Origin of the sequence: Pseudomonas sp. NPDC089401 (genome assembly GCF_044749485.1) — a bacterium.
Lineage (GTDB): Bacteria > Pseudomonadota > Gammaproteobacteria > Pseudomonadales > Pseudomonadaceae > Aquipseudomonas.
Genome location: NZ_JBIVIA010000008.1, coordinates 115344 through 170575, shown reverse-complemented (window position 1 = coordinate 170575; position 55232 = coordinate 115344). Strand labels below are relative to the sequence as shown.

54 protein-coding genes and 1 pseudogene (2 of these 55 cut by a window edge) are annotated in these 55232 nt (G+C 66.0%); 32 read left to right on the top strand and 23 right to left on the bottom strand.

Features of this window, described 5'->3' with window-relative positions; all coding sequences use genetic code 11:
* The 13 genes from ACIP21_RS18945 to ACIP21_RS18885 all read left to right on the top strand — a co-directional run.
* Window positions 1-406, top strand: the final stretch of a protein-coding gene (locus ACIP21_RS18945) for a glutamate-5-semialdehyde dehydrogenase (protein ID WP_400690585.1). The gene continues 866 nt to the left of window position 1, outside the view; 406 of the gene's 1272 nt are visible here — the last part of the coding sequence; its start codon lies beyond the left edge, outside the window; it ends in the stop codon at window positions 404-406.
* 1 nt (window position 407) lies between these two features.
* Window positions 408-1067 (top strand): nicotinate-nucleotide adenylyltransferase, encoded by a 660-nt coding sequence (gene nadD / locus ACIP21_RS18940; protein WP_400690582.1) that lies wholly within the window; start codon window positions 408-410, stop codon window positions 1065-1067.
* 44 nt (window positions 1068-1111) lie between these two features.
* A complete protein-coding gene (rsfS, locus tag ACIP21_RS18935) occupies window positions 1112-1534 on the top strand; it encodes a ribosome silencing factor (protein ID WP_085677132.1) in 423 nt (140 codons plus the stop codon).
* 9 nt (window positions 1535-1543) lie between these two features.
* Window positions 1544-2011, top strand: coding sequence for a 23S rRNA (pseudouridine(1915)-N(3))-methyltransferase RlmH (gene rlmH / locus ACIP21_RS18930; RefSeq protein WP_008090421.1), 468 nt, complete (start codon window positions 1544-1546; stop codon window positions 2009-2011).
* A gap of 16 nt (window positions 2012-2027) precedes the next feature.
* Window positions 2028-3917 carry a penicillin-binding protein 2 gene (gene mrdA / locus ACIP21_RS18925; protein ID WP_400690578.1) on the top strand — a complete coding sequence of 630 codons (1890 nt, stop codon included), beginning with the start codon at window positions 2028-2030 and terminating at the stop codon, window positions 3915-3917.
* Between the two features lie 38 nt (window positions 3918-3955).
* Window positions 3956-5059: a rod shape-determining protein RodA gene (rodA, locus tag ACIP21_RS18920; RefSeq protein WP_400690918.1), complete on the top strand. Its 1104-nt coding sequence runs from the start codon at window positions 3956-3958 to the stop codon at window positions 5057-5059.
* A gap of 17 nt (window positions 5060-5076) precedes the next feature.
* Entirely contained in the window at window positions 5077-6087 is a 1011-nt protein-coding gene (gene mltB, locus ACIP21_RS18915; RefSeq protein ID WP_400690575.1) for a lytic murein transglycosylase B, read from the top strand.
* Window positions 6087-7094, top strand: a complete 1008-nt coding sequence (locus ACIP21_RS18910; protein ID WP_400690572.1) for a septal ring lytic transglycosylase RlpA family protein — start codon at window positions 6087-6089, stop codon at window positions 7092-7094. The genes mltB and ACIP21_RS18910 overlap by 1 nt, the downstream gene beginning before the upstream one ends.
* Window positions 7095-7321: 227 nt before the next feature.
* Window positions 7322-8482: a D-alanyl-D-alanine carboxypeptidase family protein gene (locus tag ACIP21_RS18905; RefSeq protein ID WP_400690569.1), complete on the top strand. Its 1161-nt coding sequence runs from the start codon at window positions 7322-7324 to the stop codon at window positions 8480-8482.
* Window positions 8483-8557: 75 nt separating this feature from the next.
* Window positions 8558-8833, top strand: a complete 276-nt coding sequence (locus ACIP21_RS18900) for a DUF493 domain-containing protein (protein WP_028632752.1) — start codon at window positions 8558-8560, stop codon at window positions 8831-8833.
* Window positions 8833-9480 (top strand): lipoyl(octanoyl) transferase LipB, encoded by a 648-nt coding sequence (gene lipB / locus ACIP21_RS18895; protein ID WP_400690566.1) that lies wholly within the window; start codon window positions 8833-8835, stop codon window positions 9478-9480. The genes ACIP21_RS18900 and lipB overlap by 1 nt, the downstream gene beginning before the upstream one ends.
* A gap of 2 nt (window positions 9481-9482) precedes the next feature.
* Window positions 9483-10499, top strand: a complete 1017-nt coding sequence (gene lipA, locus ACIP21_RS18890; protein WP_400690563.1) for a lipoyl synthase — start codon at window positions 9483-9485, stop codon at window positions 10497-10499.
* An 84-nt stretch (window positions 10500-10583) separates the two neighbouring features.
* Window positions 10584-11522: an LD-carboxypeptidase gene (locus tag ACIP21_RS18885; RefSeq protein WP_400690560.1), complete on the top strand. Its 939-nt coding sequence runs from the start codon at window positions 10584-10586 to the stop codon at window positions 11520-11522.
* A gap of 114 nt (window positions 11523-11636) precedes the next feature.
* On the opposite strand, the gene ACIP21_RS18880 is transcribed toward ACIP21_RS18885, so the two are convergent.
* From ACIP21_RS18880 to leuS, 5 genes are all read right to left on the bottom strand, one after another.
* Window positions 11637-12953, bottom strand: coding sequence for a lytic murein transglycosylase (locus tag ACIP21_RS18880; RefSeq protein WP_400690557.1), 1317 nt, complete (start codon window positions 12951-12953; stop codon window positions 11637-11639).
* Window positions 12954-13013: 60 nt separating this feature from the next.
* A complete protein-coding gene (gene arfA, locus ACIP21_RS18875) occupies window positions 13014-13178 on the bottom strand; it encodes an alternative ribosome rescue factor ArfA (protein ID WP_400690554.1) in 165 nt (54 codons plus the stop codon).
* Window positions 13179-13382: 204 nt separating this feature from the next.
* Window positions 13383-14420, bottom strand: a complete 1038-nt coding sequence (gene holA / locus ACIP21_RS18870; protein ID WP_400690551.1) for a DNA polymerase III subunit delta — start codon at window positions 14418-14420, stop codon at window positions 13383-13385.
* Window positions 14421-14457: 37 nt separating this feature from the next.
* Window positions 14458-15063, bottom strand: coding sequence for an LPS assembly lipoprotein LptE (lptE, locus tag ACIP21_RS18865; RefSeq protein WP_400690548.1), 606 nt, complete (start codon window positions 15061-15063; stop codon window positions 14458-14460).
* A gap of 61 nt (window positions 15064-15124) precedes the next feature.
* Complete coding sequence (gene leuS / locus ACIP21_RS18860) at window positions 15125-17731, bottom strand: leucine--tRNA ligase (RefSeq protein ID WP_400690545.1); 2607 nt, start codon at window positions 17729-17731, stop codon at window positions 15125-15127.
* 229 nt (window positions 17732-17960) lie between these two features.
* Here leuS and ACIP21_RS18855 point away from each other — a divergent pair, with 229 nt between their 5' ends.
* Both ACIP21_RS18855 and ACIP21_RS18850 read left to right on the top strand, forming a co-directional pair.
* A complete protein-coding gene (locus tag ACIP21_RS18855) occupies window positions 17961-18275 on the top strand; it encodes a hypothetical protein (RefSeq protein WP_400690542.1) in 315 nt (104 codons plus the stop codon).
* Between the two features lie 131 nt (window positions 18276-18406).
* Window positions 18407-19168: a YdcF family protein gene (locus ACIP21_RS18850; RefSeq protein WP_400690539.1), complete on the top strand. Its 762-nt coding sequence runs from the start codon at window positions 18407-18409 to the stop codon at window positions 19166-19168.
* Between the two features lie 126 nt (window positions 19169-19294).
* On the opposite strand, the gene lnt is transcribed toward ACIP21_RS18850, so the two are convergent.
* From lnt to ACIP21_RS18830, 4 genes are read right to left on the bottom strand one after another with little or no spacing between them, the layout of a single operon-like run.
* Window positions 19295-20812: an apolipoprotein N-acyltransferase gene (gene lnt / locus ACIP21_RS18845; RefSeq protein WP_400690536.1), complete on the bottom strand. Its 1518-nt coding sequence runs from the start codon at window positions 20810-20812 to the stop codon at window positions 19295-19297.
* Between the two features lie 8 nt (window positions 20813-20820).
* Window positions 20821-21660: an HlyC/CorC family transporter gene (locus ACIP21_RS18840; RefSeq protein ID WP_400690533.1), complete on the bottom strand. Its 840-nt coding sequence runs from the start codon at window positions 21658-21660 to the stop codon at window positions 20821-20823.
* Window positions 21661-21685: 25 nt separating this feature from the next.
* A complete protein-coding gene (ybeY, locus tag ACIP21_RS18835; protein WP_400690530.1) occupies window positions 21686-22159 on the bottom strand; it encodes an rRNA maturation RNase YbeY in 474 nt (157 codons plus the stop codon).
* The gene (locus tag ACIP21_RS18830) at window positions 22152-23150 is read right to left on the bottom strand and encodes a PhoH family protein (protein WP_400690527.1); all 999 of its coding nucleotides are present in this window, start codon (window positions 23148-23150) and stop codon (window positions 22152-22154) included. Before ACIP21_RS18830 ends, ybeY begins: the two co-directional genes overlap by 8 nt.
* 247 nt (window positions 23151-23397) lie before the next feature.
* Between ACIP21_RS18830 and ACIP21_RS18825 the strand changes: the two genes are divergently transcribed.
* Window positions 23398-23724 (top strand): DUF1820 family protein, encoded by a 327-nt coding sequence (locus ACIP21_RS18825; protein ID WP_016393488.1) that lies wholly within the window; start codon window positions 23398-23400, stop codon window positions 23722-23724.
* A gap of 6 nt (window positions 23725-23730) precedes the next feature.
* Here the strand turns inward: ACIP21_RS18825 and ACIP21_RS18820 are convergent, their stop codons facing one another.
* The 4 genes from ACIP21_RS18820 to ACIP21_RS18805 all read right to left on the bottom strand — a co-directional run bounded on the left by ACIP21_RS18820 (window position 23731) and on the right by ACIP21_RS18805 (window position 27246).
* Window positions 23731-24276 carry a tetratricopeptide repeat protein gene (locus ACIP21_RS18820; protein WP_400690525.1) on the bottom strand — a complete coding sequence of 182 codons (546 nt, stop codon included), beginning with the start codon at window positions 24274-24276 and terminating at the stop codon, window positions 23731-23733.
* 234 nt (window positions 24277-24510) lie between these two features.
* The gene (hemL, locus tag ACIP21_RS18815) at window positions 24511-25794 is read right to left on the bottom strand and encodes a glutamate-1-semialdehyde 2,1-aminomutase (RefSeq protein ID WP_400690523.1); all 1284 of its coding nucleotides are present in this window, start codon (window positions 25792-25794) and stop codon (window positions 24511-24513) included.
* A gap of 17 nt (window positions 25795-25811) precedes the next feature.
* The gene (thiE, locus tag ACIP21_RS18810) at window positions 25812-26435 is read right to left on the bottom strand and encodes a thiamine phosphate synthase (RefSeq protein WP_400690520.1); all 624 of its coding nucleotides are present in this window, start codon (window positions 26433-26435) and stop codon (window positions 25812-25814) included.
* A gap of 13 nt (window positions 26436-26448) precedes the next feature.
* Window positions 26449-27246, bottom strand: a complete 798-nt coding sequence (locus ACIP21_RS18805; protein WP_400690517.1) for a hydroxymethylpyrimidine/phosphomethylpyrimidine kinase — start codon at window positions 27244-27246, stop codon at window positions 26449-26451.
* A 265-nt stretch (window positions 27247-27511) separates the two neighbouring features.
* On the opposite strand from ACIP21_RS18805, the gene ACIP21_RS18800 reads away from it, so the two are divergent.
* The 4 genes from ACIP21_RS18800 (at window position 27512) to ACIP21_RS18785 (ending at window position 33516) form a co-directional block, all read left to right on the top strand.
* Complete coding sequence (locus ACIP21_RS18800) at window positions 27512-29503, top strand: 7TM diverse intracellular signaling domain-containing protein (protein ID WP_400690514.1); 1992 nt, start codon at window positions 27512-27514, stop codon at window positions 29501-29503.
* A 146-nt stretch (window positions 29504-29649) separates the two neighbouring features.
* Window positions 29650-31293: an acyl-CoA dehydrogenase family protein gene (locus ACIP21_RS18795; protein WP_400690511.1), complete on the top strand. Its 1644-nt coding sequence runs from the start codon at window positions 29650-29652 to the stop codon at window positions 31291-31293.
* A gap of 123 nt (window positions 31294-31416) precedes the next feature.
* A complete protein-coding gene (amn, locus tag ACIP21_RS18790; RefSeq protein ID WP_400690508.1) occupies window positions 31417-32880 on the top strand; it encodes an AMP nucleosidase in 1464 nt (487 codons plus the stop codon).
* A gap of 6 nt (window positions 32881-32886) precedes the next feature.
* On the top strand, window positions 32887-33516 hold the full coding sequence (locus tag ACIP21_RS18785) for a pseudouridine synthase (RefSeq protein WP_400690505.1): 630 nt from the start codon (window positions 32887-32889) through the stop codon (window positions 33514-33516).
* A gap of 102 nt (window positions 33517-33618) precedes the next feature.
* Here ACIP21_RS18785 and ACIP21_RS18780 read toward each other — a convergent pair whose 3' ends face one another.
* Both ACIP21_RS18780 and ACIP21_RS18775 read right to left on the bottom strand, forming a co-directional pair.
* Window positions 33619-33822 carry a DUF2788 domain-containing protein gene (locus ACIP21_RS18780; protein ID WP_027592638.1) on the bottom strand — a complete coding sequence of 68 codons (204 nt, stop codon included), beginning with the start codon at window positions 33820-33822 and terminating at the stop codon, window positions 33619-33621.
* Window positions 33823-33874: 52 nt separating this feature from the next.
* On the bottom strand, window positions 33875-34351 hold the full coding sequence (locus ACIP21_RS18775) for an Lrp/AsnC family transcriptional regulator (RefSeq protein ID WP_003249795.1): 477 nt from the start codon (window positions 34349-34351) through the stop codon (window positions 33875-33877).
* Window positions 34352-34759: 408 nt separating this feature from the next.
* Between ACIP21_RS18775 and ACIP21_RS18770 the strand changes: the two genes are divergently transcribed.
* Window positions 34760-35575, top strand: coding sequence for a DUF6515 family protein (locus ACIP21_RS18770; protein ID WP_400690502.1), 816 nt, complete (start codon window positions 34760-34762; stop codon window positions 35573-35575).
* A 3-nt stretch (window positions 35576-35578) separates the two neighbouring features.
* On the opposite strand, the gene ACIP21_RS18765 is transcribed toward ACIP21_RS18770, so the two are convergent.
* Window positions 35579-36448, bottom strand: a complete 870-nt coding sequence (locus ACIP21_RS18765) for a cation diffusion facilitator family transporter (RefSeq protein ID WP_400690499.1) — start codon at window positions 36446-36448, stop codon at window positions 35579-35581.
* Window positions 36449-36463: 15 nt separating this feature from the next.
* Window positions 36464-36883: a polyribonucleotide nucleotidyltransferase gene (locus tag ACIP21_RS18760; protein ID WP_400690496.1), complete on the bottom strand. Its 420-nt coding sequence runs from the start codon at window positions 36881-36883 to the stop codon at window positions 36464-36466.
* Window positions 36884-37000: 117 nt separating this feature from the next.
* On the opposite strand from ACIP21_RS18760, the gene hrpB reads away from it, so the two are divergent.
* A complete protein-coding gene (hrpB, locus tag ACIP21_RS18755) occupies window positions 37001-39529 on the top strand; it encodes an ATP-dependent helicase HrpB (RefSeq protein ID WP_400690493.1) in 2529 nt (842 codons plus the stop codon).
* Between the two features lie 15 nt (window positions 39530-39544).
* On the opposite strand, the gene ACIP21_RS18750 is transcribed toward hrpB, so the two are convergent.
* Complete coding sequence (locus ACIP21_RS18750; RefSeq protein WP_400690490.1) at window positions 39545-40213, bottom strand: YciC family protein; 669 nt, start codon at window positions 40211-40213, stop codon at window positions 39545-39547.
* A gap of 158 nt (window positions 40214-40371) precedes the next feature.
* On the opposite strand from ACIP21_RS18750, the gene ACIP21_RS18745 reads away from it, so the two are divergent.
* From ACIP21_RS18745 to ACIP21_RS18725, 5 genes and pseudogenes are all read left to right on the top strand, one after another.
* Entirely contained in the window at window positions 40372-41121 is a 750-nt protein-coding gene (locus tag ACIP21_RS18745; protein ID WP_400690489.1) for a DUF2076 domain-containing protein, read from the top strand.
* Between the two features lie 163 nt (window positions 41122-41284).
* Window positions 41285-41764, top strand: coding sequence for an NYN domain-containing protein (locus ACIP21_RS18740; RefSeq protein ID WP_400690487.1), 480 nt, complete (start codon window positions 41285-41287; stop codon window positions 41762-41764).
* 9 nt (window positions 41765-41773) lie between these two features.
* Window positions 41774-42386: pseudogene (locus ACIP21_RS18735) on the top strand (PolC-type DNA polymerase III).
* 109 nt (window positions 42387-42495) lie between these two features.
* Window positions 42496-43410, top strand: a complete 915-nt coding sequence (gene yedA, locus ACIP21_RS18730; protein WP_400690484.1) for a drug/metabolite exporter YedA — start codon at window positions 42496-42498, stop codon at window positions 43408-43410.
* A gap of 65 nt (window positions 43411-43475) precedes the next feature.
* Complete coding sequence (locus ACIP21_RS18725; RefSeq protein WP_400690481.1) at window positions 43476-44807, top strand: DEAD/DEAH box helicase; 1332 nt, start codon at window positions 43476-43478, stop codon at window positions 44805-44807.
* Between the two features lie 155 nt (window positions 44808-44962).
* Here the strand turns inward: ACIP21_RS18725 and ACIP21_RS18720 are convergent, their stop codons facing one another.
* The 3 genes from ACIP21_RS18720 to ACIP21_RS18710 form a co-directional block, all read right to left on the bottom strand.
* Complete coding sequence (locus tag ACIP21_RS18720) at window positions 44963-46204, bottom strand: TIGR03862 family flavoprotein (RefSeq protein ID WP_400690478.1); 1242 nt, start codon at window positions 46202-46204, stop codon at window positions 44963-44965.
* A gap of 149 nt (window positions 46205-46353) precedes the next feature.
* Window positions 46354-47268: a histone deacetylase gene (locus ACIP21_RS18715; protein WP_400690476.1), complete on the bottom strand. Its 915-nt coding sequence runs from the start codon at window positions 47266-47268 to the stop codon at window positions 46354-46356.
* Window positions 47269-47306: 38 nt separating this feature from the next.
* Window positions 47307-47993 carry a histidine phosphatase family protein gene (locus ACIP21_RS18710; RefSeq protein ID WP_400690473.1) on the bottom strand — a complete coding sequence of 229 codons (687 nt, stop codon included), beginning with the start codon at window positions 47991-47993 and terminating at the stop codon, window positions 47307-47309.
* 165 nt (window positions 47994-48158) lie between these two features.
* Between ACIP21_RS18710 and ACIP21_RS18705 the strand changes: the two genes are divergently transcribed.
* The 4 genes from ACIP21_RS18705 to ACIP21_RS18690 all read left to right on the top strand — a co-directional run bounded on the left by ACIP21_RS18705 (window position 48159) and on the right by ACIP21_RS18690 (window position 51505).
* Complete coding sequence (locus tag ACIP21_RS18705) at window positions 48159-48731, top strand: GNAT family N-acetyltransferase (RefSeq protein WP_400690472.1); 573 nt, start codon at window positions 48159-48161, stop codon at window positions 48729-48731.
* A gap of 143 nt (window positions 48732-48874) precedes the next feature.
* Window positions 48875-49744 carry an acyl-CoA thioesterase II gene (gene tesB, locus ACIP21_RS18700; protein ID WP_400690469.1) on the top strand — a complete coding sequence of 290 codons (870 nt, stop codon included), beginning with the start codon at window positions 48875-48877 and terminating at the stop codon, window positions 49742-49744.
* Complete coding sequence (locus tag ACIP21_RS18695; protein ID WP_400690466.1) at window positions 49741-50331, top strand: HAD family hydrolase; 591 nt, start codon at window positions 49741-49743, stop codon at window positions 50329-50331. Before tesB ends, ACIP21_RS18695 begins: the two co-directional genes overlap by 4 nt.
* Before the next feature lie 163 nt (window positions 50332-50494).
* Window positions 50495-51505, top strand: coding sequence for an NAD(P)-dependent alcohol dehydrogenase (locus ACIP21_RS18690; protein ID WP_400690463.1), 1011 nt, complete (start codon window positions 50495-50497; stop codon window positions 51503-51505).
* A 138-nt stretch (window positions 51506-51643) separates the two neighbouring features.
* On the opposite strand, the gene ACIP21_RS18685 is transcribed toward ACIP21_RS18690, so the two are convergent.
* Window positions 51644-53020: an ATP-binding protein gene (locus tag ACIP21_RS18685; RefSeq protein ID WP_400690460.1), complete on the bottom strand. Its 1377-nt coding sequence runs from the start codon at window positions 53018-53020 to the stop codon at window positions 51644-51646.
* Entirely contained in the window at window positions 53017-53739 is a 723-nt protein-coding gene (locus ACIP21_RS18680) for a response regulator (RefSeq protein WP_400690457.1), read from the bottom strand. The genes ACIP21_RS18685 and ACIP21_RS18680 overlap by 4 nt, the downstream gene beginning before the upstream one ends.
* Before the next feature lie 180 nt (window positions 53740-53919).
* Here ACIP21_RS18680 and ACIP21_RS18675 point away from each other — a divergent pair, with 180 nt between their 5' ends.
* Window positions 53920-55232, top strand: the 5' portion of a protein-coding gene (locus tag ACIP21_RS18675; protein ID WP_400690454.1) for a TonB-dependent receptor. 1021 nt of this gene lie beyond the right edge of the window; only the first 1313 of its 2334 coding nucleotides appear in the window; the start codon lies at window positions 53920-53922; its stop codon lies beyond the right edge, outside the window.

Sequence of the window (55232 nt, the reverse complement as noted above, 5' to 3'; positions counted from 1 at the left end):
CGAGCTGCGCGGCTGCGAGCGCACCCGTGCGCTGATCGACGCCAAGCCGGCCAGCGAGGACGACTGGCACACCGAATACCTCGACGCGATCCTGTCGATCCGCGTCGTCGACGGCCTGGATCAGGCCATCGAGCACATCAACCACTACGGCTCGCACCATACCGATTCGATCATCACCGAACACCAGGGCCAGGCCCGCCAGTTCATGGCCGAGGTCGATTCGGCGTCGGTGATGCTCAACACCCCGACCTGCTTCGCCGATGGTTTCGAGTACGGCCTGGGCGCGGAAATCGGCATCTCCACCGACAAGCTGCACGCCCGCGGCCCGGTCGGCCTGGAAGGGCTGACCTGCGAGAAGTACGTGGTGATCGGCGACGGCCAGCTGCGCGGCCAGGAGTCCTGCTGAGTTGAGCAAGGCCCAGGCAGTCCGGCGTATCGGCATTCTTGGCGGCACTTTCGATCCCGTGCACATCGGCCACCTGCGCAGTGCGCTGGAAGTGGCCGAGTTCATGGCGCTCGACGAGCTGCGCCTGCTGCCCAACGCCCGCCCGCCGCATCGCGACACCCCGCAGGTGGCGGCGCAGGATCGCCTGGCCATGGTCCGCGAAGCGGTGCAGGGTGTCGCTTGCCTGAGCGTCGATGCCCGCGAGCTGGAACGTGACAAGCCGTCGTACACCCTCGACACGCTGGAATCGATCCGTGCCGAACTGGGCACCGACGACCAGCTGTTCCTGGTGCTGGGCTGGGATGCCTTCTGTGGCTTGCCCACCTGGCATCGTTGGGAAGAACTGCTGCAACACTGTCACATCCTGGTGCTGCAACGCCCGGATGCCGACGTCGAACCACCCGACGAGCTGCGCAACCTGCTGGCGGCGCGCTCGCAGAGCGATCCCACCGCCATGTCCGGCCCGGCGGGGAATATTTCGTTCGTCTGGCAGACACCGCTCGCGGTGTCGGCTACACAGATCCGACAGCTGCTGGCCAGCGGCAGATCGGTGAGGTTCCTGGTGCCGGACGCCGTACTGGCCTATATCGAGGCGCACGAACTGTATCGTGCCCCTAACTGACGGTGCCCCAGGGCGCCTCATCCAAACGAGTTGAAGAGTTTTATATGAGCAAGCAGAAAATCAATGGCGAAGCACTGGTCAAGTTGACCATCAGCGCCCTGGAAGACGTCAAGGCCCAGGACATCCAGGTCATCGACGTGCGTGAAAAGCACAGCCTGACCGACTACATGATCATCGCCACCGGTACCTCCAACCGCCAGATCAACGCGATGCTGGAAAAGGTCCGTGAAGCGGTCAAGAAAGAAGGCGCGCAGCCACTGGGCGAAGAAGGCAAGGGCGACAGCGACTGGGTACTGCTGGACCTGAACGACGTCATCGTCCACATGATGACCGCCGCTGCCCGCCAGTTCTACGACCTCGAGCGTCTGTGGCTGGGGGCCGAGCAGAGCCGGGCCGCCGATGCCAAGCACCACAGCCCGGAGAACGCCAGCGACTACTTCACCGACAAGCTCAAAGACCGGGAATAAGGAAGCGTCGTGCGTCTGCGCCTGATCGCGGTCGGCTCGCGCATGCCCAAGTGGGTCGAGGAAGGCTGGCATGAATATGCCAAGCGCCTGCCCCAGGAGCTGTCGCTCGAGCTGGTGGAAATCCCGCTGAACACCCGTGGCAAGAATGCCGACGTCGCCCGCCTGATCCGTCAGGAGGGCGAAGCCATGCTGAGCAAGGTGCAGCCCGGGGAACGGATCGTCACCCTCGAGGTCCATGGCAAGCCCTGGAGCACCGAGCAGCTGGCCACCGAACTGGACCGCTGGCGCCTGGACTCGCGCACGGTGAACTTGATGGTGGGCGGCCCGGAAGGGCTGGCGCCGGAGGTCTGCGCGCGCGCCGAGCAACGCTGGTCGCTGTCGCCGCTGACCTTGCCGCACCCGTTGGTAAGGATACTCATCGGCGAGCAGATCTACCGCGCCTGGACCGTGTTGTCCGGGCATCCTTACCACAAATGAACCTGTAAGCCGTCCGATGTCGCAGCCGATCCGTCTCAAGGACCACGAGAAAGACGCCCGCCTGGTGCGTAACCGCGTCGTGGTCGGCGCGGTGGCGATCATGCTGCTCATCAGCGTGCTGATCGCGCGGCTGTACTACCTGCAGATCATCCAGTACGACTATCACTCCACACTGTCGGAAAACAACCGGGTGCACGTGCAGCCGATTCCGCCGACACGCGGCCTGATCTTCGACCGCAATGGGGTGATAATCGCCGACAACCGGCCCAGCTTCAGCCTGTCGATGACTCGCGAACGTGCGGGCAACTGGCAGGAAGTGCTGGATACCATCGTCGAAGTGCTGGAATTGACGCCAGACGACCGGGCGCTTTTCGAAAAGCGCATGAGGCAGGGCCGCCGGCCATTCGAGCCGGTGCCGATCCTGTTCGAACTGAACGAAGACCAGATTGCCCGCGTGGCGGTCAACCAGTTCCGCCTGCCCGGCGTGGAGGTGGTCGCCCAGCTGGTGCGGCATTATCCCCAGGGCGCGCATTTCGCCCACTCGGTCGGCTATGTCGGGCGCATCAACGAAAAAGAGCTGAAGAGCCTCGATTCGGTCAACTACAGCGGCACCCACCACATCGGCAAGACCGGCATCGAGCGCTTCTACGAGCCCGAGCTGCACGGCCAGGTGGGTTACGAGGAAGTCGAGACCAACGCCCGTGGCCGCGTGCTGCGGGTGCTCAAGCGCACGGATCCGCAGCCTGGCAAGGACATCATCCTGAGCCTCGACATCAAGCTGCAGGAGGCCGCCGAGGCCGCCCTGGGCGGGCGTCGTGGCGCGGTGGTGGCGCTCGACCCACGCACCGGCGAGGTGCTGGCGATGGTCAGCCAGCCGAGTTTCGACCCCAACCTGTTCGTCACCGGCATCAGCTTCAAGGCCTACGCCGAGCTGCGTGATTCGATCGACCGGCCGCTGTTCAACCGCGTGCTGCGTGGCCTGTACCCGCCGGGCTCGACCATCAAGCCGGCGGTGGCCATCGCCGGCCTCGACAGCGGCGTGGTGAATGCCAGCAGCCGGGTGTTCGACCCGGGCTACTACCAGTTGCCCAACTACGACCACAAGTACCGTAACTGGAACCGCAGCGGTGACGGCTGGGTCGACCTGGACACCGCGATCATGCGTTCCAACGACACCTACTTCTATGACCTTGCCCACAAGATGGGCATCGATCGCCTTTCGGGCTACATGAACAAGTTCGGTATCGGCCAGAAGGTCGCCCTCGACATGTTCGAGGAGTCGCCGGGGTTGATGCCGTCTCGTGAATGGAAGCGTGCCACCCGGCGCCAGGCCTGGTTCCCCGGTGAAACACTGATCCTCGGCATCGGCCAGGGCTACATGCAGGCCACGCCGCTGCAACTGGCCCAGGCCACCGCGCTGATCGCCAACAAGGGCGTGTGGAACCGCCCGCACCTGGCCAAGACCATCGAAGGCCAGCCGCCGGTGGACCCCAACCCGATGGAAGACATCGTCCTGCGCGACAAGTCCGACTGGGCCAAGGTCACCCACGGCATGGAGCAGGTCATGCACAACGCCCGCGGTACCGCGCGCAAGGCTGCGGCCGGCGCCCAGTACCGCATCGCCGGCAAGAGCGGCACCGCCCAGGTGGTGGCGATCAAGCAGGGCGAGAAATACGACCGCAACAAACTCCAGGAGCGCCACCGCGACCACGCCTTGTTCGTCGCCTTCGCCCCCGCCGACGACCCCAGGATCGTGGTCTCGGTGATGGTCGAGAACGGCGAGTCCGGCTCCGGCGTCGCCGCCCCCGTGGTGCGGCAGATCATGGACGCCTGGCTGCTCGATGAGAACGGCCGGCTCAAGCCTGAATTCGCTCCTGCCACCGTCGCCCAGGAAACGGCTCCGTGAAAAACAATTTCGATCGCATGCTCTCCAGCGAGGACGTGATGCGGCGGCGCGCCAGCTTTCTGCAGCGCATCCACATCGACGGCCCCTTGCTGGTCATCCTGCTGACCCTCGCGGCCGGCAGCCTGTTCGTGCTCTATTCGGCCAGCGGCAAGAACTGGGACCTGCTGCTCAAGCAGGCCACCTCGTTCGGCATCGGCCTGGTGTCGATGTTCGTCATCGCCCAGCTCGAACCCCGCTTCATGGCACGCTGGGTACCCCTGGCCTACCTGGTCGGGGTATTCCTGCTGGTGGTGGTGGACGTCATGGGCCACAACGCCATGGGCGCCACACGCTGGATCAACATCCCCGGGGTGATCCGCTTCCAGCCCTCGGAATTCCTCAAGATCATCATGCCGGCGACCATCGCCTGGTACCTGTCCAAGCGCACCTTGCCGCCGCACCTGAAACACGTGGCAATAAGCCTGATATTGATCGGCGTGCCGTTCATTCTTATCGTGCGCCAACCGGACCTGGGCACGGCGCTGCTGATTCTCGCGTCCGGTGCGTTCGTGCTGTTCATGGGCGGGCTGCGCTGGCGCTGGATCCTCAGCGTGCTGGCGGCGACCGTGCCGGTGGCGGTGGCGATGTGGTTCTTCGTGATGCACGACTACCAGAAGCAGCGGGTACTGACCTTCCTCGACCCGGAAAGCGACCCGTTGGGCACCGGCTGGAACATCATCCAGTCCAAGGCCGCGATCGGCTCCGGCGGGGTGTTCGGCAAGGGCTGGCTGCTCGGTACCCAGTCGCACCTGGACTTCCTGCCCGAGAGCCACACCGACTTCATCATTGCCGTGCTCGGCGAGGAATTCGGCCTGGTCGGCATCTGCCTGCTGCTGATCGTCTACCTGCTGCTGATCGGCCGTGGGCTGATGATCACCGCGCAGGCGCAGACCCTGTTCGGCAAGCTGCTGGCGGGCAGCCTGACCATGACCTTCTTTGTGTACGTGTTCGTCAATATCGGGATGGTCAGTGGCCTGCTGCCCGTGGTGGGCGTGCCGCTGCCCTTCATCAGCTATGGCGGAACTTCGTTGGTGACGCTGCTGTCAGCGTTTGGCGTTCTGATGTCGATCCACACGCACCGCAAGTGGATTGCACAGGTTTGAAAAAGGTGAAGAATTTCATGCAAGCAGTGCGTAACTGGGCTGCCCGTTGTGCGCCGTGGATCGGCGCGGTGGGCCTGTTCGGCGCTGTACAGCTGGCCCAGGCCGGCGACTACGACGGCTCGCCGAAGGTGACCGAATTCGTTCTCCAGATGAGCCGCGACTACGGCTTTGCCCCCGAGCAATTGAACGGTGTGTTCCGCGAGGTACAGCGCAAGCAGTCGATCCTCGACGCCATTTCGCGCCCGGCCGAACGGGTCAAGCCGTGGAAAGAATACCGGCCGATGTTCATCACCGACGCGCGCATCGCCCGTGGTGTGGACTTCTGGCGCCAGCACGAGGCGGTACTGGCGCGTGCCGAGCAGGCCTATGGCGTGCCGGCGCAGTACATCGTCGCGATCATAGGCGTGGAAACCTTCTTTGGCCGCAACACCGGCAACTACCGGGTGCTCGATGCCTTGTCGACCCTGGCCTTCGATTACCCGCCGCGTGCCGAATTCTTCCGCAAGGAGCTGCGTGAATTCCTGTTGCTGGCCCGTGACGAGCAGGTCGACCCACTCACCCTCAAGGGCTCCTACGCCGGCGCCATGGGCCTGCCGCAGTTCATGCCGAGCAGCTTCCGCAATTACGCGGTGGACTTCGACAATGACGGCCACATCAACATCTGGAACAACCCCGACGATGCCATCGGCAGCGTTGCCAGCTACTTCAAGCGCCATGGCTGGGTGGCCGGCGAGGGCGTGGTCAGCCGCGCCCAGGTCGGTGGCGCGCGGGTCGACGAGGGCGTGACCAGCGGCATCGAGCCGGTGAAGACGGTCGGGGAGTTGCGGGCGCTGGGCTGGTCGAGCCATGATGCGTTGCGCGATGATCTGCCGGTGACCGCCTTCCGCCTGGAAGGCGCCAACGGCCCCGAGTACTGGATGGGCCTGAAGAACTTCTACGCGATCACTCGCTACAACCGCAGCGTGATGTATGCCATGGCGGTGCATCAGCTTGCCGAACAGCTGGTCCAGGTACGGGGTGTCAAGTAATGCGCGCAATCTTCTCTGCCAACACCTGCAAGCTGCTGACCTGCATGACCGTCGGCATGCTGCTGGTCAGCTGTTCTTCCAGCCGCCCGACCTCCCAGGGCAGCGGTAGCGGTAACGTGGTCCGCGCGCAGCCTGGCCTGGACATCAACCGGGCGCACAAGGACGGCGCGCCGTGGTGGGACGTGGACGTCAACAAGATCCCCGACGCCACGCCGACCCTGCACACTGGCGCCTACAAGGCCAACCCGTACACCGTGCTGGGCAAGACCTACTACCCGATGCAGGACGCGCGCAACTACCGCGCCGAAGGTACCGCGTCGTGGTACGGCACCAAGTTCCACGGGCAGAACACCGCCAACGGCGAGCTCTACGACCTGTACGGCATGAGCGCGGCGCACAAGACCCTGCCGCTGCCGGCCTACGTGCGGGTGACCAACCTGGCCAACGGCCGCAGCGTGATCCTGCGGGTCAACGACCGTGGCCCGTTCTACTCCGACCGCATCATCGACCTGTCCTACGCCGCGGCGAAGAAGCTCGGTTACGCCGAGATCGGCACCGCCCATGTGCGTGTCGAGGGTATCGACCCGCAGCAGTGGTGGGCGCAGAAGGGTCAGCAGCCGCCGCTGATGCTCAAGGAACCCCAGGTCGCCCAGACCCAGGCGGTCCCGGCCAGCACCGGCCGCGTCGAGCAGTGGACGCCGCCACCGCAGCAGCATGCGGCGCCGGTGGTGCCGGTGCAGGTGGGCGGCGGCAACGTGCCGGCCGGCGGTGCTGGCAACGTGCTCCAGGTGGGCGCCTTCGCCAACCCGGATGCCGCCGAACTGCTGCGCTCCAAGCTCAGCACCATGGTCAGCGCGCCGGTGTTCATCAGCTCCATCGTGCGTAACCAGCAGACCCTGCACCGCGTGCGCCTGGGGCCGTTCAACAGCCAGGGCGAGATCCAGCAGGCGCAGAACAGCATTCGCCTGGCGAACCTTGGGCAGGCCAAGCTGGTCACAGCTGACTGACCGCGTCGCCTGCTTCGCGGGCAAGCCCGCTCCCACAGGGCTACACGAAACTGTCGGTTTTGTCATGAATTGTCGAACGCGGGCATGTACACTGTTCGCTTTTGCCCGCAGCGACATCAGGTCGCACTTTGCAGGCCAGGCCCACGGCCATAAAACTAGACTGACTGGCGCTGGGCACACGATGTGGCCCAGGGAACATCAGACCATTAGCGATTTTCGAGAGACGGATGAACATCACCAACCTTGCCAAACGACTTTGCCTGCCCGTACTGCTGATGCTCACGCCTGCTGCCTTCGCAGCAGAGCAGATGATGCCTGCACCTCCGCAGCTGGCCGCCAAGTCCTACGTACTCATGGACGCGTCCAGCGGCAACGTGCTGGTCGAGAACAACGGTGACGAGCGCCTGCCGCCAGCCAGCCTGACCAAGCTGATGACCGCCTACATCGCCACCGTCGACATCCGTCGTGGCCAGATCGGCGAGAACGACCCGGTCACCGTCAGCGAAAACGCCTGGCGCACCGGTGGTTCGCGCATGTTCATCAAGGTCGGCAGCCAGGTCACCGTCAGCGACCTGCTGCACGGCATCATCATCCAGTCGGGCAACGATGCCTCGGTTGCCCTGTCCGAGCACATCGCCGGCAGCGAAGACGCCTTCGCCGACATGATGAACAAGACCGCTGCCGAACTGGGCATGTCCAACAGCCACTTCATGAACCCGACCGGCCTGCCGAACCCGGAGCACTACTCCTCGGCCCACGACATGGCCCTGCTGGCCCGCGCGATCATCACCATCGACCCGGCCCACTACGCCATCTACTCGCAGAAAGAGTTCTTCTGGAACAACATCAAGCAGCCTAACCGCAACCTGCTGCTGTGGCGCGACAAGACCGTCGACGGCCTGAAGACCGGCCACACCGAGGAAGCCGGCTACTGCATGGTGGCTTCGGCCGTACGTGATGGCCAGCGCCTGATCGCCGTGGTGTTCGGCACCAACAGCGAGCAGGCCCGCGCCGCCGAGACCCAGAAGCTGCTGACCTACGGCTTCCGTTTCTTCGAAACCCAGACCTTCTACCAGAAGGGCACCGAGCTGACCCAGGCTCCCGTCTGGAAGGGCGCCACCAGCCAAGTGAAGGCTGGCCTGGCCAACGACCTGACCATGACTATGCCTAAAGGCCAATTGAAGCGCCTCCAGGCTTCGATGACCATGAACCCGCAGCTCACCGCACCGATCGCCAAAGGTGACGTGATCGGCAAAGTGGAAGTCAAACTGGACGAGCAAGTGGTTCACAGCGCCGACCTGATCGCCCTCGATGGCGTCGAGGAAGGTGGTTTCTTCCGCCGTATGTGGGATAGCATCCGTCTGTTCTTCTACGGGTTGTTCAACTGATAACGTGACCTGCCACGCCCCCGCCGATACTGCGGGGGCGTCGTTGTTGCCACGGCTTACGAGGCCGTTTCCGCCATGAGCGAACCTGACGTCAAGTCGCACAAGATCGAATTCCCCTGCGCCGATTACCCGATCAAGGTCATCGGCGACACCGTTGTCGGCTTCAAGGACACGGTGATCGAGATCCTCAGCAAGTACGCCAAGGTCGACCTTTCCACCCTGGCCGAGCGCCAGAGCAAGGAAGGCAAGTACACCACCGTGCAACTGCACATCGTGGCCGAAAGCGAAAACCAGCTGCACGACATCAACAGTGCCCTGCGTGCCACCGGCATCGTGAAAATGGTGCTCTGATGGCCCTGCGTCTCGGTGTCCGCGAGCTTGGCCTGCAGCCCTATGAACCGGTGCTGGAGGCCATGCGTCGCTTCACCGAGCAACGCAGCCCGGACAGCCAGGACGAAGTCTGGCTGGTCGAGCACCCCGCGGTCTTCACCCAGGGCCAGGCCGGCAAGGCCGAGCACCTGCTGGTGCCGGGCGACATCCCGGTGGTGCAGACCGACCGCGGTGGCCAGGTGACCTACCATGGCCCCGGGCAGCTGGTGGCCTACCTGCTGCTGGACGTGCGCCGCCTGGGCTTCGGCGTGCGCGAGCTGGTCAGCCGCATCGAACAGACGCTGATCGACCTGCTCGCCAGCTACGGCGTCGATGCCGCGGCCAAGCCCGATGCGCCGGGTGTCTATGTCGACGGAGCGAAAATCGCCTCCCTCGGCCTGCGAATCCGCAACGGCCGCTCTTTCCACGGCCTTGCTCTGAACGTGGACATGGACCTTGCGCCATTCCGCCGAATCAACCCCTGCGGGTATGCGGGGCTGGCCATGACCCAGCTGCGCGACCTGGCAGGCCCGATCGAACTCGACGAGGTCAGGACAAGGCTGCGCGGACAGCTGGTCAGGCACCTCGACTATGCTGAGCAGACGACCCTTACGGGCGGAATCGACTGAATATGACAACTGTGCAAGAAGCCGTGCCGAACCTGATACCTACCCAGGATGCCACCCCGCGCCCAGCGCCGAAGAAAGTGGAAGCTGGGGTAAAACTGCGTGGCGCCGAAAAGGTCGCGCGCATCCCGGTGAAGATCATCCCCACCGACGAGCTGCCGAAGAAGCCTGACTGGATCCGCGTGCGCATTCCGGTCTCGCCGGAGGTCGACCGCATCAAGCAGCTGCTGCGCAAGCACAAGCTGCACAGCGTGTGCGAAGAGGCATCCTGCCCGAACCTGGGCGAGTGCTTCTCCGGTGGCACCGCGACCTTCATGATCATGGGTGACATCTGCACCCGTCGTTGCCCGTTCTGCGACGTCGGCCACGGCCGGCCGAAGCCGCTGGACCTGGACGAGCCGAAGAACCTCGCCGTGGCCATCGCCGACCTGCGCCTGAAGTACGTGGTGATCACTTCGGTGGACCGCGACGACCTGCGTGACGGCGGTGCCCAGCACTTCGCCGACTGCATTCGCGAGATCCGCGCGCTGTCGCCGGGCGTGCAACTGGAGACCCTGGTTCCGGACTACCGTGGCCGCATGGACGTCGCCCTGGAAATCACCGCGCAGACGCCGCCGGACGTGTTCAACCACAACCTCGAGACCGTACCGCGCCTGTACAAGGCCGCGCGTCCGGGATCGGACTACGACTGGTCGCTGGACCTGCTGCAGAAGTTCAAGCAGATGGTCCCGCACGTGCCGACCAAATCGGGCCTGATGCTGGGCCTGGGCGAAACCGACGAGGAAGTGATCGAGGTGATGCACCGCATGCGCGAGCACGACATCGACATGCTGACCCTCGGCCAGTACCTGCAGCCCTCGCGCAGCCACCTGCCGGTGCAGCGTTTCGTCCATCCGGACACCTTCGCCTGGTTCGCCGAGGAAGGCTACAAGATGGGCTTCAAGAACGTTGCCTCCGGCCCGCTGGTGCGCTCGTCGTACCACGCCGACCAACAGGCTCACGAAGCCAAGATCAAGCTCTGATCCGGGCGTGAGCCGAACATGCCGATGCGCGCCGAGAGGCGGCATCGGCATTTTTGTTTATGCTGTGCTTGATAAGGAGCCGCGATGAACTGTGCCGAAACCCTCGAATCCCGTTTGCCCAGAGCGCTGGCGGACAATGCCTGCTTCGCCATCGTCGCCCCGGCTGGCCCCGCGCGGCTGGACGCACAGAAGGCCAGCCTGTGGTTCGCCGAGCGTGGCTACCGTTGCTGCATCTACCCGGGTGCCCAGCAAGCGGAGGGCTACCTGGCGGGTTCCGATGAGGTGCGCCTGGCTGACCTGCATGCGGCGTTCGCAGACCCCGAAATCGACGCGATCCTGTGCATGCGCGGCGGCTACGGCAGCATGCGCCTGCTCGACCGGCTCGACTTCGAGCTGATCCGTCGCAATCCCAAGCCGTTGATCGGCTACAGCGACATCACCGCGCTGCACATGGCGATCTACGCGCACACCGGGCTGATCACCTTCCACGGTGCGATGCTCAATGCCGACCTGCTGGGGGCCAAGCTGCAGCCGACCGAAGCGTCGCTGCTGGCCCAATTGGGTGGGCACCTGGGGGAGGGCGATGCAATCGTCCATCCGGCCCAGTTCGCGTTGAACTGCGTGGTACCCGGGGTGGCCAGCGGGCGCTTGCTGGGCGGTAACCTGTCGATGCTGGGGGCGACCATGGGGACTGTGGCGCAAATCGATACCCAGGGCTGCATCCTGTTCATCGAAGACGTCAACGAGCCGCTTTACCGGGTGGACCGGTTGCTGACCCAACTGCGCCTGGCGGGCAAGCTGGAGGGCATCAAGGGCGTGCTGGTGGGGGATTTTGCCGGGATCACGGTCGCGGCGCTGGCGCCTTTGCTGGAGGAGATCTTTGGGCCGCTGGGCGTGCCGGTGCTGGCCGGATGGCGCAGCGGGCATTGTGATCCGAATGTGTGTCTGCCGATGGGGGCCATGGTTCGGCTGGACAGTGAGAAGCAGACATTGGTGCTGGGGCAGGATTTGTTCAGGGCTTGAGATTGTCGGGGCTGCTTTGCAGCCCTTTCGCGACACAAGGCCGCTCCTACAGTGCGCGACGCTTGTAGGAGCGGCCTTGTGTCGCGAAAGGGGCGCAAAGCGCCCCCGGCACCCTCAAGGCCTACGCAAGCTCTCAAGCAGCTTGTGCGTAGGATACCCATCCGCCGGCCACCCCAGCCCCTGCTGGGCATTGCGAATCGCCTTGCGGGTATTCGCGCCGATGATGCCATCCGGGTTCCCCGCCTCATGCCCGCTGGCATTCAACAGGTTCTGCAACTCCATCCGCTCGCTGCGGCTCAACGGCAGGTCTTCCTTCGGCCAGCTGCCAGCGATGAAACCCCACCCCGAGAACCGATCACCCAGCAGGCTCACCGCCAGCGCATAGGACGACGAATTGTTGTACTTGAGGATCGCGCGGAAGTTGTCCAGCACCAGGAACGCCGGGCCGCGAGCACCTGCTGGCAACAGCAGTGCAGCCGACAGCTGGTTGCTGCCCGCCGGCAGCTGGGTGCCTGCCGGCAGCTTCACGCCCATCTGCAGCCACTCAGAGACCGGTTTGCGCAGCGAACCGTCGGCAAGCCAATAGTCGAAGCCGTCCGGGACCTGCACCTCGAAGCCCCAGGGTTGGCCACGCTTCCAGCCCGAGCTTTGCAGGTAGTGCGCGGTCGAGGCCAGGGCGTCGGGAGTGCTGTTCCAGATATCGCGGCGGCCGTCACCGTCGAAGTCCACCGCATGGGTGTTGTAGGTGGTCGGGATGAACTGGGTCTGGCCCATGGCGCCAGCCCACGAGCCACGCATGGCCTCGGGCTGGATATCGCCGTGCTGGATGATCTGCAAGGCGGCGATCAGCTGGTCCTGGGCGAACTGCGGGCGGCGGCCTTCGTAGGCCAGGGTGGCCAGCGAGCGGATCACCGACTTGCTGCCCTGGAACTGGCCGAAGTTGCTCTCCATGCCCCATACCGACACCAGTGCCTGGCGATCGACGCCATAGCGCTGTTCTATGCGGCTCAGCAGCTCGGCGTTCTGCTCCAGCAGTTTCTTGCCGTTGCGCACGCGCAGGGGCGACAGTGCGCCGTCGAGGTATTCCCACACCGGGCGGGTGAATTCTGGTTGGCTGCGGTCGGCCTTGATCACATCCATGTCCGGTGTCACGCCGAGGAATGCGCGGTCGAAGGTGCTCGGCGAAATGCCGGCCTGCAGTGCCTGCTGGCGGAAATTGGCCTGCCATTGGGCGAAGGTCTGCAGAGGCTGGATTTCAGTGCTGACGTCGGGCGTGGCGCTGGGCAGGGTCACGACCGGAGCGGGCTGGGCGGGAGCCAGCGGCAGGGCGTCGGCGGCGGTGGGTTTTTCCGCGCAGGCGACGAGCAGGATGAAGCTGGAGGCCGCGAGCAGCTGACGGGAATTCCAACGGGGGAGGAGACTCAAGGGCATGCACAGATCCAGAATTTCAGGTCAGGTGCCGACCATATCATGCCTGCGCTTGCGATGCTTTCATGCGGCCAAAAAGTAACAAGCCTCCCAATCTCTCGATTGGAAGGCTTCGCGGCGGTAGCTGCCTTTGCCCTTGTTCGGTTGTTCCTGTCGGCAGCGGAACAGCGGTTGGGCAACGATGGACTTGGCCTTGTTGGGGCCGTGCTTTTTTGGCTTCTTGCGCATGGCGGGGTTCCCGGTTGGGGTGGATTTCGGGGCGGACTTTAGGGCTTGGCGCGGGGCAGGGCCAATTGATTGTGTTTATGGCGAGTATCTTGGGAGCGGTGAGATCCCTTGTGGGAGCGGGCTTGCCCGCGAATCAAGCAACGCGGTGGATGGCACCGGCCAAGCCGGTGTTCGCGGGCAAGCCCGCTCCCACAGGGATCCCCGTTATTCTGGGGGCAGCACCAGGCGCTGCCCGGCCATCAACAGCGCCAACCGCGACAACCCGGTCCAGGGCGAACCTTCGGCCTGCCCCTTGATCTGCGCGTCGATACGCTGGGCATCTTGCAGCAACTGCGCCCAGCGCTGCGCCGAGAGGCGCTGCAGGGCCTTGCTGACCAGGGGCCGGCGCTTGTCCCACACTGGCGGCCGGGCCTGGCTGAAGGCCTTGTCCAGCGGCACGCCCTGGGCGAACTGCTGGGCCAGGCCCGCCAGCAGGCGCAGCTCGCGGGCCAGCGCCCAGAGAATCACCGGCGGCTCCACACCCTCGCCGCGCAGCCCTTCAAGCATGCGCAGGGCGTGGGCGGCCTCGCCGTTGAGAATGGCATCGACCAGGCCGAACACATCGAAACGCGCACTGTCGGCCACTGCCGACTGCACCGTTTCAACGGTGATCTGGTTGCCTTCGGCAAGCAGCTTGAGCTTTTCGATTTCCTGGGCGGCCGCCAGCAGGTTGCCTTCGACCCGTGCCGCGATCAGGTCGACCGCGTCACGCTGGGCCGAGAGCCCGGCCTGGGACAGGCGCTGGTTGATCCATTGCGGCAACTGCTGGGCATCCACCGGCCAGATCTGGATGAACTGGCAGTGGGCGCCGTCGATCAGAGCCTTGCCCCACTTGGTCTTCTGCGCACTGCCATCGAGCTTGGGCAGGCTGATCAGCAGCAAGGTGTCTTCGGCAGGGTTGGCGCAGTATTCCATCAATGCCGCCGCGCCCTTGTCGCCAGGCTTGCCCGACGGCAGGCGCAACTCCAGAAGGCGGCGCTGGGCGAACAGCGACAGGCTGGCGCCGGCCTGGAGCAGGGTGCCCCAGTCGAAGTTGGCGTCGGCGCTGAACACCTGGCGTTCGTCGAAGCCTTGCCGGCGAGCCGTGTTGCGGATGGCGTCGGCGGCTTCCTGGCACAGCAGCGGGTCGTCGCCGCTGACCACGTAGACCGGAGCGAGGGCGCCTTGCAGGTGCTTGTTGAGTTGGGCGGGGGCGAGCTTCATGGGAAACGGCCGGGGCACCGAAGTGCCCCGTGCGGGCTCAGTTGCCCGGGATTTCCAGCGGCGACTGCTGCGGCGTTTCCGCCTGCTGGCGGCGCGCGGCCTCCAGTGCGTCGGCTTCGGCCTTGGCGCGGGCGTCGGCCTTGCGCTGCAGTTCGTCCAGTTGCGACGGGCTCAGCAGTTGCAGGCGGGCGACCATCGACTGTACCAGCTCACGGCGCATTTCTTCGCGGGTACGGCTGGCATCCTGATCGGAACCGGTGACGTTGGAGCCGTCACGCACGTAGGTCTTGCGCACTTCCACCTTGTCGCTGAGCAGTTCCAGCTTGTTGCTGCCCTGGATGCTGTAGTTCAGGGTGGTGAACAGCTCGTACTCGGCGGCGCGGTTACCGCCGGTGTAGCTTGCCGAACGCTCGGTTTCCTGTTCGTTGGTCAGCACCAGATGGTATGGCGCGCCTGCGTGCACGTTGACGCCGCTACGCTGCAGGACCTGGCGCAATTGCACCACGGTCTGGCCATAGGCGTTGCGCGCGCTGACGTCCATTTCCTTGACGCTCAGCGTGTTGGTACCCGTACCGCGCAGCTGGAAACCGCAGGCGCTGAGCATCACGGCCAGGCCCATTACCAGCAGATTGCGTTTGATCATGTTGTTGCTCCCTTGTGGGCCGATTACGCCCGCCCGCATCAGCTGCGGGCGGGCGCTGCCATCAGTTGGCGACGATGTTGACCAGCTTGCCCGGTACCACGATGACCTTGCGGATGGTCAGGCCATCGATGAAGCGCAGGACATTTTCGTTGCTGCGGGCGGCGGCTTCGATTTCCTCGCGGCTGGCGGCGGCAGGCATTTCCACCTGGCCACGCAGCTTGCCGTTGACCTGGACCACCAGGGTGATGCTGTCCTGCACCAGGGCGCCTTCGTCGACGGCCGGCCAGCCGGCGTCGATCACCGCCTGATCGTGGCCCAGCTGCTTCCACAGCTCGTGGGAGATGTGCGGGGTGATCGGTGCCAGCAGCAGGGTCACGGCTTCCAGGCCTTCCTGCAGCAGGGCGCGGTCCTGGGCGGTGGCTTGCGGGGCCTTTTCCAGCACGTTCATCACGGTCATCACCTGGGCGATGGCGGTGTTGAACTTGTGGAACTGGCCCACGTCGGTGCTGGCCTGCTTGATCGCGGCGTGGATGGCGCGGCGCACGACCTTCTGCGCATCGTCCAGGGCGGCGATATCCAGCTTGCCCGGCAGACCCTGGGCAACATGGGCCTGGGCCAGGCGCCAGACGCGACGCAGGAAGCGGCTGGCACCCTCGACGCCGGAGTCGGACCACTCCAGGCTCGCGTCGGGCGGCGAGGCGAACATCATGAACAGGCGGCAGGTGTCGGCGCCGTACTGGTCGATCATCGACTGCGGGTCGACACCGTTGTTCTTCGACTTCGACATCTTCTCGGTGCCGCCGATTTCCACCGGCAGGCCGTCGGTCTTCAGGCGCGCGCCGATGATCTTGGCCTTGGCATCGCGCTCGATCTCGACGTCGGCCGGGTTGAACCAGTCCTTGCCGCCATTGCTGGCCACGCGGTAGTAGGTTTCGGCAACGACCATGCCCTGGGTCAGCAGGTTCTTGAACGGCTCGTTGGAGGTCACCAGGCCTTCGTCACGCATCAGCTTGTGGAAGAAGCGCGCGTACAGCAGGTGCAGGATGGCGTGCTCGATACCACCGATGTACTGGTCGACCGGCAGCCAGTGGTTGGCCGCTTTCGGGTCGACCATGCCACCCTCGTAGTTCGGCGAGGCGTAGCGGGCGAAGTACCAGGACGATTCCACGAAGGTGTCCATGGTGTCGGTTTCGCGCTTGGCCGCGGTGCCGCATTTCGGGCAGCTGCAGTCGTAGAATTCGGGCATGCGCGCCAGCGGCGAGCCGGCGCCGTCCGGCACCACGTTCTCCGGCAGGGTGACCGGCAGCTGGTCTTCCGGCACCGGCACGTCGCCGCAGGACGGGCAGTGGATGATCGGGATCGGGCAGCCCCAGTAGCGTTGGCGGCTGATGCCCCAGTCGCGCAGGCGGAACTGGGTGCGCGACTTGCCGAGTTCCTTGCGGATCAGCGCCGCTTCCATGGCGTCGAAGGCGCCGGCGAAGTCCAGGCCGTCGAACTCGCCGGAGTTGATCAGTTGGCCATGTTCGCCATAGGCGTCCTGCCACTCGCTGCCGACTTCGTCGCCAGCACTGGTGCGCACCACGGCCTTGACCGGCAGGTTGTACTTGTGGGCGAACTCGAAATCGCGCTCGTCGTGGGCCGGCACGGCCATCACGGCGCCATCGCCGTAGTGCATCAGCACGTAGTTGGCGACCCACACCGGCAGCTTCTCGCCGGTCAGCGGGTGCTGCACGAACAGGGAAGTGGGCATGCCCTTCTTCTCCTGGGTGGCCATGTCGGCCTCGGCGACGCTGCCGCTCTTGCATTCGTCGATGAACGCCTGCAGCGCCGGGTTGCCCTGGGCGGCCTGGGTGGCCAGCGGGTGCTCGGCGGCGACGGCGACGTAGGTGGCGCCCATCAGGGTGTCGGCACGGGTGGTGAACACCTTCAGGGTGCCTTCGTGGCCGATGCTGGCCTGGTCGTACGGGAACTGCACTTCCATGCCGCGCGACTTGCCGATCCAGTTGCGCTGCATGGTCTTGACCTGCTCAGGCCAGCCCGGCAGCTCGTCGAGGCTTTCCAGCAGCTCGTCGGCGTAGTCGGTGATGCGGAAGTAGTACATCGGGATTTCGCGCTTCTCGATCAGCGCGCCCGAACGCCAGCCGCGGCCGTCGATGACCTGCTCGTTGGCCAGTACGGTCTGGTCCGCCGGGTCCCAGTTCACGGTCCCGTTCTTGCGGTAGATGATGCCTTTCTCGAACAGGCGGGTGAACAGCCACTGTTCCCAGCGGTAGTAGTCCGGCTTGCAGGTGGTGACTTCACGTGCCCAGTCGATGGCCAGGCCCAAGCTCTTGAGCTGGGTCTTCATGTAGTCGATGTTTTCGTACGTCCACTTGGCCGGGGCGACGTTGTTCTTCATCGCCGCGTTTTCCGCGGGCATGCCGAAGGCGTCCCAGCCCATCGGCTGCAGGACGTTCTTGCCCAGCATGCGCTGGTAGCGGGCAATCACGTCGCCGATGGTGTAGTTGCGCACGTGGCCCATGTGTAGCTTGCCGCTCGGGTACGGGAACATCGACAGGCAGTAGTAGGTGTCCTTGCCTGGCTGTTCGGTAACAGCGAACGATTGTTGCTCGTCCCAGAAGTTCTGGGCGGCGGCTTCGATATCACGGGGCGTGTATTGTTCGTGCATGGCTACTTTTTGCTGAGAGAGAAGAGACCTTGTTCCAGGCAGCGGAACCTCGCTGCGTCCGGCACTCCGGTGTCGTTTTAGAGTGAACGCCGTAGCATACAGCAGCGCCGCGCATCGTGGGAAACCCTGATTGCGAATGCCCGCTGGTCGCGGCGCCCGGCTGCTTTTTGCAACGACGCTAAGCTCAGGTGTGGGGGGAGATATTCTTTATCTTCAATGAGGTGAACGGATGGGAGAGACGCAGCTACCTGCAATTAAACCGGAGCTTTACGAACGCCTGATCGACCGTCTTGGTCTGGCACTGGAAAGCGCCAGAACCTCGGTGCGATTGCGCGACGAGATGCCAGCCGAGCTGGAGTTGCGCGGCCTGAGCCACGCAGAGTTCGAAGTGATCAAGGCCTACCTGGAGTCCCTCCCGGAACGCCGCAATGCCTGTGCCGCCAGTATTCCACCAGCGGAGCCGACATCAGCCAAGATCATCTGGCTCAAAGACAAGAGACGCCCCGCCACCACGGCGAGACCCCGGACGCTGCCGCATCGCTAGCCGTTCAGGACGCCAGGCGCAGGCCATCGCGCGCCGGTATTCATTACACATCCCTTGACCGACGCCGGCCACCTACTTGTTGACCGGCGTCGATCCACATAGGCTGCACGCCTTCCATGGAGGTGTGGCCGATGCCGATCCGATTCTTCATCAAACAATGGCTGATGCCGCCCGGCATCCTCTTTCTGTTGCTGCTCGCGGCCTGGTGGCTGCGTGCCCGGCGCCCGCGCCTGGCGGCGCTGTGCTTCGTGGCGGGCCTCGCTGGCCTGTGGCTGATGAGCCTGCCGCTGGTGGTGCAGCAGACCGCTCGGGCGCTGGAAAGCGAGCCGGCGCTGGCAGTGGCCGATTGGGCCGGGCTGGCTTCCCGGGCGGACGCGATCGTGGTGCTTGGCGCCGGGCGCGAGCGTGGCGACCTGGCCTGGGGCGGTGCCGACCAGCCCTCGGCCACGGCCCTTGAGCGCATGCGCTTTGCCGCGCACCTGGCCAAGGCGTCGGGCTTGCCGGTGCTGACCAGCGGCGGGCTGCACTACGGCACGCCGCCGAGCGAGGCGCAGTTGATGGCGGAGCGCTTGCAGGAAGACTTTGGCGTCCCGGTGAAATGGCAGGAAGGGGCCAGCCGTACCACTTGGGAGAATGCCCAGCTCAGTGCCCAGGTGCTGCAGCCGCTGGGGATTCGCCGGGTGGTGGTGGTGACCCAGGCGTGGCACATGCCGCGCTCGCGCTGGAGCTTCGAGCAGGCGGGGTTCGAAGTGGTGCCGGCGCCGGTGGGGTTCCTCGGCCGGGACCATGCGCGGCCGTTCGGTGGGTTGCTGCCGGAGAGCCGGGCCCTGTGGCAGAGCGGGCAGCTGTTCAATGAGCTGGTGGGGTTGCTGGGGTATCGGCTTTTCTACTGAGCTTTGGGTTGCCTGTTCCGGCCTCTTCGCGGGTAAACCCGCTCCCACAGGATTTATGCAGCCCTGGAGGCTTGCACAGTACCTGTGGGAGCGGGTTCACCCGCGAAGAGGCCGGAACAGGAATACTCAGACCGTCCTGGCTATCCGCCCAGCCAGCAACGCCCACCCCAGCAGCAGCACGCAGAGAATCGCCAGCGGCCACGACCGCCACTGCAGATAAGGTGTCAATTGCTGCATCGGCACCACTTCCCCATACAGCACCGCGCGCTGGAACTGCGGCACTTCGGCGGTAATCCTGCCAAACGGGTCGATCAGCGCGGTCACGCCGTTGTTGGTGGCGCGGATCATCCAGCGACCGGCCTCCAGCGCCCGCATCTGCGCCATCTGCAGGTGCTGCAGCGGGCCGATCGAGGTGCCGAACCAGGTGTCGTTGCTGATGGTCAGCAGCAGGTCGCTGCGCGCCGCAAGGCTGGCGGCGAATTCCGGGTAGACCACTTCGTAGCAGATGAACGGTGCAATCTGGTAGCCCTTGGCTTGCAGCAGCGGCTGGTCCTCGGGGCCGCGGGCGAAGTCCGACATCGGCAGGTTGAAGAATTCGATCAGGCCGCGAAGCATGTCCTGCAGGGGCACGTACTCGCCAAAGGGCACCAGCTTCTGCTTGAGGTAGGTGCCGTCGCCTTCGCCGGCCACGGTAACGCCGTTGTAGTAGCGACGCTGGCGATGCACGATCTCGCGCACCGGCACGCCGGTGATCAAGGCCGAATGGCGGTCGGCGGCGAAGCGGCCCATCACGTCGATATAGCCCTGGGCCTGGTCCTTGAGGATCGGCACCGCGGTTTCCGGCCACACCAGCAGGTCGACGGGCCTGGAGCTGAAGCTCATGTCGCGGTACAGCGCCAGTTGCGCATCGATGTGCGCCGGGTCCCATTTCACTTCCTGCTCGACGTTGCCTTGCAGCGCCGCGACCTTCAGCGGATCGCCGGCCGGCCTGGTCCAGGCGTGGCCCTTGAGCGCCAGGCCGAGGACCCACGGCGCCAGCAGCAGGACCACGCCCACGGCCAGGAACGACGGGCGCGCGCGCAGGCGATGCAGGTTGCACAGCAAGGCGGCGCTCAGCGCCAGGGCAAACGATACCAACCACACGCCGCCCAGCGGGGCCAGGCCCGCCAGCGGGCCGTCGAGTTGGCTGTAGCCGGCGTAGAGCCAGGGGAAGCCGGTCAGGAACCAGCCACGGAAGGCTTCTTGCAGCAGCCACAAGGCGGCAAAGCACAGGGCATCGGCCAGGGGCGCCTCGTTGCGTCGCAGCCAGCGTGCCCACAACCAGGTGGGCAGGGCGAAGAACCAGGCCAGGGCGGCGAAGAACGCCAGCAGCAAGGCGATCGCCAGCAGCGGCGAGGCGCCGCCGTAGGTGTTCATGCTGACGTAGATCCACCAGGTGCCGGCGCCGTACAGGCCGAAGCCGTACCACCAGCCGCGCCACATCGCCTGGCGCGGACTGAGCGCGCGCAGGCCGAGGTAGAGCACGGCGATGGACAGCAGCGCCAGCGGCCAGATGTCGAACGGCGCCAGGGCCAGGAGGGTCGATGCGCCGGCCGCCAGGGCCAGCAGGTTACCGGGCCAGCCGGGGCGGGTGAGCCAACGCATGTTTGTCCTTAGCGGGTGATCGGGGTCAGGCGCAACAAGTGTATCCGCCGGCTGTCGGCGTTGAGAATACGGAACTTGTAGGCGCCGATCTCGGTGGTTTCGTTGCGCTTGGGCAGGTGGCCGAAGGCGCTCATCACCAGGCCGCCCACGGTGTCGAACTCATCGTCCGAGAAGGTGCTGTCGAAGAACTCGTTGAAGTTGTCGATCGGCGTCAGCGCCTTGACCAGGAAGTCGCCGCTGGGCAGCGGCTTGATGTAGCTGTCTTCCTCGACATCGTGCTCGTCCTCGATGTCGCCGACGATCTGCTCGAGCACGTCCTCGATGGTCACCAGGCCCGCCACGCCGCCGTATTCGTCGATGACGATGGCCATGTGGTTGTGGTTGGCACGGAACTCGCGCAGCAGCACGTTCAGGCGCTTGGACTCCGGCACGAAAGTGGCCGGGCGCAGCAGGTCCTTGATGTTGAAGCTGTCGCCGTTCTCCTTGAGGATCAGCGGCAGCAGGTCCTTGGCCAGCAGGATCCCGAGCACATCGTCATGGCTTTCGCCGATCACCGGGTAGCGCGAGTGCGCGGCGTCGATGACCGCCGGCAGGAACTCGCGCGGCGATTGGGTCGCCTTGATGCTGATCATCTGCGAACGCGGGACCATGATGTCGCGCACCTGCAGGTCGGCGACCTGGATGGCGCCTTCGACGATGGTCAGCGCTTCGCTGTCGAGCAGCTTGTTCTGATGGGCTTCGCGCAGCAGCTCGAGGAGCTCCTGGCGGTTTTTCGGCTCATGGACAAAAGCCTGGGTCAGTTTACCCAGCCAGGACTTCTGCCCGTTGCTCGATCGATCTTCGCTCATGGCGGTTCTCGTGATCCTTCGTGTATCAGTGTGTAAGAGGTTCGTTTTCATCGTCGGCGTACGGGTCGGGGTGACCCAGTTCCGACAGCAAATCCCGTTCCAGTGCTTCCATTTCCTCGGCCTCATCGTCGTCGATGTGGTCGTAGCCGAGCAAATGCAGGCAGCCGTGGATGACCAGATGCGCCCAGTGGGCTTCCAGCGATTTGCCTTGTTCGGCGGCCTCGCGCTCGACCACCGGCACGCAGATCACCAGGTCGCCGAGCAGCGGGATGTCCAGCAGTTCGTCGGGCACCTCGGCCGGAAACGACAGCACGTTGGTCGCGTAGTCCTTGTGCCGGTAGGTGTGGTTGAGTTCGCGGCCTTCGGCTTCGTCGACCAGGCGGATGGTCATTTCCGAGTCGGCCGTGCGCTGGCGCAGGGCCAGCTCGCACCAGCGGCGGAAGGCGGCGTCATCCGGGGCGGCAGCGTCCGTGGCCCGTTGCAGGTCGAGTTCAAGCATCTTTGCCGGGCGCCTCGGGCTTGGCCTGGCGGGTTTCGAAGCGGTCGTAGGCCTCGACGATACGCTGCACCAGTGGGTGGCGAACCACATCTTTGGGTTGGAAGTGGGTGAAGCTGATGCCGGGCACGTCGCGCAGCACCTCGATCACGTGGGCCAGGCCCGACTTGGTGCCGCGTGGCAGGTCGACCTGGGTGATGTCACCGGTGATCACCGCGGTCGAGCCGAAGCCGATACGGGTGAGGAACATCTTCATCTGCTCGAGCGTGGTGTTCTGGCTCTCGTCGAGGATGATGAAGCTGTTGTTCAGGGTGCGGCCACGCATGTAGGCCAGCGGGGCGATCTCGATCACCTGGCGCTCGATCAGCTTGGCCACGTGTTCGAAGCCGAGCATCTCGTACAGGGCGTCGTACAGCGGGCGCAGGTACGGGTCGATCTTCTGCGCCAGGTCGCCGGGCAGGAAGCCGAGCTTTTCGCCCGCTTCCACTGCCGGGCGCACCAACAGGATGCGGCGCACCTGCTCGCGCTCCAGGGCATCGACGGCGCAGGCCACGGCCAGGTACGTCTTGCCGGTACCGGCCGGGCCGATGCCAAAGTTGATGTCGTTGGCGAGGATTTCCTTCACGTAGCGCTGCTGGTTGAGGCCGCGCGGGCGGATGTTGCCCTTGCGCGTGCGCAGCGACACGCTGACTTCGTTGACCGCCGGGTTGTCGATGTGCTCCACCGCCGACTCCTGCAGGTACAGGTGCACGGTTTCCGGCGACAGGTCGGTGGCCTTGGTCTCGCGATAGAGACGGCGCAGCAGCTGTTCCGCGGCACTGGTGGTCTTGGGTTCGCCGATCAGCTCGAATTGATTGCCGCGGTTGCGGATCTCGATGGCCAGGCGCTGTTCGATCAGGCGCAGGTGCTCGTCGAACTGGCCGCACAGGTTGGCGAAACGGTGGGCCTCGAAGGGTTCGAGGATGAAGCGATGGGGTTGTATGGGTGCGTTCAAGGTCGTTTTTAGCCGCTCGACGGCAATGAATGTGAACTCAAGAATAACCCTTGAACGGCAGTGGCGAAAGCACTGAAACGTTCAACGGTATGTACTGGCTGTTCCGGCCTCTTCGCGGGCAAGCCCGCTCCCACAAATTATCTGCAGGCCTTGGGGTGGTGCAGTCCCTGTGGGAGCGGGTTCACCCGCGAAGGGGCCGGAACAGGTATCATGCGCGCCTTTTCTTACGCATGTGTTATCCCCGGACATGAGCAAACGCGAACCCGCCATCTACAAAGTGATCTTCCTCAACCAGGGGCAGGTCTTCGAGATGTATGCCAAGCAGATCTACCAGAGCGACCTGTGGGGTTTCCTGGAGATCGAGGAATTCGTCTTCGGCGAACGCACCCAGGTGGTGGTCGACCCGAGCGAAGAGAAGCTCAAGAACCAGTTCGAAGGGGTGATCCGCAGTTTCGTGCCGATGCACTCGATCGTGCGCATCGATGAAGTGGAGCGCCTGGGCACGGCGAAGATCAGCGAGGCCAAGGGGGGCGGCAATGTCATGCCGTTCCCGATGCCGATGCCGGAGAAGTAGGCGAGGTCAGGGCAGCGGCGAGAACGGCGTGCGCCCTTCGGCGTTCTGCAGTTCCAGCAGGTATTTGCGGAAGATCTGGCCGAGCACCTGGGTGGCGTGTTCCAGCTCTTCGCGGGGCATCCGCTCGGTGACTTCGTCGGCCATGTCCAGCGCATCCTCGGCGCCGTTGACCGCGGCCATCTTCAGCAGGATGTAGGCCTGCACGTTGTTGGCCTTGACTCCTTCGCCACGGAAGAACATGGCGCCAAGGCGGTACTGGGCGTCGGCCTGGCCTTGCAAGGAGGCCTTCTCGAACCACTCCAGGGCCTTTTTCAGGTTTTTCGGTGTTTGCGTGTAGTAGTACTCGCCCAGCTCGTACTGTGCCTGGGCGTCCCCGGTCGCCGCCGTTGTCTCGCAGGCTTTCAGCGCATTCTGCAGGTCTTCTGGCTGAACATTGAGCGTGCAGCGCCCCGTTGCCGGAATCAGCAACGAGTTACCGCCCTCCGCCAGGGCCAGCAGGGGCTGAAGAAGCAACAGGCAGCCCAGGGTCAGGGCGCGGCCGGTGCGGTTCATGGGGATCGACATACCTCTGCAAAGCTACGGCCAAGGTCTCTGGTGGCACATTATGGGATAAGCAGCGCCAACCTTACAAAGTTTTACTCGAAATTATCCATTGAAGAAGCCTTTGTTAACTGCAAAGCACTTTTATTGCCTGTTCCGACCTCTTCGCGGGTAAACCCGCTCCCACAGGTATTCGCATCACCTGTGGGAGCGGGTTTACCCGCGAAGAGGCCGAAACAGGAATAATCATTTCAGTGCGGCAAACGCCTTTTCAGCCGCGTCCAGGGTGATCTGCAGCTCTTTCTCGCCATGGGCGATCGACGTGAAGCCCGCTTCGAAGGCGCTCGGCGCCAGGTACACGCCACCGTCGAGCATCAGGTGGAAGAAGCGCTTGAAGCGTTCAGCGTCGCTGGCCATCACGTCGTCGAAGGTGACGATGTCGTCGGCACCACTGAAATACAGGCCGAACATGGCTCCGGCTTGCGTGGTGACGAACGGCACGCCAGCGGCATCGGCGCGCTGTTGCAGGCCATCGAGCATACGGCTGGTGAAGGCGCTCAGCTCATCATGGAAGCCCGGACGGCTGATCAGCTTCAGGGTGGTCAGGCCGGCCGCCATGGCCAGCGGGTTGCCCGACAGGGTACCGGCTTGATAGACCGGGCCCAGCGGGGCAATGCAGCCCATGATTTCACGCTTGCCGCCGAAGCAGCCGACCGGCATGCCGCCACCGACGATCTTGCCGAAGGTCGACAGGTCCGGGGTGATGCCGTAGTAGCCTTGGGCGCCGCCCAGGGATACGCGGAAACCGGTCATCACTTCGTCGAAGATCAGCACCACGCCGTGCTTGTCGCATTGCTCGCGCAGGCCTTCGAGGAAACCCGGTGCCGGCGGCACGCAGTTCATGTTGCCGGCCACCGGCTCGACGATGATGCAGGCTACGGTCTGGCCGACGTCGGCCAGGGTCTTCTCGACTGCGGCGATGTCGTTGAACGGCAGGGTCAGGGTGTGCTTGGCGAAGTCTGCCGGCACGCCCGCCGAGCTCGGCACGCCCTGGGTCAGCAGGCCGGAACCGGCTTTCACCAGCAGGCTGTCGGAGTGGCCGTGGTAGCAGCCTTCGAACTTGATGATGGCATCGCGGCCGGTGTAGCCACGGGCCAGGCGGATGGCGCTCATGGTGGCCTCGGTGCCGGAGCTGACCATGCGCACCATTTCCATCGACGGCACCAGCGAGCAGACCAGGTCGGCCATCTCGGTTTCCATCGCGGTCGGCGCGCCGTAGGACAAACCGTGCTGCAGCTGGTTGCGCACGGCGTCGAGCACTTCCGGGTGGCCATGGCCGAGGATCATCGGGCCCCAGGAGCCGACGTAGTCGACGTAGCGCTTGTCATCCTCGTCGACGACGTAGGCGCCTTCGGCATGCTTGAAGAACAGCGGCGTGCCGCCGACGCTCTTGAAGGCACGGACCGGCGAGTTGACGCCGCCGGGGATGTGCTTCTGGGCTTGGGCGAACAGGGATTCGGAACGGGACATGGGATCTTCTCTCGAAATCAGGAAGCGAACAGGGCGTTGAAGGCGCGGGCGCGGCGGGTGACTTCCTGCGCGCTGTCGGCACCGAACAGGCCGTGGATCACCGCCAGCAGGTCGGCGCCATGGGCGACCAGCGGGGCGGCGTTGTCGAGGGTGATGCCGCCGATCACGGCGATCGGCAGTTTCACCTGGGCGCGGGCCTGTTCCAGCAGTTCGACGCTGGCGGCCGGCGCGCCCGGCTTGGTGACGGAATTGAAGAAGCGGCCGAAGGCCACGTAGCTGGCGCCTTCGCTGGCGGCCTGGGCGGCCAGGTCGAGGCTGGCGTGACAGGTGGAACCGATTATCGCCTGGCGGCCGAGCAGGGCGCGGGCCGGGGTCAGCGGGCCGTCGGTCTGGCCCAGGTGCACGCCGACGCCCAGGCGCGCGGCCAGCTCGGCGTCATCGTTGATGATCAGCTGGGTGCCATGGCGCTCGCAGAGCTTCATCAGCGCTTCGGCTTCGCGCAGCCGGCGGGCGGCGTCGTCGCTCTTGTCGCGGTACTGCAGCAGGCACACGCCGCCTTCCAGCGCGGCCTCGACGTGGGACAGGAAACGGCCGGCGAGCAGCTGGCTGTCGGTGATGGCGTACAGGCCGCGTAGCTTCATGAAAAGCCTCGTGTCAGGAGCAGAAATCCAGGGGCAGGCGGCGCGGGACGAACTGGCCCTTGCCCAGCTGCTCGGCGTCACGCAGGGTGCGCCAGGTGTAGTCGAGGGCGCTTTTCACCGCGCTCTGCAGTTGCTCGCCGAGCGCCAGGCGCCCGGCCAGGGCGCTGGCCAGGGTGCAGCCCGAGCCATGGTAGCTGCCTGGCAGGCGTTGGCAGGTCCAGGTGTGGAATTGGCCGTCGCGGCTGTACAGGCGATTGTGGATTTCGTCCTCGTCGCCGTGACCACCGGTGATCAGCAGGTGTCTACAGAACGGCAACAGTTTCTCGGCACACTCGTCGGCAGTGCCTTCGGGCAGTTCGGCGAGGATGCGTGCCTCGGGCAGGTTCGGCGTGGCGATGGTGGCCAGTGGCAGCAGGCGCTCGCGCACGGCGAAGCCGACCTCGTCCTTGCCCAGGCGGCCACCGCCGCCGGCGCGCAGCACAGGGTCGCAGACCAGCGGCAGGTGCGGATGGGCGGCCAGCAGTTCGGCGACGGTGTCGACCATGTCGATCGAACCGAGCATGCCGAGCTTGACCGCGGCGACCGTGGAGTCGGCCAGCACGGCGTTGGCCTGGGCCAGTACCCACTCGCGGTCGAGCACGCGGAAGTCGGTGACGTTGACGGTATCCTGCACGGTCAGGGCAGTCACGGCAGGCGCGGCGTGACAGCCTTGGGCGATCAGGGCTTCGATATCTGCCTGCAGGCCGGCGCCGCCACTTGGGTCGTGGCCGGAGAGACAGAGGACAACGGGGCGGGAGCTGTAGGTATTCATGGTCGGCGAGCTTACCACCAAACCTGTTTGCACGGATCGTCCTACAAGCGGGTTTTGTTGATCGACTGGTCAGAATTCGCTGTTGATGCCTACTGAAAGCATTGATCTAGAGCTGTTTGATTAAAAGTGGTGGTGGCTCATTGCTGGCCTGGAAAGCTATGCTAGAGTGCTCGGATAACTCGATAAACGGGCTTTGCCGGATTTCGTCGCCTCAAAGGGAAGGGAGGCCATCGCGACGCGACCGAGCAGGCCATGCTGGGGCTGTATGCGTAATTTGCTGATTTTGCTTCTGGGCTTGCTGCCCATGCTGGCCGGTGCCGTCGACTTCGACGCGCAGACCCGGCACCTTCCTTTGGGCAAGGTCATGCAGGTATACGAAGACCGTGCGGGCAGCGCAAGCATCGCCCAGGTCAGCGCGCCAGTCTTCGCCAACCGCTTCCGCACCCATCATGCCGATGTGCTGAACGCCGGCTACTCGACTTCGGTGTTCTGGCTCAAGGTCGACCTGCACTACACCGCCTCGGCCGATGCCACACCGCGCCAGTGGCTGCTGGAGCTGGCCTACCCGCCCATGGACCACCTCGAGCTGTACCTGCCCGATGGCAATGGCGTGTTTCGCCTGGCCCAGCGCACCGGCGATGCCTTGCCATACGACAGCCGGCAGATCCGCCAGAACAACTACCTGTTCGAACTGCCGCTCGAGCCCGGCCAGTCGACCACCGCCTACCTGCGCCTGCACAGCCAGGGCTCGGTGCAGGCGCCGCTGTCGCTGTGGTCGGCCGAAGCCTACATGGAAGACCAGCCCACCCGCCTGTACGTGCTGGGGATGATCTACGGCGTGCTGCTGGTGATGCTGGTGTACAACCTGTTCCTCTACCTCAGCGTGCGCGACGTCAGCTACCTGTACTACATCCTCTACATCGGTTCGTTCGGCCTTTACCAGGTATCGGTCAATGGCGCCGGGGTGGCCTACCTGTGGCCGGACAGCCCCTGGTGGGCCAACGCCGCGACGCCGCTGTTCATCGGCGCGGCAGGCCTGTTCGGCTGCCAGTTCGCCCGCCACTTCCTGCAACTGGGCAAGCTCAGTCGAGGCCTCGACCGGTTGCTGCAACTGCTGATGCTCGGCGGTGCGCTGGTGATGGTGCTGGCGGTGAGCCTGCGCTACGGCATCGCCCTGCGCATGGCCACGGGGCTGGCCCTGCTGTTCACCGTGAGCATCTTCAGCGCCGGGCTGTATGCCTGGGTGCGCGGCCTGCGGGTAGCGCGCTGGTTCATCATCGCCTGGACCGCGTTCCTCCTGGGCGGGTTGGTCAACACCCTGATGGTGCTGGGCTACCTGCCGAACGTGTTCATCACCATGTACGCCAGCCAGCTTGGTTCGGCGCTGGAGGTGGCGTTGCTGTCGCTGGCCCTGGCCGATCGGATCAACAGCATGCGCGAGCAGCAGGCGCAGACCCTGCGCGATACCGGCCGCGCCCTGGAGCAACTGAACCAGCAGCTGGCCCGCAGCAACCACCTCAAGGACGAGTTCCTCGCCACCGTCACCCACGAGCTGCGTACCCCGATGAACGGTGTGATCGGTTCGCTGGAGCTGATGCACACGCTGCCCATGAGCGCCGAGATGGCCCAGTACCACCGTACGGCGGTCGGCTCGGCCCAGGGCATGATGGACATGGTCGACGACATCCTCACCCTCACCGAGCTGCAGGCCGGCCGCCTGCGCCTGCAGGCCGAGCCGTTCAGCCTGCGGCGCCTGCTCCAGGACCTGCGCGCCGGCTATGCCGGCACGGCACTGGGCAAAGGCCTGTACCTGAGCCTGGACATCCCGGCCGAGCTCCCCGACGAGCTGCTGGGCGATGCGCAGAAGATCACCCGCTGCCTGGGCTGCCTGGTGGACAACGGCCTCAAGTTCACCCACCAGGGCGGTGTGATGGTGCAGGTGCGCGGTCGCCGGCTGGGTCCGGACAGCCTGGCGCTGACCTTTACCGTGAGCGACAGCGGCATCGGCTTCGATGACCTGGACCAGGCGATCCTCTACCAGCGTTTCTTCCAGGTCGATGGCTCGATGACCCGGCGTTACGGCGGGCTGGGCATCGGCCTGTCGATCTGCAGGCAGATGGGCGAGGTGCTGGGCGGCAAGCTGTCACATGAATCGACGCGGGGGCTGGGTAGCCGTTTCGAACTGACCATGAACATGGCGATTTCCCAGGTGCAGATGCCGCCGGGGCGGGCGGTTTCCGGGGCTACGCGGTTCTAGTGCAGATCTTTCGGCGAACACCTCTCAGCCCCACGCCAATTTCCTTCCGCCCGTGCCACATGTTTCGTCACTAATGCCACTTTGACTGACCCGAAGACAGTGCTTCACTGGCCCTTTCAGGCCTGCCCGGATCCAGGAGCGCTGCGATGAACCTGCACCAGTACGCTGAAACCCACGAAGTCACCAACCAGCCGCCGCCGCTCGACGGTGCCAACCTCTACCGCCTCGACCTGCCGCTGCAGGAATGGTCGCGGCGCTTCGGCGCCGGCTGGGCCGAAGCGCGGATCGACGCCTACGGTGCCCTGGCCGGCGGGCCGCTGATGGCGGCGGGCTTCCTGGCCAACGCGCACAAACCGGAATTCAGCAGCCACGACCGCTTCGGCCACCGCATCGACCTGGTCGAGTTCCACCCCGCCTATCACCAATTGATGCGCACCGCCGTCGAACACGGCCTGCCGTCCTTGCCCTGGGCCGAGCCACGCGCTGGCGCCCACGTGGCCCGGGCCTCGATGACCTACCTGCACAGCCAGGCCGAAGCCGGCAGCGGCTGCCCCTTGACCATGACCTTCGCCGCCGTGCCGGCGCTCAAGCTGCAACCCGAGCTGGCCGAGTACTGGCTGCCGAAGGTCCTCGCCCGCGAGTATGACCCGCGTAACGTCGGCGACCGGCACAAGGCCGGTGTCACCCTCGGCATGGCCATGACCGAGAAGCAGGGCGGCACCGATGTGCGCGCCAACACCACCCGCGCCTACCCGGTCGGCAGCCCGGGGCCGGGCCAGCCTTACGAGCTGGTCGGGCACAAATGGTTCTGCTCGGCGCCGATGTGCGACGCCTTCCTGACCCTGGCCCAGACCGACAAGGGCCTGAGCTGCTTCCTGCTGCCGCGCCACCGTCCGGATGACAACCGCAACCAGTTCTACATCCAGCGCCTGAAGAACAAGCTCGGCAACAGCTCCAACGCCTCCAGCGAAGTGGAGTTCCGTGGGGCCCTGGCGTGGATGGTGGGCGAGGAGGGGCGTGGCGTGCCGACCATCATCGAGATGGTGGCCATGACCCGCTTCGATTGCATGGTCGGCTCCAGCGCCCTGATGCGCCAGGCCCTGACCCAGGCCAGCCACCACTGCGCGCACCGCAAGGTCGGCGGCCGGCTGCTGAACGAGCAGCCGCTGATGCAGAACGTGCTGGCCGACCTGGCCCTGGAAAGCGAGGCGGCGCTGGCCTTGAGCCTGCGCATGGGGCAGGCCCTGGAGCAGCTCGACGACCCGCAGCAGGCGCACTTCGCCCGGCTGGTCACGGCGGTGGGCAAGTACTGGATCTGCAAGCGAGCGCCGGCGATGATCAACGAGGCCGCCGAGTGCCTGGGCGGGGCGGGGTATGTCGAGGACAGCATCCTGCCGCGGCTGTACCGCGAAGCACCGGTCAACTCGACCTGGGAAGGCTCAGGCAACGTGCAGTGCCTGGACGTGCTGCGCGCGTTGTCCAAGGAGCCCGGCGTGCTCGATGCGCTGTTCGCCGAGCTGGGTGACGGCCACGGCGACCCGCGCCTGGCGGCGCACATCGGCAACCTCAAGGGGGCGTTTGCCGATACCGCCGACATCCAGTACCGGGCGCGGCAGTTGACCGAGGACATTGCCCTGGCCTTGCAGGCCAAGCTGCTGCTGGAGGCGGGCAACGCGACCGTCAGCGATGCGTTCATCGGCAGCCGCCTGGCCGCGGGTGGCAGGGTGTATGGCGCATTGCCGCGCGGGGTGGATGCCGAGGCACTGGTGGCCAGATCGACACCGGCCTGACCCGGCTGAGTTGGCTTCTTCGCGGGCTTGCCCGCGAAGCAGACGACACTGATCAATGGGGGTGTATTTACCCAAGAAGGCAGGCAAGATGGCTGACATGCATGTCCAGACAGGAAGCCCAGTGTGAGCCAAGCTTTTGTAGTCGTTGATACCCCCGAACAGGCCGTCGACCGTCTGGCGGCCCTGCATGACCAGGCCACCGGGGCCCTGAGCCAGGCCCTCAAGCGTTACCTGAAGGACCGTACCGAGCCGGATGCCGACGAGCGGGCCTTGTTCCGCTACCCGGCCCTGCGCCTGACCTACCACAGCCACGGCGAAGTCGCCGCTACCACCCGCGCCTACGCCAAGGTCCAGGTGGCCGGCACCTACAGTGTCACCGTCACCCAGCCTGCGGCCTTCCGCAGCTACCTGTTGGAGCAGTTGCGCCCGTTGATGCACGACTACACGGTGAGCGTGGAAGTCGGCGTCAGCGAGCAGAACATCCCGTATCCCTACGTGGTCGACCAGGGCGACGAGCTGGCCGGCAGCGGCATCACCGCGGCAACGCTGGCACGGGTGTTCCCCAGCACCGACCTGTCCGCCGCCACCGACGACATTGCCGACGGCCTGTGCGACTGGGGCAATGCCGAAACCCTGCCGCTGGCGCTGTTCGATGCCGCCCGTGTCGATTTCTCGCTGCGCCGCCTGGTGCACTACACCGGCAGCGACTGGCGCCACGTGCAGCCGTGGATCCTGCTGACCAACTACCACCGCTATGTCGACCAGTTCATCAGCCACGGCCTCGAGCAACTGCGCGAAGACCCGCGCTTCGTGCGCATGGTGCTGCCCGGCAACGTGGTGATCGAAAAAGCCATGGACCATGGCGAAACCCAGGCACTGGTGGCCAGCGTGGTCTGGCACCGCTACCAGATGCCGGCCTACCACCTGATCGCCGCCGATGGTGACGGCATCACCCTGGTCAACATCGGCGTCGGCCCGTCCAACGCCAAGAACATCACCGACCACCTGGCCGTGCTGCGCCCGCACTGCTGGCTGATGATCGGCCACTGCGGCGGCCTGCGCCAGTCGCAGACCATCGGCGACTACGTGCTGGCCCACGCCTACATGCGCCGTGACGGCATTCTCGACCGCGTGGTACCGCCGAACATCCCGATCCCGGCCCTGGCCGAGGTGCAGCTGGCGTTGCAGGAAGCGGCGGCGCAGGTCACCGGCGAGCGCGGCGAGGAATTGAAGAAACGCCTGCGCACCGGCACCGTGCTGACCTACGATGACCGCAACTGGGAGCTGCGCTGGGCCCAGGAACGGCCGCTGATCAACCTGTCGCGCGCGGTGGCGGTGGACATGGAAAGCGGCACCATCGCCGCCCAGGGCTATCGCCTGCGGGTACCTTACGGCACCTTGCTGTGTGTTTCCGACAAGCCGCTGCACAGCGAGATCAAGCTGCCGGGCTCGGCCAACGCCTTCTACAACCGGGCAGTCAGCCAACACCTGAAGATCGGCATCGCCGCCCTCGACCTGTTGCGTACCGAGCTCAATTCGCTGCACTCGCGTAAACTGCGCAGCTTCGATGAGCCGCCGTTCCGCTGAGGATCCATGTCACTGCCACCCCGTTCCAAGCCGCGCCGCCCCCAGGCGCGGCCTGCCGGCCCCCGTCGCCAGGCCAAGGCGCCTCCGGCCGAGCCACGGCTGATCCTGTTCAACAAACCGTTCGACGTGCTGACCCAGTTCAGTGATGGCGAAGGGCGTGCGACGCTCAAGGACTTCATCGACATCCCCGGCGTGTACCCGGCCGGGCGCCTGGACCGTGACAGCGAAGGCCTGCTGCTGCTGACCAATGATGGTGGCCTGCAGGCGCGCATCGCCGACCCCAGGCACAAGTTGCCCAAGACCTATTGGGTACAGGTGGAAGGCGAGCCGAGCGAAGAACAGATCCAGCGCCTGCGCGATGGGGTGCAGCTCAATGACGGGCCGACCCTGCCTGCAGAAGCCCGGCGCCTCGACGAGCCTGAGCTATGGCCACGCAATCCACCGGTGCGTTTTCGCAAGAGTGTGCCGACCAGCTGGCTGGAGCTGGTGATACGAGAGGGGCGTAATCGCCAGGTGCGGCGCATGACGGCGGCGGTGGGCCTGCCGACCTTGAGGCTTGTGCGGGTGCGGATTGGTGATTGGGCGCTGGATGGGCTGGAGCAGGGTTGCTGGCGCGAAGTGGCGCCCAGGCTCTAGGCCCATTCGCGGGTAAACCCGCTCCCACAGGGATCGCACACATGTCGAGAGATGTACAGTACCTGTGGGAGCGGGTTTACCCGCGAAGAGGCCCTGGCAGGCTTACACCCCTTCGAGAAACGCCACCACCACGCTCTTGATGATGAACGCCAGTACCCCCAGCCCGAGCACGAAGAACAGGATCAGGGTGCCGAACCGCCCCGCCTTGGACTTTTTCGCCAGGTCCCAGACGATGAAGCCCATGAACCCGATCAACACGGTGACCAGGATGATCATCATCCATTCTTCGAATACGGCAGGGTCCATCGATGCGCTCCTGGCAGGCTGATCGGCCGAGTATACGCCGGCCGGCAGGCATTTATCGGAGGTGGGTCAACGGCAGCTCGGTGCTGGCCAGCACCTGGTTGAGCACGAAGCTCGAACGCACGCTGGTGACGCCCTCGATGCGGGTCAGGCTGCCCAGCAGCAGTTTCTGGTAATGGTCCATGTCCGGCACCACCACCTTGAGCTGGTAGTCGGCGTCCATGCCGGTGACCAGGCTGCATTCGAGCACCTGCGGCAAGTTGCGGATCGCCGCCTCGAAGGTCTCGAAGCGCTCGGGGGTGTGCCGGTCCATGCCGATCAGCACGTAGGCGGTCAGGCTCAGGCCGAGCTTCTTGCGGTCGAGCAGGGCGACCTGGCGCGAGATGTAGCCGTCGTCTTCCAGTTGCTTGACCCGACGTGAGCACGGCGATGGCGACAGGCCGATGCGTTCGGCCAGCTCCTGGTTGGAGATGCGCGCATCGCGCTGCAATTCGGCGAGGATGCTCAGGTCGTAGCGGTCAAGTTTGCTCATGGAAATCGCCTTTTCTGTTCGGATTGCGGTGAATTATCGATCCAGGGTTAAAAATTGCGCAAGTGCTATTTATCTGAGCAATCTTCGCAATCCAGTGCCGCAACCGATCCCGTATCGTTACCCACAGAATCACTGCCCGGACATCAGTCCACGGCGAGGCGCCCTAGGCGGGCGCTCGCGGCCAGGCCATCCAACAGGATCCGCCAGGCCCCCGGGCTACACAGCTTCCAGAAGACGCTGTGAGGTGAGCCGGCATCACAAGTGCCGAGCACGGACGACAAATTCTTGAAGGGAGGCCCTATGGCCTCCCTTTTTTCATGTCCGCGATTTCATCTGGCAGTGCAGCGCGAGAGCGGCGCAGGCGCGGTAGACTGGCGGCACGCTGTCTTATTCATCGTGAGGAACAACATGAAGTCGCGCATCTGGCAGTTGGCAGGTGTCTGTTTGCTGGGTTTGAGCATCAGCGTGGGGGCCATGGCCGAAGGGCCGGGCGAGGGCCATGATGACGGTGGCCCGCGCCGCTCGCTCAACTCGCGTGACGAAGTGCGCCAGACCGAGCCTGCCCGACAGGGCTACTACCAGGACATCCCTCGGCACAACGGCGACAACCGTCACTGGCAAGCCGGTGGCCCCGGGCAACGGCCCGGTGGCGACTGGCAGGGGCGTCCGGATGGTCACGGCAATGGCTGGGGGCCGGGGCCGCAGTATCGACCGGGGCACAACATCGATCACTTCCCGGATCGCTACTGGAAAGTGCCGTACCGTGGGCAGGACTACTTCTACTCCGGTGGCTACTGGTACCGCCCCCATGGCGGTGGCTACATGGTGGTGACTCCGCCGTACGGCGTGCGGGTCGACTATCTGCCGTCCTACGCCCGCGAAGTGTGGCTGGGCGGGGCGCTGTTCTTCCTGGTCGCCGACACCTATTACCAGTACATGGCCGACACCCAGGAGTATGTGGTGGTGACCCCGCCGGCCAGCGCGCCGGCGCCACTGCCAGCGGCAGCACCGGCAGGCAATGCCTACGACGTGGTGGCCTACCCCATGTATGGCCAGGGGCAGGAGCAGCAGGACCAGGACCGCTACCAGTGCCATCGCTGGGCGGTCAGCCAGTCCGGTTTCGACCCGGCGACCGCGCCCTATGCGCCGCCGGTCGAAGTGGCGAGCAACTACCGCCGGGCGTTGGCGGCCTGCTTCAGTGGCCGCGGCTACAGCGTCAACTGAGGCCTACACCGGGTCGGCATGCACCAATACATCCGCCTTGGGATACTGCTGGCGGATCACCTGCGAGGCCTTCACGCACAGGGCGTGGGCCTCATGCAGCGGCAACTGCCCCGGCAGCTCCAGGTGCATCTGCACGAACCACTGGTTCCCCGACACCCGCGTGCGCAGGTCATGCACGCCCTTGACCCCAGGTATGCCCAGGACCAACTCGGCCATCCCCTCGCCGATATCGCCGGGCAGTTCCTTGTCCATCAGGATCGCCGTGCTCTCCCGGGCGATCTGCACGGCACTCCAGAGGATGTACGCCGCGATGCCCAGGCCGAACAGTGCATCCAGCTGCGGCCAGCCGAAGCGGGCCAGCAGCAGGGCGAGCAGGATGCTGCCGTTGAGCAGCAGGTCGGAACGGTAATGCAGCGAGTCGGCCCGCACCGCCGTCGAGCCGGTCAGGCGGATCACCTTGCGCTGCAACGCCAGCAGGGCGACGGTCAGTGCCAGCGACAGCAGCATCACCATGATGCCGATGGCCGTGTCGCCGAGCGGCTGGGGCGCTTGCAGGCGTTCGACCGCCTGCACCCCGATCAGCACCGCGCTGACCCCGATGAACAGGGCCTGGGCCATGCCCGCCAGTGCCTCGGCCTTGCCATGGCCGAAGCGGTGATCGTCATCGGCCGGGCGCAGGGCGTAGTGCACCGCCAGCAGGTTGAGGAACGAGGCGACGGCATCCAGGGCCGAGTCGGTCAGCCCGGCCAGCAGGCTCACCGAGCCGCTCAGCCACCAGGCCAGTGCCTTGCTCAGGACCAGGATGCTGGCCACCGCCAATGAAGCACGGGTGGCCAGGCGCAGGAGGCGCTGGTGTTCAGCCGAGGTGGTCATGCCGTGGCACAGTCCTTATGCCGCAGGCACCAGGCCGAACGCCGCCAGTTGCTCGACGCTGCCGCGGTGCTGGATCAGCCGTGGGTCGTCGAGCGGCAGGCGCTGGCCCAGTTCGCTTTCCAGGATGGCCTGGAGCTTGAGGTTGTCGACCTTGCCGTCGGCGTTGATGGCTTTTTGCAGCTTGGCCGGCGCGACCTGCGCCGTGGTGCCGCCCGGGTAGTAGATGGCGCCGGTGGCGAAGTCGACGCCGAAGGCGATCAGCCCGGGGATCACGTAGAACAGGATGCCGATGGCGTCGAGGGCGACGATCACCGGGTCGACCTTGCCCTCGATCTGGCCGCGGCGGTCGGGGTAGAACAGCGTGCCACAGGCCGTCAGCTGGGTCAGCAGGGTGGCGATGAGGGCGCCGCCGATGACGCGGGAAGGGATGCGCATGTAGATCTCCGGAAAAGGTGTCCAGCAGGGTGGGCGAAGCGCCAGCACCTGATGCTAAGACCATGATAGAGCAGGCTCGGTTCGCCGTTATACTCGCCGCACTGTTCGAGGACCACCATGATTTCATTACCAATCGATGCCGTCTTGCCGGCCCTGCGCCAGGCCCTGGAAAACCGCGACGAAGCCGTGCTCGAAGCGCCGCCCGGCGCCGGCAAGACCACCCGCGTGCCGCTGGCGCTGCTCAATGAACCGTGGCTGGCCGGGCAGACCATCCTCATGCTCGAACCGCGCCGCCTGGCCGCGCGTGCGGCGGCCGAACGGCTGGCCAGCGAGCTGGGCGAAAAGGTCGGCGAGACCGTCGGCTACCGTATCCGCCTGGACAGCAAGGTCGGCCCGAACACCCGCATCGAAGTGGTCACCGAGGGCATCCTCACCCGCCGCCTGCAGGCCGACCCGGCGCTCGATGGCGTGGGCCTGCTGATCTTCGACGAATACCACGAGCGCAGCCTGGACGCCGACCTGGCCCTGGCGCTGAGCCTCAATGGCCGCGAACTGCTGCGCGACGAGCCGCCGCTGAAGATCCTGCTGATGTCCGCGACCCTGGAGGGCGAGCGCCTGTCGCGCCTGCTCGACGACGCACCGGTGGTCAGCAGCGAGGGCCGCATACACCCGGTGGATGTGCGCTGGGGCCGGCCGTTCCAGCCGGGCGAATTCGTCGAGCCTCGGGTTGTGGACAGCGTGCTGCTGGCGCTGGCCGAGCAACCCGGCAGCGTGCTGGTGTTCCTGCCCGGCCAGGCCGAGATCCGCCGCGTCCACCAGAGCCTGCTCGAGGCCCTTGGCGAGCGCCCGGAGGTGCTGCTCTGCCCACTGCACGGCGAGCTCGACCTCAATGCCCAGCGTGCCGCCATCGACCCGGCGCCCAAGGGCCTGCGCAAGGTGGTGCTGGCCACCAACATTGCCGAGACCAGCCTGACCATCGACGGCGTGCGCGTGGTGATCGACGCCGGCCTCGCCCGGGTGCCGCGCTTCGACCCCGGCAGCGGCATGACCCGCCTGGATACCCAGCGCATTTCCCGCGCCAGCGCCACCCAGCGTGCCGGCCGTGCCGGTCGCCTGGAACCGGGCGTGTGCTATCGATTGTGGTCCGAAGCCCAGCATGAGCAACTGGCTGCCCATGGCAGCGCCGAGATCCTCCAGGCCGACCTGGCCGGCCTGGCCCTGCAACTGGCCCGCTGGGGCGTGACGCCCGACCAGCTGAGTTGGCTCGACCAGCCGCCAGCGGCAGCCTTCTCCCAGGCCCAGGACCTGCTGGCCCGGCTTGGCGCTTTCAAGGCGGGCAGCCGCGATCAGCTCAGCGAGCATGGCCAGGCCATGGCCGAACTGCCGGCCCACCCACGTATTGCCCACCTGCTGCTGCGCGGCCAGGACCTCGGCCTGGCGAACATGGCCTGCGATGTCGCGGCCCTGCTCGGCGAGCGCGATATCCAGCGCGGCGGCGGTGCCGACCTGCACAGCCGGCTGGCGCTGGTCAGCGGCGAAAGCAAGGCCGGCCGCGGTGGCCAGGGTGGCGTGCAACGCGCCCGGCAGCTGGCCCGCCAGTACCGTGGTTTGCTACGCGGCAAGGCTGGCGCGGCGGTCGCCGACCCCGACCACCCACGCTGGCTCGGCGCGCTGCTGGCGCTGGCCTACCCCGACCGGGTCGCTCAGCAGCGGCGTGAGGGTGGTGCCGAATATCGCCTGGCCAACGGCCGCGCCGCCTTGTTCGCCGACGTCGACGCACTGATGAAATGCCCCTGGCTGGTGATCGCCGACCTCGGCAGCCGCCAGGGCCAGCGTGAAGAGCGCATCTACCTGGCAGCCGAATTCGACCCGGCACTGCTCGACGACGTGCTGGCCGAGCAGGTCGAACGCGTCGACCTCCTCGATTGGGATGAACGCGAACAGGTGCTGCGTGCCGAGCGCCAGGCCAAGGTCGGCGAACTGGTGCTCAGCCGCGAACCGCTGCCTGGCCTGGACGACGAGGCCCGCGCCAGGGCATTGATCGGCCTGGTGCGGCGCAAAGGCCTGAACCTGCTGACCTGGACCCCGGAGCTGCGTCAGTGGCAGGCGCGGGTGGCGCTGCTGCGCCAGCTGGACCTGGGCAAGGACGGCCACAGCGAATGGCCCGACCTGGGCGACCAAGCCCTGCTGGCGAGCCTGGAAGAGTGGCTGCAACCTTACCTGGGCAAGGTCTCGCGCCTGAGCCATTTCGCCGCCCTGGACCTGTCATCGATCCTGCGCAACCTGTTGCCCTGGCCGCTGCCCCAGCGTCTCGACGAGTGGGCTCCGGCGCATCTGACAGTACCGTCGGGTTCGAACATACGCCTCGACTACAGCGAACACCCGCCGATCCTCGCCGTGCGCCTGCAGGAGCTGTTCGGGCTGGCCGACACCCCGCGCATCGCCCAGGGGCGCCAGCAGGTCAAGCTGCACCTGTTGTCCCCGGCGCGTCGGCCGGTGCAGGTGACCCAGGACCTGGCCAATTTCTGGCGCACCACCTATGCAGAGGTGAAGAAGGACTTGAAGGGGCGTTATCCGAAGCACTATTGGCCGGATGACCCTTTGGTGGCCGAGGCCACCGCCCGGGCCAAGCCGCGCGGTACTTGAGGGGGAGGGGCCGGTTCAGGCGCCGGCTTCGCCTTCCATCAACATGAACAGGCGATACAGCACCACGGTGCTGAACAACTGCAGGAACCCGCTGAAGCTGTCCATGGCCAGTTCCATTGCCGGGGTCGGTTCCGGAATCGCCATCATCAGCAGCCCATCGATGAGCCAGATCGGCGCCAGCACGGCCAGCACGCAGATCATGATGCGCATGAAGTGCCCGGTGGTCATGCGCGCGCTCTCGCGCATCGACTGCACCACCGGCAGGCCGCGCAGCACCAGCAGGTACTCGGCGAACACCAGGTTGATCATGATCCACACGCCCGGGAAGATGAACAGCGCCAGGCCCGCCATGATCAACAGCGAGCTGATCAGCACCAGCAGCGCCAGCTGCGGCCACAACTGCAGGGCACGGGCGAACAGGTCGCGCTTGGGCACGGCCTGGCCGTTGCTGCGGGTGTCGAGGTAGAGGATCAGCGCCGCGCTGTAGAGCGGGTAGAACAGCAGGCTGACCAGCATGCCCAGGGGCATGCCGTAGGTGGTCAGGGCCTGCTCGCCCATCTGCCGGTAAAGCAGTTGCGCCACCAGGGCTTCGAGTATCACCAGGGGCAGGCAGAGCGGGACGATACCTGGCAGGTGGCGGCGGAAGAAGTACAGGGAGTCGCGCAGAACGCTCAGCGGATTCATCAGTCAAGATCGCATGGCTGTAAAAGCAGGGGGCATCACTTTAGCCCAGCGCTGACATTTGCTGAAAAAAGTTTCACCGCGCCAGTGATTGAATCCGCTGCCCGCGCGCCCCATCTTTGTCACGTCCGATGTCCCGCTAGCCCATGAGGTAGCCGCAAATGAACACTGATGAACAAACCCTGATCGACGGCCTGTTCGGCCGCATCAAGCAAGCCGAAGATCCAAACCAGCCACGTGACCCCCAGGCCCAGGCATGCATCGAGGAACATGTCCGCCAGCAGCCGGCGGCCCCTTACTACATGGCCCAGGCGATCCTCGTGCAGGAAGCGGCGATCAAGCGCCTGGACGAGCAGAACAAGCAGCTCGAGGCCGAGCTGAAGCAGGCCCGGGCCCAGGCTGAAGCCAGCCGGGCCGGCAGCAACAATGGTGGCGGAGGTTTCCTGTCGAGCATCTTCGGCGGCGGCGCACGTAACCCGGCGACGGCTCCGCAACCGCAGCGTTCCGCGGCACCGGTGGCGCCCGCTGGTGGCTGGCGCGAGCCGAGCGCGCCGGGCTTCTCCCAGCCGCAGATGCAACAGCAGCAACCCGGTTTCGGCGCAGCGCCTGCGCGCGGCGGTGCCGGCGGCTTCATGGCTGGCGCGATGCAGACGGCTGCCGGTGTCGCCGGTGGCGTGCTGCTGGCCCAGGGCATCAGCAGCCTGTTCAACCATGACAAGCCCGAGGAAGTGGCCGAGGTGATCAAGGAAGAGCCGGCGCCGGCCAGTGACACCGGCGGCTGGAACGACCAGGGTGGCCAGGAGCACGTGGCCGACAACGGTGGCTGGGGCAATGACCAGGGTGGCTATGCCGACACCGATTACGGCAGCGATGATGGCGGGTTCTTCTCGGACGACGATACGTACGTCTGACCGGTCTGGCATACTGCTGGCATTGTCGGGGGCGCTTTGCGCCCCTTTCGCGACACAAGGCCGCTCCTACAGGTAATCGCATTTCGCCTGTAGGAGCGGCCTTGTGTCGCGAAAGGGCTGCAAAGCAGCCCCAGAGCCCCAAACCGCCCGCAGAGGTTCCCAGGTGAAAAAGATCGCGCTGTTCGCCGACGTGCAGAACCTCTACTACACCGTGCGCCAGGCCCACGGTTGCCACTTCAACTACACCGCCCTGTGGAAGGACGTCAGCCGCGAAGGCGAGATCGTCGAGGCCGTGGCCTACGCCATCGACCGCGGTGACAGCAAGCAGCAGCAGTTCCAGCAGATCCTGCGCAACCTCGGCTTCGACGTGCGCCTCAAACCGTTCATCCAGCGCAGCGACGGCTCGGCCAAGGGCGACTGGGACGTGGGCATCACCCTCGATGTGATCGACGCCGCCAGCCGGGTCGACCAGGTGGTGCTGGCCTCCGGCGACGGTGATTTCGACCTGCTGCTGGAGCGGGTGATCCAGCGCCACGGCACCGAGGCGGTGGTCTATGGGGTGCCGGGGCTGACCGCCTTGTCGCTGATTCGCGCCGCCAGCCGCTATGTGCCCATCGAGGGCGCGCTGTTACTCAAGCATTGAAGGTTTTTCATGGAACGCATCGCTGTCATCGACTTTGAAACCACCGGCATCACCCCCAGCGCCGGCTGCCGCGCCACCGAAGTTGCGGTGGTGATGCTGGAAGACGGACGCATCGTCGAGCGCTACCAGAGCCTGATGAACGCTGGCGTGCCGGTGCCGGCGTTCGTCGCCGGCCTGACCGGCATCACCACCGCCATGCTGCGCAGCGCGCCGCCGGTGGAGCGGGTGATGAACGAAGTGGCCGAGTTCGTCGGCAGCACGCCGCTGCTGGCGCACAACGCGTCTTTCGACCAGAAGTTCTGGGACTATGAACTGAGCCGCATCGGCCGCAGCCGCAGCCAGTCCTTCGCCTGTTCGCTGTTGTTGTCGCGGCGCCTGCTGCCGGCTGCGCCGAACCACAAGCTGGGGACCTTGACCCGTTGGGCCGGCTTGCCGGATACCGGCACCGCGCACCGCGCACCGGGCCATGGCCGATGCCGAAATGGCCGCCAACCTGCTGCAACACCTGGCCGGCGTGCTGCGGCAGAACCACGGCGTGCAGCGCCTGTCCCACGATCTGCTTTGCCGGCTGCAGAAAGTGCCGGCGGCGAAGGTACGCGAGGCGCTGAGCAAGTTCGGCTGATATGCGCACTAAAAGTGTGCCGCTTATTTTGCGTTGATTTGTAACTTATCTTTACCAGGGGCAGGGCCTAGACTCGGCCACCCGAAAACGGATTTCTGAGTTGCCTGCCATGCCTGCCTCCCGTCGCTTTCCGCTGTTGCTCATCGGCGCCTTCCTGGCCCTGTACCTGGTCTGGGGTTCCACCTACCTGTTCATCCGCATCGGTGTCGAGTCATGGCCGCCGATGTTGATGGCGGGGGTGCGCTTCCTGATTGCGGGGGGGCTGTTGTATGGCTTCCTGCGCTGGCGCGGGGTGCCGGCGCCGACCTGGCCGCAGTGGCGGGCGGCGGGGGCGATCGGCTTCTTGCTGCTCAGCTGCGGCAATGGTGGGGTGACGGTGGCCGAGCATGCCGGCGTGGCCTCGGGCGTCGCGGCACTGGCGGTGGCAACGGTGCCGCTGTTCACCCTGGTCTTCGGCCTGCTGTTCGGCCACCGCAACTCGCGTCTGGAATGGGCCGGGATCGTTCTCGGCCTGGTCGGTATCGCCTTGCTCAACCTGGGTTCCAACCTGCAGGCCAGCCCCATCGGCGCGGCGCTGATCCTGTTCGCCGCAGCGTCCTGGGCGTTCGGCTCGGTGTGGAGCAAAAGCCTGCCGTTGCCCCAGGGCCCGATGGCCAGTGCCGCCGAGATGCTGGTGGGCGGGGCGGTACTGCTGCTGGGCAGCGTGCTGTCCGGTGAGCGCATGACCCAGCTGCCCAGCGCCGCCGGCTGGGGTGCGCTGGCCTACCTGGTGCTGTTCGGCTCGATCCTGGCCTTCAGCGCCTACATGTACCTGCTGAAGAACGTGCGCCCGGCGGCAGCCACCAGCTATGCCTACGTCAACCCGGCGGTGGCGGTGCTGCTCGGCATCCTGTTCGCCGGCGAGGAAATCGGCGCGGAAGAATGCCTGGCCATGGCGGTGATCATCGGCGCCGTGGTGCTGATCGGCCTGCCCCAGTGGCGCAAGGCCCCGGAACAGCCGTTGAAGGGCGAAATCTGCAAGTAGCTGCTAGTAGAGAAGGGCGATGCGGTAAACTTGCCGCCTTCGCTGAACCCCCTGACGGTATTGCCATGAATTTCGCCAAACTCGGCCTGATCGAACCACTGCTGCGCACCCTGCAGCAGCTGGACTACACCACCCCCACCCCGGTCCAGGCCAAGGCCATTCCCGCCGTGCTGGCCGGCCGCGACCTTATGGCCGCCGCCCAGACCGGCACCGGCAAGACCGCCGGCTTCGCCCTGCCGGTGCTGCAGCGCCTGGCCCTGGAAGGGGAGAAGGTGGCCAGCAACTCGATCCGTGCGCTGGTGCTGGTGCCGACCCGCGAGCTGGCCGAGCAGGTGCACAACAACGTGCGCGAATATGCCGAGAACCTGCCGCTGAGCACCTACGCGGTGTATGGCGGGGTCAGCATCAACCCACAGATGATGCGTCTGCGCCGTGGCGTCGACCTGCTGGTGGCAACCCCGGGCCGCCTGCTCGACCTGTTCCGACAGAATGCGATCAAGTTCAACCAGGTGCAGACCCTGGTACTCGACGAAGCTGACCGCATGCTCGACCTGGGTTTCGCCGAAGAACTGCAGTCGGTGTACGCCGCCTTGCCACGCAAGCGCCAGACGCTGCTGTTCTCCGCCACCTTCTCCGAGCAGATCCGCCTGCTCGCGGGCCTGGCCCTGAACGACCCGCTGAGCATCGAAGTCAGCCCGCGCAATGCCGCCGCGACCACGGTCAAGCAGTGGCTGGTGCCTGTGGATAAAAAACGCAAGGCCGACCTGTTCATCCACCTGATGCGCAAGCAGCGCTGGAAGCAGGTGCTGGTGTTCGCCAAGACCCGCAATGGGGTGGACCAATTGGTCGAGCGCCTGCTGGGCGAAGGGGTCAACGCCGACGGCATCCACGGTGACCGCCCGCAGGCCACCCGCCAGCGCGCGCTGGACAGCTTCAAGGCGCGCGAGATCCAGGTGCTGGTGGCCACCGACGTGGCCGCCCGTGGCCTGGACATCGACGACCTGCCACTGGTGGTCAACCTCGACCTGCCGATCGTCGCCGAGGACTACGTGCACCGCATCGGCCGCACCGGCCGCGCCGGCAACAAGGGCGAGGCGATTTCGCTGGTGTGTGCGGATGAAGTGCAGATGCTGTCGGCCATCGAAGTGCTGACCCGGCAGACCCTGCCGCGCCATGAAGAGCCGGACTTCATCCCCGAGCACCGGGTGCCGCTGACCGATGCCAGTGGCCAGGTGGTCAAGAAGCCGAAGAAGCCCAAGAAGCCGAAAGAGAACAGCGCCAAGCGCGGGCTGGGGCGCTGGATGGACAGTGCCGAAGCGGGCGCTGCAGAGCCTGCGGTGAAGGCCGTGCGCAAGGTGCCGAGCTTCAACGGCGGCCCGCGCAAGCGCAAGCCCTGAATCCCAGGGAAACCTCGGTCTCTGTAGGAGCGGGTTCACCCGCGAAGAATCCACCTTGGTGCATGGCACGGGCTTCGCCCGTGTTCGCGGGTGAACCCGCTCCCACAGGGGACTCGCGCCAGTATTGGAAGTGATAAAGCCAGGGGCAGAGGGGATCAGGCTCGGGACTCGAGCCAAGCTGCCGCTGCCTGCCCCGCCCGCAAGCCGCTGGCAAAGCAGGCGGTCAGCAGGTAGCCCCCGGTAGGCGCCTCCCAGTCGAGCATCTCGCCGGCACAGAACACCCCCGGCATCCCGCGCACCATCAAGCCTTCATCCAGCCCTTCGAAGCGCACCCCGCCGGCACTGCTGATCGCCTCGTCCAGCGGTCGCGTGCGCACCAGCGTGATCGCCAGCGCCTTGATCGCCCGGGCCAGCGACTCAGGGTCGGCAAAGGTCGCCGGGTCTGTCAGCTCCCGCAGCAACCCCGCCTTGACCCCATCGATGCCCAGCTGGCTGTGCAGGTGCTTGGCCATGGACCGCGAGCCCCGTGGTCTGGCCAAGGCCTGGGCAATTTTGTCCACAGGCTTGTCCGGCAGCAGGTCGAGCAGCAACGTCGCCTGCCCATCGCGCTCGATGGCCTGGCGCAGCGGCGCCGACCAGGCATACACCAGGCTGCCTTCGACGCCTTGGGCGGTGAGGATGAATTCACCCTTGCGCGGTACCTGGCCCGGCACGCTCAGGGCGATGTTCTTCAGCGGCGCACCGGCGAACTTGTCCACCAGCAGCGCGCTCCAGCCTTCGACCTCGAAGCCACAGTTGCTCGGCCGTAGCGGCGAGATATCCACAGCACGTTCGGCCAGCAACGGCTGCCAGGCGCCGTCGGAACCCAGTCGAGCCCAGCTGGCGCCACCGAGGGCCAGCACGACGGCATCGGCCTCTACCCGCAACTCGCCCTGTGGATAAGCGATCCGCAAGCTGCCGTCGGCATTCCAGCCCAGCCAGCGGTGGCGGGTGTGGATAACTACCCCGCCGTCACGCAGGCGCTTGAGCCAGGCGCGCAGCAACGGCGCGGCTTTCATGTCGGTGGGGAACACCCGCCCCGAGGTGCCGACGAAGGTCTCGATGCCCAGGCCGTGAATCCACTGGCGCAGGGCTTGGGCATCGAAGCCGCGCAGCAGGGCGTCGATCTCGCCCTGGCGCTCGGCATAGCGCGAGACGAACTGTGGATAAGCCTCGGAGTGGGTGATGTTCATGCCGCCGACGCCGGCCAGCAGGAACTTGCGCCCCACCGACGGCATGGCGTCGAACACCTGCACGGCCATGCCCGCCTGGGCCAATGCTTCTGCCGCCATCAGGCCGGCGGGGCCGCCGCCGATGACGACGGCCAGGGGAGGGGAGCTGGGGTGTTTATCGGACATGGCGGGCAGCAGGCTGTGGAAAAGACTGCGCATTCTAGCGCAGCGCGGCCCCTCGACGCACTGGACAAAAAATGATCAGTATTCTGCAGCCCTTGTACAGCGAGGGCTGTAGCGGCTTTCCCGCAGGTTATCCACAAGCGGTTCCACAGTCATTGTGAACAACCGATGACCCGCGCCGCACTGTGGTGAAGGATGCCGTGGCGCCGGGCCAGGGCTTCGCGGTCCTTGCTGTAGCCACCGCCGATCACGCCGACCACCGGGATGTCGCGGCCCAGGCAATGGCGCATCACCGACTCGTCGCGCGCGGCCAGGCCTGCATCGGTCAGTTGCAGGTAGCCCAGGGCATCGTCCTTGTGCACGTCGACTCCGGCGTCGTACAGCACCAGGTCGGGCTGGTACAGCGGCAGCAGGTAGTTGAGGGCGTCGTCCACCACCTTCAGGTAGGCCACGTCGCCCATGCCCCGTGGCAGCGGGATGTCCCAGTCGCTGTGGGCCTTGCGCGCGGGGAAGTTCTGCTCGCAGTGCAGCGACACCGTGATCGCCTCCGGGGTGTCGTGGAGGATGCGCGCGGTGCCGTCGCCCTGGTGCACGTCGCAATCGAAGATCAGCACCCGCTGCACGCGGCCGGCTTCGAGCAGGTAGCGGCTGATCACCGCCAGGTCGTTGAAGATGCAGAAGCCGGCCGGGTGGTCGTAGTGGGCGTGGTGGGTGCCGCCGGCCAGGTGGCAGGCGATGCCCTGTTGCAGGGCCAGTTCGGCAGTCAGCAGCGAGCCGCCGACCGCGCGCACGGTGCGCCGGGCCAGGGCCTCGCTCCAGGGCAGGCCGAGGCGGCGCTGGTCCTCGCGGGACAGTTCGCCGTTCATGTAGCGCTCGATGTAGCCGCGGTCGTGGGCCAGGGCGAGGATGTCGCTGGGGCAGATGTCTGGGCGCAGCAGGGCCTGGTCGGTGGTCAGCCCGCTGGCCACCAGGTGGTCGCGCAGCAGGCGGAACTTGTCCATCGGGAAGCGATGCTCGGCGGGGAATTCCGGGCTGTAGTCATCGTGGTAGATCAGCGGCAGCGGCATGGGGTGTTCGCAATCGGGGCCAGCGATGATCTTGCCAGTTATTTCCCCGCACTGGCCAATACCCGTTGCCAGTCCGGCTCGTTCAGGCGGCCGAGGATGCGCGCCTTGCCGTTGCCATCCACCGAGACGAACAGCGCGCTGGCGTAATTGCTGTCGCGCTGGCCGCCCGCCACCTTCTGCTGGCGGGCGAAGTGGTCGATGCAGCCGTTGTGGGTCACCAGCACCAGGTTGTGCCCGGCACGCTTGTGCGCCAGCGCTTCGCTGGCGAACCGGTTGTCGCAGCTTTCCAGGAAGGCCGCGCTCGGCACGGCCTGGCCGAGGATGAAGTGGGCGGTCTGCCGGGTGCGCACCTTCGGGCTGGCAAGCAGGTCGGCATTGGCCAGGCCCAGTTGCGTCAGGCCCTGGCCCACCCGCGCGGCGGCTTCGCTGCCGGCCACGGTGATGCCGCTGGGGTCGCCCAGGCAGGGCCCGGGAGCGCTGTCACAGCGTTCGGCGTGGCGGATCATCACGATCACCGCGCCCTCGGCCCAGTCTTGCAGCAGGCCGCTTTCACTCAACTGTTGCTCGTTGCCAAGGTCCACGATGGGGGTCCTCGTCGCCAGCCAGGAGGTCACTGCCGCGATGAACAGGCATACGCCGAGAGCGGCACCGAGGGCTTTGCGCGACAGGCGTCGCTTGCGCCGGGCGTGGATGGCGGGGTGGCCCAAGGTGCTGCTCAGGTGCATGCGTCACTCCAATGGCGCGGTGGTGTAGCTGCGATTGTGCTGAGCCGTCTGTCGGGAGCCGGTGAAGGGCTTGTGAAAATTGCATTCCGGGTGCCGGCGGCTGGGTGAAAAGCCTGGCCGCGCCTACGCTGTAGACTGTGAGACCGCGAAACCGGAGCACCCCGCATGACCCCTATCCTTCACCTTGAAAGCGCACGGCTGGTGCTGCGCCAATGGCACGACGACGACCTGCGCGAATTTGCCGCGCTGTGCGCCGACCCGCAGGTGATGCGCTACTTCCCCGCCCCGATGACGCGGCTGGAGGCGGCGGCACTGATCGGCAGGATCCGCGGCCACTTCAATGAATACGGCTACGGCCTGTGGGCCCTGGAACGCAAGGACAGTGGCGCTTTCATCGGCATGACCGGCCTGCTCAAGGTCAATTTCGATGCGCCCTTCGCCCCGGCGGTGGAGATCGGCTGGCGCCTGGCCCGGCGCCACTGGGGGCTGGGTTTCGCCAGCGAGGCGGCGTGGACCTGCCTGCGTTGTGCGTTCGCCCAATTGCGCCTGGAGCAGGTGGTGTCGTTCACTAGCGCCAGCAACCTGCCGTCGCAGAAGGTCATGCAGGCGATCGGCATGGTTCGTGACCTGGATGGCGACTTCGAGCATCCGCGCCTGCCTGCTGGCGATCCGCTGCGCCCCCACGTGCTGTACCGCATGGACCGCGCCCACTGGGAGCAGACCCTGCGCACTGAATGAGCGGGCATGCGTGGGGCCGATGACAAATCTTGTATTATTTGCCGACTGCCAGGTGCTTGCTGAAAGATGTTCAGCACCTTTGGAGCCGGGCGCCGCGCTTGCGGCGCATCGCGAGCAAGGCTCGCTCCTACGGAGAATCTCTGATGAGTCATGTGTTGGACGACCTGGTCGACCTGTTGAGCCTCGAGTCGATCGAGGAAAACCTGTTCCGTGGCCGCAGCCAGGACCTGGGCTTCCGCCAGCTGTACGGTGGCCAGGTGCTGGGCCAGTCCCTGTCGGCCGCCAGCCAGACGGTCGAGGACGCGCGCCACGTGCATTCGCTGCATGGTTACTTCCTGCGCCCGGGCGATGCCAGCCTGCCGGTGGTGTACTCGGTCGACCGCGTGCGCGATGGCGGCAGCTTCAGCACCCGGCGGGTCACGGCGATCCAGAAGGGCCAGCCGATCTTCACCTGCAGCGCGTCGTTCCAGTACGACGAGGAAGGCTTCGAGCACCAGGTGCAGATGCCCGATGTGGTCGGCCCGGAAAACCTGGCGACCGAAGTCGAGCTGGCCAGCGCCCATGCCGACAAGCTGCCCGAGCGCATCCGCGACAAGGTGCTGTGTGCCAAGCCGATCGAGATCCGCCCGGTGACCGAGCGCGATCCGTTCAATCCCAAGCCCGGCGACCCGGTCAAGTACGCCTGGTTCCGCGCCGACGGGGCGCTGCCGGACGTGCCGGCGCTGCACAAGTACCTGCTGGCCTACGCCTCCGATTTCGGCCTGCTGACCACCTCGCTGCTGCCCCATGGCAAGTCGGTGTGGCAGCGCGACATGCAGATCGCCAGCCTCGACCACTCGTTGTGGTTCCACCGTAACCTGCGCGCCGACGAGTGGCTGCTGTACGCCACCGACAGCCCGTGGGCCGGCAATGCCCGTGGCTTCTGCCGCGGCAGCATCTTCAACCGGGCCGGCCAGCTGGTGGCGTCGTCGTCCCAGGAAGGCCTGATCCGCCACCGCAAGGACTGGGCATGAGCCTGGCCGAGGTGCGCAACTGGGTGTTCGACATGGACGGCACCCTGACCGTGGCGGTGCACGATTTCGCTGCCATCCGCGTGGCCCTGGACATCCCCGCCGAGCGCGACATCCTCACCCACCTGGCGGCGTTGCCGGCGGCCGAGGCTGCGGCCAAGCATGCCTGGCTGCTGGAGCACGAACGCGACCTGGCGGTAGCCTCGACGGCGGCCAGCGGTGCGGTGGAACTGGTGCGCGAACTGGCCGAGCGGGGCTGCCGGCTGGGCATCCTGACCCGCAATGCGCGGGAGCTGGCCCATGTGACCCTGGAGGCGATCGGCCTGGCGGATTGTTTCCCGGTGGAGCACATTCTCGGGCGTGATGAGGCCGAGCCGAAGCCGAGCCCGGATGGGCTGCTGAAGATTGCCAGGGCCTGGGGGGTGGCGCCGAGTGAGCTGGTGATGGTCGGCGATTACCGGTTCGATCTGGATTGTGGGCGGGCTGCGGGTGCGCGCACGGTGCTGGTGAATTTGCCGGACAATCCGTGGCCGCAGCTGGTGGACTGGCATGCGGCGGATTGCCGGGCTTTGAGATCGTTGTTGGGCTGAGTGTTGTGCTTCATGTGGGGGCCCTTTCGCGGGTAAACCCGCTCCCACAGGGATCGCCACAGGGCTGAATCTTGTGCTGTACCTGTGGGAGCGGGTTTACCCGCGAAAGGGCCGGCACTGGCTATGCTGAACCCCAGTCTTCCCCCTCAATGGAACCCCAGTCATGACCAGCAAGGCCATCTATGTGCAACCCGGCGGCGGCTACGACAAGGTCGAAGTGGGCACTAGCGAAGCCCCGGCGCCGAAGCCAGGCGAGATCACCGTGCAGCTCCACGCCAGTTCCCTCAACTACCACGACTTCGCCGTGGTCAGCGGCATGTGGGGCCCGAGCGAGCGGCGCATTCCCATGGCCGATGGCGCCGGCGAAGTGACCGCAGTCGGCCCGGGTGTCAGCGAGTTCAAGGTCGGTGACAACGTCGTCAGCACCTTCTTCCCCGATTGGCTCGACGGCCAGGCCAATGTCGAAGGCTTCGGCCGTGTGCCTGGCGACGGCCTCGACGGCTATGCCCGCGAGCAGGTCACCGCGCCAGCCACCGCCTTCACATTGGCGCCCCAGGGCTTCAGCCATGCCGAGGCCGCCACCCTGACCACCGCCGGCCTCACTGCCTGGCGCGCCCTGATGAGCGACGACCACCTCAAGCCTGGCGATACCGTGCTGGTGCAGGGCACCGGTGGCGTGTCGATCTTCGCCCTGCAGTTCGCCAAGCTGGCCGGTGCCACGGTGATCGCCACGTCGTCCAGCGATGCCAAGCTCGAACGCCTCAAGGCCCTTGGCGCCGATCACCTGATCAACTACAAGGCCACCCCGGCCTGGGGCGAGAAGGTGCGCGAGCTGACCGGCAACCGTGGGGTCGACCACGTGATCGAAGTGGGCGGGCCGGCGACCCTGGAGCAGTCGATGATCGCTGCGCGGATCGGTGGCCATGTGTCGCTGATCGGCATCCTCACCGGCGTGGCCGGGCAGCTGCCGCTGGTACAGGCACTGGTGCGACAGATCCGCCTGCAGGGCGTGCTGGTGGGCAGCCGCGCGCAGCAGCAGGCGATGGTGCGGGCGATCGATGCCAATGGTTTTCGGCCGGTGGTGGACAAGCACTTCGAACTGGAACAGATCGTCGAGGCGTTCCGTTACCAGGAGAGCAACCGGCATTTCGGCAAGATCTGCCTGACCTGGTAAGCGCAGCCTGTTCAACTTTGTGCATGACCCTGTGGGAGCGGGTTTACCCGCGAACACGGGCATAGCCCGTGCCATCCACCGAGTCGCCTGCTTCGCGGGTAAACCCGCTCCCACAGGGGGCTTTGTTCAACCGTTGGGTCAGCGTTTACCGAACGGCCTGGGCAGGTCGAGGGTCACCAGCAACCCACCGCCAATCCTCGGCCCTAGCTTGAGGCTTCCGCCGTGGGCACTGGCAATGCTCGCCGCAATGCTCAGCCCCAGGCCATGCCCGCCACCGCTGCGTGACGGGTCGGCCTGGTAGAACGGCTCCAGCACCCGCTGCAGATGCTCAGGGTCGATTCCCGGCCCACGGTCGGCGACCTGGATACGCAGCCGGTCCGGGGTGTCGCGCACCTCGATGTCCACCGGCCCCGGGGCATGCCGCCAGGCGTTCTCCAGCAGGTTCTGCAGGCAACGGCGCAAGCCGCTAGGGTGGGCGCTGTAGGGCAGGGCGTGGCCGTTGACGTTGACCTCGCCGCCGAGGTCTTCGAAGTCGGCCTGCAACGCCATCAGCAAGGCGTCGATGTCCACCGGCTCGCGAGCATCCTCCAGCTCGCCGCTGCGCAGGAAGTCGAGGCTGGCCGAGACCATCTCTTCCATATGCTCCAGGTCACCACGAAAGCGCTGGCGCAGGCTTTCGTCGGGCAGCAGCTCGGTGCGCAGGCGCAGGCGGGTGATCGGCGTGCGCAGGTCGTGGGAGACGGCGGCGAAGAAGCGCGTGCGCTCGGCGATGCTGTCGATCAGCCGGCGCTGCATGGCATTGAACGCCTGGGCCGCCTGGCGCACTTCCTGCGGGCCGTCCAGGCTCAGCGGCGGGCGGTGGATATCCTGGCCCAGCGCCTGGGCCGCCGCGGCCATCTGCTTGAGCGGGCGCAAGGCCAGGCGCACGGCGAGCAGGGCGATCAGCACCACGGCGATGCTGCGCAGCAGGTAGATGCGCAGGATGAAGTCGAACACCAGCGAGCCGATCGAGGCGTTGCGCCAGCCCTGGTCTTCGACCGCTTCCAGGTACAGCGGCCGGCCATCGGGCAGGGTCAGCTCGACCTGCGTGCGCACCCGCGCTGGCGCCCCGCGCAGCAGCAGCGGCGCCCCGCCCGCATGGCCTTCGCTGTCGATGATGTCCAGCCTCAGCAGGCGCACCGGGGCAGGCCCTTCGGTGCGCGCCGCGAGCAATTCCTGCAACAGGCGCTCCAGTGCCGGTTCCACGGGGTTGCCAGCGGCCGGTGCGCTGGCCAGGCGGTGCCAGCGCGAGGACTCCATGCCATCGAGCAAGGCGGGCAACTGCGCCGGCTGGTCATGGGCCACCCGCCACACATCACCCAGGCGCTCGGCCAGCAGGCGCAGCGGAATTTCCAGCACCTGGGTCTGGCGTACTTCGTACCAGATGCTGCTGGTCAGCAGCTGCGAGGCCAGCACGCCGACCACCAGGATCAGCACCATGCGCCCCTGCAGCGAGCGGGGCCAGCCGCGCTTCATTCGCTGAACACCTCGTCGACCGTGAGCATGTAGCCCTCGTTGCGCACGGTGCGGATCAGCGCCGGGTTGCGCGGGTCGTCGCCCAGGTGCTGGCGCACGCGGCTGACGCACACGTCGATGCTGCGGTCGAACGGTTCGCGCTCGCGGTCGAACACGTGGTTGAGCAGGAAGTCGCGGCTCAGGGCGCGGTTGGGGTGCTGCAGCAGCAGGCGCAGCAGGCGGTAGTCGGAATTGCCCAGGCTGATCACCAGGCCGGTCGGCGCGCGCAGCTGGCGGGTGCTGGTGTCCAGGCGCCAGCCGGCAAAGCGCAGGGTACCGGCTTCGTCGAGGCGGGCGCGCTCGGGGAAGCTCTGGGTGCGGCGCAGCACCACCTTGATCCGCGCCAGCAGTTCACGCGGGTCGAACGGCTTGCCCAGGTAATCGTCGGCGCCCATTTCCAGGCCGACGATGCGGTCCACCAGGGTGCCGCGGGCGGTCAGCATGATCACTGGGATGTTGCTGCGCACGCGCAGTTCGCGGCACAGGCTCAGGCCGTCCTCGCCGGGCAGCATCAGGTCGAGCACCACCAGGTCGACCCGGTGTTCCTCCAGGCGCTTGCGCATCTCGCGGCCTTCGGCGGCCACCGAGGTGCGATAGCCCGCTTCGTCCAGGTAGGTGGAGAGCAGTTGGCGGATCTCGGGGTCGTCATCGACGATCAGGATGTGGTCGGGCTTGGTCATCGGGCACCTGGGGAGCGTGGGTGGAGGGCACCTTACACCGCGTCCGCCGACGCGAATGTAACGGAATGTGTTGCGGGGGCGCGGGACTGCACGGCAATACATTTGCGGACACCGGCGGGCTGCTGGCCATCATTAGAATTGCGCAACACAAATGCGACTGATTTTCTTTAAGGACTTCACATGCCCCATGCGTCCCTCCAGCGGCTGCCGGCGACCCTCGCCCCGGCCTTCGGCCTGGTGCTCGGTGCCTGCGCGGCGTCGGCCTTCGCCGACAGCCAGGCCCTCGACCTGCCTGCGACCCAGGTGACCGGCAAGCAGGATCGCTACAAGGTCGATACGGTGACCTCGAGCAAGATCACCACGCCGCTGCTGGATGCGCCGCAGAGCATCAGTGTAGTCCCGCGGGCGGTGCTCGATGAGCAGAACGCCCAGAGCCTGCAGGACGTGCTGCGCAACGTGCCGGGCATCACCTTCATGTCCGGCGAGGGCAACCTGGGCTGGGGCGACCTGTTCTCCATCCGCGGGTTCGCCGCCGAGCAGAGCATGACCGTCGATGGCGTGCGCGACGCCGGCATGGCCAGCCGCAACGACACCTTCAACCTGGAGCAGGCCGAGGTCTACAAGGGCACAGGCTCCGTGGAGTCGGGCGTGTCCGCGGTCGGCGGCAGCGTCAACCTGGTCAGCAAGCGCGCGCACCTCGGCGATGCCGGCAAGCTCTCGGCCGGCATCGGCACCGACAACTACAAGCGCCTGACCGCCGACATCAACCGCCAGCTCAACGACACCACGGCGGTGCGCGTCAACCTGATGAAGCACTACAACGCCGTGAGCGAGCGCGATGAGGTGGACTACGACCGTTGGGGCTTCGCCACCTCGTTCGGCTTTGGCCTGGGCACCGACACCCGGCTGTGGATCGACGCCTTCTACCAGAAGGACAAGAACACCCCCGACGGCGGCGTCCCGATCCAGCGCGGCAGCAACGGCAAGCGCATGCCCGGCGTGTCCCGCGATGCCTGGTACGGCGATTCCAGCCTGTACACCCAGCGCAGCGAGACCCGCTCGCTCACCGGCCTGCTGGAGCACGACTTCAACGACGACCTGACCCTGCGCAACCAGCTGCGCTGGCAGCAGACCGACAACTGGGCGGTGCTGTCGCCGGCGCGCTTCATCGCCGCCGACGCCGATGGCAACAAGACCTGCACCGGCACCCGTTGCGCAAGCCTGGGCTACGCCGGCGTCGGTGGCCTGACCTCGATCAACGGCATCAACGCCTACACCGACTACGCCAACAGCAGCAGCGGTTACGGTTACCTGCGCGGCACCGACTTCGGCCAGTCCAAGCGTTACGAGATCATCGACAACCAGACCGACCTGCGCTTCAACCTCGATACCGGTGGCATCCACCACGAGGCAGTTACCGGCATCGAGCTGTACCGCGAGAGCTACGGTGGCCTGCACAAGACCATGGACGTGCCGGACGGCGCGATGTTCTT

Excerpts from the sequence above, each read along its gene's own strand:
- rsfS (WP_085677132.1), top strand. The coding sequence starts at position 1,112 with ATGAGCAAGCAGAAAATCAATGGCGAAGCACTGGTCAAGTTGACCATC.
- mrdA (WP_400690578.1), top strand. The coding sequence starts at position 2,028 with ATGTCGCAGCCGATCCGTCTCAAGGACCACGAGAAAGACGCCCGCCTG.
- rodA (WP_400690918.1), top strand. The coding sequence starts at position 3,956 with ATGCGGCGGCGCGCCAGCTTTCTGCAGCGCATCCACATCGACGGCCCC.
- mltB (WP_400690575.1), top strand. The coding sequence starts at position 5,077 with ATGCAAGCAGTGCGTAACTGGGCTGCCCGTTGTGCGCCGTGGATCGGC.
- ACIP21_RS18910 (WP_400690572.1), top strand. The coding sequence starts at position 6,087 with ATGCGCGCAATCTTCTCTGCCAACACCTGCAAGCTGCTGACCTGCATG.
- ACIP21_RS18905 (WP_400690569.1), top strand. The coding sequence starts at position 7,322 with ATGAACATCACCAACCTTGCCAAACGACTTTGCCTGCCCGTACTGCTG.
- ACIP21_RS18900 (WP_028632752.1), top strand. The coding sequence starts at position 8,558 with ATGAGCGAACCTGACGTCAAGTCGCACAAGATCGAATTCCCCTGCGCC.
- lipB (WP_400690566.1), top strand. The coding sequence starts at position 8,833 with ATGGCCCTGCGTCTCGGTGTCCGCGAGCTTGGCCTGCAGCCCTATGAA.
- lipA (WP_400690563.1), top strand. The coding sequence starts at position 9,483 with ATGACAACTGTGCAAGAAGCCGTGCCGAACCTGATACCTACCCAGGAT.
- ACIP21_RS18885 (WP_400690560.1), top strand. The coding sequence starts at position 10,584 with ATGAACTGTGCCGAAACCCTCGAATCCCGTTTGCCCAGAGCGCTGGCG.
- ACIP21_RS18880 (WP_400690557.1), bottom strand. The coding sequence starts at position 12,953 with ATGCCCTTGAGTCTCCTCCCCCGTTGGAATTCCCGTCAGCTGCTCGCG.
- arfA (WP_400690554.1), bottom strand. The coding sequence starts at position 13,178 with ATGCGCAAGAAGCCAAAAAAGCACGGCCCCAACAAGGCCAAGTCCATC.
- holA (WP_400690551.1), bottom strand. The coding sequence starts at position 14,420 with ATGAAGCTCGCCCCCGCCCAACTCAACAAGCACCTGCAAGGCGCCCTC.
- lptE (WP_400690548.1), bottom strand. The coding sequence starts at position 15,063 with ATGATCAAACGCAATCTGCTGGTAATGGGCCTGGCCGTGATGCTCAGC.
- leuS (WP_400690545.1), bottom strand. The coding sequence starts at position 17,731 with ATGCACGAACAATACACGCCCCGTGATATCGAAGCCGCCGCCCAGAAC.
- ACIP21_RS18855 (WP_400690542.1), top strand. The coding sequence starts at position 17,961 with ATGGGAGAGACGCAGCTACCTGCAATTAAACCGGAGCTTTACGAACGC.
- ACIP21_RS18850 (WP_400690539.1), top strand. The coding sequence starts at position 18,407 with ATGCCGATCCGATTCTTCATCAAACAATGGCTGATGCCGCCCGGCATC.
- lnt (WP_400690536.1), bottom strand. The coding sequence starts at position 20,812 with ATGCGTTGGCTCACCCGCCCCGGCTGGCCCGGTAACCTGCTGGCCCTG.
- ACIP21_RS18840 (WP_400690533.1), bottom strand. The coding sequence starts at position 21,660 with ATGAGCGAAGATCGATCGAGCAACGGGCAGAAGTCCTGGCTGGGTAAA.
- ybeY (WP_400690530.1), bottom strand. The coding sequence starts at position 22,159 with ATGCTTGAACTCGACCTGCAACGGGCCACGGACGCTGCCGCCCCGGAT.
- ACIP21_RS18825 (WP_016393488.1), top strand. The coding sequence starts at position 23,398 with ATGAGCAAACGCGAACCCGCCATCTACAAAGTGATCTTCCTCAACCAG.
- ACIP21_RS18820 (WP_400690525.1), bottom strand. The coding sequence starts at position 24,276 with ATGAACCGCACCGGCCGCGCCCTGACCCTGGGCTGCCTGTTGCTTCTT.
- hemL (WP_400690523.1), bottom strand. The coding sequence starts at position 25,794 with ATGTCCCGTTCCGAATCCCTGTTCGCCCAAGCCCAGAAGCACATCCCC.
- thiE (WP_400690520.1), bottom strand. The coding sequence starts at position 26,435 with ATGAAGCTACGCGGCCTGTACGCCATCACCGACAGCCAGCTGCTCGCC.
- ACIP21_RS18805 (WP_400690517.1), bottom strand. The coding sequence starts at position 27,246 with ATGAATACCTACAGCTCCCGCCCCGTTGTCCTCTGTCTCTCCGGCCAC.
- ACIP21_RS18800 (WP_400690514.1), top strand. The coding sequence starts at position 27,512 with ATGCGTAATTTGCTGATTTTGCTTCTGGGCTTGCTGCCCATGCTGGCC.
- ACIP21_RS18795 (WP_400690511.1), top strand. The coding sequence starts at position 29,650 with ATGAACCTGCACCAGTACGCTGAAACCCACGAAGTCACCAACCAGCCG.
- ACIP21_RS18785 (WP_400690505.1), top strand. The coding sequence starts at position 32,887 with ATGTCACTGCCACCCCGTTCCAAGCCGCGCCGCCCCCAGGCGCGGCCT.
- ACIP21_RS18780 (WP_027592638.1), bottom strand. The coding sequence starts at position 33,822 with ATGGACCCTGCCGTATTCGAAGAATGGATGATGATCATCCTGGTCACC.
- ACIP21_RS18775 (WP_003249795.1), bottom strand. The coding sequence starts at position 34,351 with ATGAGCAAACTTGACCGCTACGACCTGAGCATCCTCGCCGAATTGCAG.
- ACIP21_RS18770 (WP_400690502.1), top strand. The coding sequence starts at position 34,760 with ATGAAGTCGCGCATCTGGCAGTTGGCAGGTGTCTGTTTGCTGGGTTTG.
- ACIP21_RS18765 (WP_400690499.1), bottom strand. The coding sequence starts at position 36,448 with ATGACCACCTCGGCTGAACACCAGCGCCTCCTGCGCCTGGCCACCCGT.
- ACIP21_RS18760 (WP_400690496.1), bottom strand. The coding sequence starts at position 36,883 with ATGCGCATCCCTTCCCGCGTCATCGGCGGCGCCCTCATCGCCACCCTG.
- hrpB (WP_400690493.1), top strand. The coding sequence starts at position 37,001 with ATGATTTCATTACCAATCGATGCCGTCTTGCCGGCCCTGCGCCAGGCC.
- ACIP21_RS18750 (WP_400690490.1), bottom strand. The coding sequence starts at position 40,213 with ATGAATCCGCTGAGCGTTCTGCGCGACTCCCTGTACTTCTTCCGCCGC.
- ACIP21_RS18745 (WP_400690489.1), top strand. The coding sequence starts at position 40,372 with ATGAACACTGATGAACAAACCCTGATCGACGGCCTGTTCGGCCGCATC.
- yedA (WP_400690484.1), top strand. The coding sequence starts at position 42,496 with ATGCCTGCCTCCCGTCGCTTTCCGCTGTTGCTCATCGGCGCCTTCCTG.
- ACIP21_RS18725 (WP_400690481.1), top strand. The coding sequence starts at position 43,476 with ATGAATTTCGCCAAACTCGGCCTGATCGAACCACTGCTGCGCACCCTG.
- ACIP21_RS18720 (WP_400690478.1), bottom strand. The coding sequence starts at position 46,204 with ATGTCCGATAAACACCCCAGCTCCCCTCCCCTGGCCGTCGTCATCGGC.
- ACIP21_RS18715 (WP_400690476.1), bottom strand. The coding sequence starts at position 47,268 with ATGCCGCTGCCGCTGATCTACCACGATGACTACAGCCCGGAATTCCCC.
- ACIP21_RS18710 (WP_400690473.1), bottom strand. The coding sequence starts at position 47,993 with ATGCACCTGAGCAGCACCTTGGGCCACCCCGCCATCCACGCCCGGCGC.
- ACIP21_RS18705 (WP_400690472.1), top strand. The coding sequence starts at position 48,159 with ATGACCCCTATCCTTCACCTTGAAAGCGCACGGCTGGTGCTGCGCCAA.
- tesB (WP_400690469.1), top strand. The coding sequence starts at position 48,875 with ATGAGTCATGTGTTGGACGACCTGGTCGACCTGTTGAGCCTCGAGTCG.
- ACIP21_RS18695 (WP_400690466.1), top strand. The coding sequence starts at position 49,741 with ATGAGCCTGGCCGAGGTGCGCAACTGGGTGTTCGACATGGACGGCACC.
- ACIP21_RS18690 (WP_400690463.1), top strand. The coding sequence starts at position 50,495 with ATGACCAGCAAGGCCATCTATGTGCAACCCGGCGGCGGCTACGACAAG.
- ACIP21_RS18685 (WP_400690460.1), bottom strand. The coding sequence starts at position 53,020 with ATGAAGCGCGGCTGGCCCCGCTCGCTGCAGGGGCGCATGGTGCTGATC.
- ACIP21_RS18680 (WP_400690457.1), bottom strand. The coding sequence starts at position 53,739 with ATGACCAAGCCCGACCACATCCTGATCGTCGATGACGACCCCGAGATC.